The 56,060-nt window shown below is 71.2% G+C and carries 43 protein-coding genes and 1 pseudogene; 30 read left to right on the top strand and 14 right to left on the bottom strand.

Annotation, left to right across the window (positions count from 1 at the left end; genetic code table 11):
* The first annotated feature begins 116 nt into the window (after window positions 1–116).
* From ABZ930_RS32765 to ABZ930_RS32730, 8 genes are all read left to right on the top strand, one after another.
* Window positions 117–761, top strand: coding sequence for an HAD family hydrolase (locus tag ABZ930_RS32765; RefSeq protein ID WP_361556018.1), 645 nt, complete (start codon window positions 117–119; stop codon window positions 759–761).
* A gap of 97 nt (window positions 762–858) precedes the next feature.
* Window positions 859–2,076 carry an MFS transporter gene (locus ABZ930_RS32760; protein WP_361556024.1) on the top strand — a complete coding sequence of 406 codons (1,218 nt, stop codon included), beginning with the start codon at window positions 859–861 and terminating at the stop codon, window positions 2,074–2,076.
* Window positions 2,027–3,208, top strand: coding sequence for an acetoin utilization protein AcuC (locus ABZ930_RS32755; RefSeq protein ID WP_361556015.1), 1,182 nt, complete (start codon window positions 2,027–2,029; stop codon window positions 3,206–3,208). The genes ABZ930_RS32760 and ABZ930_RS32755 overlap by 50 nt, the downstream gene beginning before the upstream one ends.
* 203 nt (window positions 3,209–3,411) lie before the next feature.
* The gene (locus ABZ930_RS32750; RefSeq protein ID WP_361556012.1) at window positions 3,412–4,227 is read left to right on the top strand and encodes a phosphatase; all 816 of its coding nucleotides are present in this window, start codon (window positions 3,412–3,414) and stop codon (window positions 4,225–4,227) included.
* Window positions 4,228–4,356: 129 nt separating this feature from the next.
* On the top strand, window positions 4,357–4,569 hold the full coding sequence (locus ABZ930_RS32745) for a helix-turn-helix domain-containing protein (RefSeq protein ID WP_158689180.1): 213 nt from the start codon (window positions 4,357–4,359) through the stop codon (window positions 4,567–4,569).
* Window positions 4,570–4,718: 149 nt separating this feature from the next.
* Window positions 4,719–4,817 (top strand): AURKAIP1/COX24 domain-containing protein, encoded by a 99-nt coding sequence (locus ABZ930_RS32740; RefSeq protein WP_003948845.1) that lies wholly within the window; start codon window positions 4,719–4,721, stop codon window positions 4,815–4,817.
* Window positions 4,818–5,055: 238 nt separating this feature from the next.
* On the top strand, window positions 5,056–6,129 hold the full coding sequence (locus tag ABZ930_RS32735) for an NAD-dependent epimerase/dehydratase family protein (RefSeq protein WP_361556008.1): 1,074 nt from the start codon (window positions 5,056–5,058) through the stop codon (window positions 6,127–6,129).
* 14 nt (window positions 6,130–6,143) lie between these two features.
* Complete coding sequence (locus ABZ930_RS32730; RefSeq protein WP_361556005.1) at window positions 6,144–7,208, top strand: lysophospholipid acyltransferase family protein; 1,065 nt, start codon at window positions 6,144–6,146, stop codon at window positions 7,206–7,208.
* Window positions 7,209–7,423: 215 nt separating this feature from the next.
* On the opposite strand, the gene ABZ930_RS32725 is transcribed toward ABZ930_RS32730, so the two are convergent.
* From ABZ930_RS32725 to ABZ930_RS32715, 3 genes are all read right to left on the bottom strand, one after another.
* Window positions 7,424–8,635 (bottom strand): DUF5667 domain-containing protein, encoded by a 1,212-nt coding sequence (locus ABZ930_RS32725; protein WP_361556002.1) that lies wholly within the window; start codon window positions 8,633–8,635, stop codon window positions 7,424–7,426.
* A 236-nt stretch (window positions 8,636–8,871) separates the two neighbouring features.
* The gene (locus ABZ930_RS32720; RefSeq protein ID WP_361555999.1) at window positions 8,872–9,660 is read right to left on the bottom strand and encodes an ECF subfamily RNA polymerase sigma factor, BldN family; all 789 of its coding nucleotides are present in this window, start codon (window positions 9,658–9,660) and stop codon (window positions 8,872–8,874) included.
* A gap of 315 nt (window positions 9,661–9,975) precedes the next feature.
* Window positions 9,976–10,941, bottom strand: coding sequence for an HAD-IB family hydrolase (locus tag ABZ930_RS32715; protein WP_361555996.1), 966 nt, complete (start codon window positions 10,939–10,941; stop codon window positions 9,976–9,978).
* Between the two features lie 117 nt (window positions 10,942–11,058).
* On the opposite strand from ABZ930_RS32715, the gene ABZ930_RS32710 reads away from it, so the two are divergent.
* The 7 genes from ABZ930_RS32710 (at window position 11,059) to ABZ930_RS32680 (ending at window position 19,036) form a co-directional block, all read left to right on the top strand.
* Window positions 11,059–11,337 (top strand): glutaredoxin family protein, encoded by a 279-nt coding sequence (locus ABZ930_RS32710; protein WP_361555993.1) that lies wholly within the window; start codon window positions 11,059–11,061, stop codon window positions 11,335–11,337.
* Between the two features lie 320 nt (window positions 11,338–11,657).
* Window positions 11,658–12,464, top strand: a complete 807-nt coding sequence (locus ABZ930_RS32705; RefSeq protein WP_361555990.1) for a redox-sensing transcriptional repressor Rex — start codon at window positions 11,658–11,660, stop codon at window positions 12,462–12,464.
* Window positions 12,461–14,116 carry a glutamyl-tRNA reductase gene (locus ABZ930_RS32700; protein ID WP_361555987.1) on the top strand — a complete coding sequence of 552 codons (1,656 nt, stop codon included), beginning with the start codon at window positions 12,461–12,463 and terminating at the stop codon, window positions 14,114–14,116. Before ABZ930_RS32705 ends, ABZ930_RS32700 begins: the two co-directional genes overlap by 4 nt.
* On the top strand, window positions 14,113–15,075 hold the full coding sequence (gene hemC / locus ABZ930_RS32695; RefSeq protein ID WP_361555984.1) for a hydroxymethylbilane synthase: 963 nt from the start codon (window positions 14,113–14,115) through the stop codon (window positions 15,073–15,075). Before ABZ930_RS32700 ends, hemC begins: the two co-directional genes overlap by 4 nt.
* Window positions 15,072–16,751: a uroporphyrinogen-III synthase gene (locus tag ABZ930_RS32690; protein ID WP_361555981.1), complete on the top strand. Its 1,680-nt coding sequence runs from the start codon at window positions 15,072–15,074 to the stop codon at window positions 16,749–16,751. Before hemC ends, ABZ930_RS32690 begins: the two co-directional genes overlap by 4 nt.
* A gap of 100 nt (window positions 16,752–16,851) precedes the next feature.
* Complete coding sequence (hemB, locus tag ABZ930_RS32685; protein WP_361555978.1) at window positions 16,852–17,841, top strand: porphobilinogen synthase; 990 nt, start codon at window positions 16,852–16,854, stop codon at window positions 17,839–17,841.
* 31 nt (window positions 17,842–17,872) lie between these two features.
* On the top strand, window positions 17,873–19,036 hold the full coding sequence (locus tag ABZ930_RS32680; protein WP_361555975.1) for a winged helix DNA-binding domain-containing protein: 1,164 nt from the start codon (window positions 17,873–17,875) through the stop codon (window positions 19,034–19,036).
* A 362-nt stretch (window positions 19,037–19,398) separates the two neighbouring features.
* On the opposite strand, the gene ABZ930_RS32675 is transcribed toward ABZ930_RS32680, so the two are convergent.
* Together ABZ930_RS32675 and ABZ930_RS32670 are read right to left on the bottom strand one after the other, a co-directional pair.
* Window positions 19,399–19,602, bottom strand: coding sequence for a hypothetical protein (locus ABZ930_RS32675; protein ID WP_361555972.1), 204 nt, complete (start codon window positions 19,600–19,602; stop codon window positions 19,399–19,401).
* A gap of 225 nt (window positions 19,603–19,827) precedes the next feature.
* A complete protein-coding gene (locus ABZ930_RS32670) occupies window positions 19,828–23,133 on the bottom strand; it encodes a BTAD domain-containing putative transcriptional regulator (RefSeq protein ID WP_361555969.1) in 3,306 nt (1,101 codons plus the stop codon).
* Between the two features lie 272 nt (window positions 23,134–23,405).
* Here ABZ930_RS32670 and ABZ930_RS32665 point away from each other — a divergent pair, with 272 nt between their 5' ends.
* The 7 genes from ABZ930_RS32665 to ABZ930_RS32635 all read left to right on the top strand — a co-directional run bounded on the left by ABZ930_RS32665 (window position 23,406) and on the right by ABZ930_RS32635 (window position 33,572).
* Entirely contained in the window at window positions 23,406–24,665 is a 1,260-nt protein-coding gene (locus ABZ930_RS32665; RefSeq protein ID WP_361555966.1) for an amidohydrolase family protein, read from the top strand.
* Between the two features lie 565 nt (window positions 24,666–25,230).
* Complete coding sequence (locus tag ABZ930_RS32660; protein ID WP_361555963.1) at window positions 25,231–26,157, top strand: LLM class F420-dependent oxidoreductase; 927 nt, start codon at window positions 25,231–25,233, stop codon at window positions 26,155–26,157.
* 12 nt (window positions 26,158–26,169) lie between these two features.
* Window positions 26,170–26,949 carry an SDR family NAD(P)-dependent oxidoreductase gene (locus ABZ930_RS32655; RefSeq protein ID WP_361555960.1) on the top strand — a complete coding sequence of 260 codons (780 nt, stop codon included), beginning with the start codon at window positions 26,170–26,172 and terminating at the stop codon, window positions 26,947–26,949.
* Between the two features lie 115 nt (window positions 26,950–27,064).
* Window positions 27,065–28,183 carry an LLM class flavin-dependent oxidoreductase gene (locus tag ABZ930_RS32650; RefSeq protein ID WP_361555957.1) on the top strand — a complete coding sequence of 373 codons (1,119 nt, stop codon included), beginning with the start codon at window positions 27,065–27,067 and terminating at the stop codon, window positions 28,181–28,183.
* Between the two features lie 392 nt (window positions 28,184–28,575).
* Window positions 28,576–30,315: a D-aminoacylase gene (locus ABZ930_RS32645; RefSeq protein WP_361555954.1), complete on the top strand. Its 1,740-nt coding sequence runs from the start codon at window positions 28,576–28,578 to the stop codon at window positions 30,313–30,315.
* Window positions 30,312–31,796, top strand: coding sequence for an aldehyde dehydrogenase family protein (locus ABZ930_RS32640; protein ID WP_361555951.1), 1,485 nt, complete (start codon window positions 30,312–30,314; stop codon window positions 31,794–31,796). The genes ABZ930_RS32645 and ABZ930_RS32640 overlap by 4 nt, the downstream gene beginning before the upstream one ends.
* 237 nt (window positions 31,797–32,033) lie before the next feature.
* Entirely contained in the window at window positions 32,034–33,572 is a 1,539-nt protein-coding gene (locus tag ABZ930_RS32635; protein WP_361555948.1) for an APC family permease, read from the top strand.
* 4 nt (window positions 33,573–33,576) lie between these two features.
* Here the strand turns inward: ABZ930_RS32635 and ABZ930_RS32630 are convergent, their stop codons facing one another.
* The gene (locus tag ABZ930_RS32630) at window positions 33,577–35,118 is read right to left on the bottom strand and encodes a CehA/McbA family metallohydrolase (RefSeq protein ID WP_361555945.1); all 1,542 of its coding nucleotides are present in this window, start codon (window positions 35,116–35,118) and stop codon (window positions 33,577–33,579) included.
* A 98-nt stretch (window positions 35,119–35,216) separates the two neighbouring features.
* Entirely contained in the window at window positions 35,217–35,540 is a 324-nt protein-coding gene (locus tag ABZ930_RS32625; protein ID WP_361555942.1) for a hypothetical protein, read from the bottom strand.
* A gap of 154 nt (window positions 35,541–35,694) precedes the next feature.
* Between ABZ930_RS32625 and ABZ930_RS32620 the strand changes: the two genes are divergently transcribed.
* The 3 genes from ABZ930_RS32620 (at window position 35,695) to ABZ930_RS32610 (ending at window position 41,487) form a co-directional block, all read left to right on the top strand.
* Window positions 35,695–36,531 (top strand): TIGR03619 family F420-dependent LLM class oxidoreductase, encoded by an 837-nt coding sequence (locus ABZ930_RS32620; RefSeq protein ID WP_361555939.1) that lies wholly within the window; start codon window positions 35,695–35,697, stop codon window positions 36,529–36,531.
* A gap of 93 nt (window positions 36,532–36,624) precedes the next feature.
* Window positions 36,625–39,231, top strand: a complete 2,607-nt coding sequence (locus tag ABZ930_RS32615) for a bifunctional FO biosynthesis protein CofGH (protein WP_361555936.1) — start codon at window positions 36,625–36,627, stop codon at window positions 39,229–39,231.
* 126 nt (window positions 39,232–39,357) lie between these two features.
* The gene (locus ABZ930_RS32610; RefSeq protein WP_361555933.1) at window positions 39,358–41,487 is read left to right on the top strand and encodes a LamG-like jellyroll fold domain-containing protein; all 2,130 of its coding nucleotides are present in this window, start codon (window positions 39,358–39,360) and stop codon (window positions 41,485–41,487) included.
* Between the two features lie 63 nt (window positions 41,488–41,550).
* Here the strand turns inward: ABZ930_RS32610 and ABZ930_RS32605 are convergent.
* A pseudogene (locus tag ABZ930_RS32605) lies at window positions 41,551–41,637 on the bottom strand (hypothetical protein); the annotation flags it as partial.
* Window positions 41,638–41,659: 22 nt separating this feature from the next.
* Here ABZ930_RS32605 and ABZ930_RS32600 point away from each other — a divergent pair.
* Window positions 41,660–41,809: a hypothetical protein gene (locus tag ABZ930_RS32600; RefSeq protein WP_361555930.1), complete on the top strand. Its 150-nt coding sequence runs from the start codon at window positions 41,660–41,662 to the stop codon at window positions 41,807–41,809.
* An 8-nt stretch (window positions 41,810–41,817) separates the two neighbouring features.
* Here the strand turns inward: ABZ930_RS32600 and ABZ930_RS32595 are convergent, their stop codons facing one another.
* The gene (locus ABZ930_RS32595; RefSeq protein ID WP_361555927.1) at window positions 41,818–42,909 is read right to left on the bottom strand and encodes a tyrosine-protein phosphatase; all 1,092 of its coding nucleotides are present in this window, start codon (window positions 42,907–42,909) and stop codon (window positions 41,818–41,820) included.
* Window positions 42,910–43,141: 232 nt separating this feature from the next.
* Here ABZ930_RS32595 and ABZ930_RS32590 point away from each other — a divergent pair, with 232 nt between their 5' ends.
* Window positions 43,142–44,251, top strand: a complete 1,110-nt coding sequence (locus ABZ930_RS32590) for an ADP-ribosylglycohydrolase family protein (RefSeq protein WP_361555924.1) — start codon at window positions 43,142–43,144, stop codon at window positions 44,249–44,251.
* A 423-nt stretch (window positions 44,252–44,674) separates the two neighbouring features.
* Here ABZ930_RS32590 and ABZ930_RS32585 read toward each other — a convergent pair whose 3' ends face one another.
* Complete coding sequence (locus ABZ930_RS32585; RefSeq protein ID WP_361555921.1) at window positions 44,675–46,243, bottom strand: sodium:solute symporter family protein; 1,569 nt, start codon at window positions 46,241–46,243, stop codon at window positions 44,675–44,677.
* A 342-nt stretch (window positions 46,244–46,585) separates the two neighbouring features.
* Window positions 46,586–47,380 carry an SDR family oxidoreductase gene (locus tag ABZ930_RS32580; protein WP_361555918.1) on the bottom strand — a complete coding sequence of 265 codons (795 nt, stop codon included), beginning with the start codon at window positions 47,378–47,380 and terminating at the stop codon, window positions 46,586–46,588.
* Window positions 47,381–47,460: 80 nt separating this feature from the next.
* Between ABZ930_RS32580 and ABZ930_RS32575 the strand changes: the two genes are divergently transcribed.
* The gene (locus tag ABZ930_RS32575) at window positions 47,461–48,297 is read left to right on the top strand and encodes a hypothetical protein (RefSeq protein ID WP_361555915.1); all 837 of its coding nucleotides are present in this window, start codon (window positions 47,461–47,463) and stop codon (window positions 48,295–48,297) included.
* Between the two features lie 143 nt (window positions 48,298–48,440).
* Here the strand turns inward: ABZ930_RS32575 and ABZ930_RS32570 are convergent, their stop codons facing one another.
* From ABZ930_RS32570 to ABZ930_RS32560, 3 genes are all read right to left on the bottom strand, one after another.
* Window positions 48,441–48,641: a DUF397 domain-containing protein gene (locus ABZ930_RS32570; RefSeq protein ID WP_361555912.1), complete on the bottom strand. Its 201-nt coding sequence runs from the start codon at window positions 48,639–48,641 to the stop codon at window positions 48,441–48,443.
* Window positions 48,642–48,911: 270 nt separating this feature from the next.
* Complete coding sequence (locus ABZ930_RS32565) at window positions 48,912–49,769, bottom strand: helix-turn-helix transcriptional regulator (RefSeq protein WP_361555909.1); 858 nt, start codon at window positions 49,767–49,769, stop codon at window positions 48,912–48,914.
* 308 nt (window positions 49,770–50,077) lie between these two features.
* Window positions 50,078–50,818, bottom strand: a complete 741-nt coding sequence (locus tag ABZ930_RS32560) for a GPP34 family phosphoprotein (protein ID WP_361555906.1) — start codon at window positions 50,816–50,818, stop codon at window positions 50,078–50,080.
* Between the two features lie 204 nt (window positions 50,819–51,022).
* On the opposite strand from ABZ930_RS32560, the gene ABZ930_RS32555 reads away from it, so the two are divergent.
* Together ABZ930_RS32555 and ABZ930_RS32550 are read left to right on the top strand one after the other, a co-directional pair.
* Entirely contained in the window at window positions 51,023–53,968 is a 2,946-nt protein-coding gene (locus tag ABZ930_RS32555; protein WP_361555903.1) for a D-alanyl-D-alanine carboxypeptidase, read from the top strand.
* 261 nt (window positions 53,969–54,229) lie between these two features.
* The gene (locus tag ABZ930_RS32550; protein WP_361556021.1) at window positions 54,230–55,939 is read left to right on the top strand and encodes an MFS transporter; all 1,710 of its coding nucleotides are present in this window, start codon (window positions 54,230–54,232) and stop codon (window positions 55,937–55,939) included.
* Window positions 55,940–56,060: the final 121 nt, after the last annotated feature.

Below are 56,060 nucleotides of genomic sequence, written 5' to 3'. Positions count from 1 at the left end.
ATGGTACTGCAGGGGGGACCCTGTGGGAGAGTAGGACGCCGCCGAACAAATTTTGAGAAAACCCCCGTGCCATCGGCACGGGGGTTTTCTGCGTTATGCCGTCGTAGGGTCGTCGTATGCGCTACGAACTGGTCGTCTTCGACAACGACGGTGTCCTCGTCGACAGTGAGCCCCTTTCCAATACGCTGCTGGCCGGCTATCTCACCGAGCTCGGGCACCCGACCTCGTACGAGGACTCCCTGCGCGACTACATGGGCGCGGCCCTGCACCGCGTACACGATCTCGTCCATGAGCGGAGCGGGGAACGGCTGCCCGCGGATTTCGACGATGTCTTTCACGGGCGGGTGTTCGCCGCCTTCGAGCGGGAACTCCAGCCGGTGCCCGGGGTCGTGGACGTGCTGGAGAAGCTGAGCGCCGACGGAGTGCCGTACTGCGTGGCGTCGTCGGGGAGTCATGAGCGGATTCGGGTCGGGCACCGGACCACCGGGCTCGACCGATGGTTCGGGGAAGGGCGGGTTTTCAGTTCCGAGGATGTCGGGCGGGGGAAGCCGGCGCCGGATCTGTTTCTCTACGCGGCCGAGCACATGGGGGTCGCCCCGGAGAAGTGCCTGGTGATCGAGGACAGCCCGCTCGGAGTGCAGGCGGCCGTCGCCGCCGGGATGGACGTGTACGGGTTCACCGCCATGACGCCGGCCGAGAAGCTGAAGGACGCCGACGCGCTGTTCGGCGATATGCGTGAGTTGACCGGGCTCCTGGCCTGAACTCCCGGCGCTCCAAGGGAATTGGGTGCTTGATCTATCTACCCAGCGGTAGGCCGGGCGCATACGCTGAGCCGCCATGACCGATGGGAACGCAGGCATAACAGGCGCGATGCGATGGGGCCGAAGAGCGCTCGGATTCAGCTTCTTCGCCCAGGGGGCGGCGTTCGCGCTGCTGGTGACCCGGATTCCCGCCATTCAGGACCAGTACGGGATTTCCGACGGGCTGCTTCCCGTCTTTCTCGCCGCCGTGCCGATCCTCGCCGGTGTCAGCAGCGTCGGCACCGAGCAACTCGTGAAGCGGGTCCGGCCCAGCCGGGTGCTGCGGTGGGCGCAGCCCGTGGTGCTGCTTGCCCTGCTCGGCGTCGGGGCCGGGGACACCATGGTGGAGGTCGCCGTGGCCCTCGGCGCGTTCGGCCTGGCCGTGGGCGCGCTCGACGCCTCGATGAACATGCTCGGCGTCAGCCTGCAACGCGCGTACGGGCGCAGCATCATGCTCGGGTTCCACGCCGCGTACAGCCTGGGCGGCATCGTCGGGGCGTCGCTCGCGTGGGCCGGGGCGCACTGGGACCTGACGCTGTTCGTGTCCTACCTGCCGGTCGCCGCGGTGCTGCTGCCGCTCTGCCTCGTCGCCAGTCGGTGGTACGTGGACGCCCGCGTCGGCGCCGTGGAGGACCAGGCCGAGCAGGGGCAGGGCGGCGGGATCGTCTTCAAGATGCTGCTGCCGCTGTGCCTGGTCATGGCGTTCGCGTACATCGGGGACTCGACCGTCTCCAACTGGAGCGCGAAGTACCTGCAGGACGTGCTGGGGAGCTCGGAGCAGCTGTCCACGGTCCCGTACAACGTCTACATGGTGATGACCCTCGTGGGGCGTGCCGTGGGTGATGTGGGCGTGCGGCGCTTCGGGCCCGTGACGGTGGTCCGGGCGGGGACCGTGATCGCGGCCGCCGGGTTCGGTGTGGTGGCCGTGGCGCCCGGGGCGTGGGTCGGGATGCTCGGGTTCACGCTGCTCGGGCTCGGACTGTGTGTGATCGTGCCGCAGACCTTCGCGGCGGCCGGGCGGCTGTTCCCCGGGGCCTCCGACGCCGCTGTCGCGCGGCTCAATATCTTCAACTACGTTGGTTTTCTGGTGGGTTCGCCGCTCGTGGGTGCTTTGGGTGATGCGTGGAGCTATCGCGGGGCGATGCTCGTGCCGATGGCGTTGGTGCTGGTGACGCTGGTGTACGCCCCTTCGTTCGGGAAGGGCGGCGACCGATACGGTGGCGGGCATGAGCGGCCGCGTGCAGTTGATGTGGGACCCAGCGGTAGCGGGGTATGACTTCGGGCCCGGACATCCGATGGACCCCGTCCGGCTTGAGCTGACCCGGAGCCTGGTGGGGGCCTTCGGGCTCGACCGGGCGAAGGACGTCGAGGTCGTGGCCGCGGCCCGGGCCGGTGAGTCCACGCTTCAGCTCGTGCACCGCGAGGACTACGTGGAAGCGGTCAAGGCAGCCTCCCTGGATCCGGCCGGCGCCGATCCCGCGTACGGACTCGGGACGACCGACGACCCGGCGTTCGCCGGGATGCACGAGGTGTCCGCGCTGATCGCCGGGCAGTCGGTGGGTGCCGCGGAGGCCGTGTGGCGCGGGGAGGCCCTGCACGGGGTGAACTTCACCGGCGGGCTGCACCACGCCATGCCGGGTGCCGCGGCCGGGTTCTGTGTGTACAACGACGCGGCGCTGGCCATCGCGCGGCTCCTGGAGCTGGGCGTCGAGCGCGTCGCGTACGTCGATGTGGACGTGCACCACGGGGACGGGGTCCAGGCCGCTTTCTGGGAGGACCCGCGCGTCCTGACCGTCTCGCTGCACGAGCATCCCCGGACGCTGTTCCCGCAGACCGGGTGGCCCGAGGAGACCGGGGCCGACGGGGCCGCCGAAGGCTCCGCGGTGAATGTCGCGCTGCCCGCCGGGACCGGGGACGCCGGCTGGCTGCGGGCGTTCCACGCCGTGGTGCCGGAACTGCTCGCGGAGTTCCGGCCGCAGGTACTGGTCAGCCAGCACGGGGCCGACACGCACTTCGAGGATCCGCTCGCGCATCTCGCGGTGTCGCTCGACGCGCAGCGGGCGGTGCAGGTCGCCTGTCATGAGCTGGCGCACACGTACGCCGACGGGAAGTGGGTCGCCCTCGGGGGTGGCGGGTACGCCGTCGTCGATGTCGTGCCGCGGTCCTGGACGCATCTCGTGGCCGTCGCGGCCGGGCGGGACATCGACGCCGAGACCGTGATTCCCGAGTCGTGGCGGCAGGAAGTCTTCGCTCGTACGCGGCAGTTGGCGCCCGCGCGGATGACCGATGGGCGGTGGCCCGTGGTGTTCCGGGGGTGGGAAGAGGGGTACGACCCCGCCGATCGGCTGGATCAGGCGATCTTGGCTACGCGGAAGGCTGCGTTCCCGCTGCGGGGGCTGTTGGCCTAGCGGGGCTGTGGCGGGGGCCGGACGGGCGCCTGCCCGGCGCTGGGGTGCCGCCTTGCCCACCCTGCCGCCCCTGGCGGCAGATTGCCCAAGGCGGCGGGGCGGCGGGGGGCGCGGCGGATTGCCCAAGGCTGGGTTACTCCGACCGTGGGGTGTTTTGGGGGTTCGGGGGGTGCTTGGGCGGTCAATGGGCCAGCATCGCAAAGGTGTTGAGCACCGGCGCCCTGCGTGCGCATCTGTTGGCGGCTCGGCTTGCCGGGCCCGTGGCGACCTCCCGTGAGGAGAGTCTGCGCAGTTACCGGCTCTTCGAGGCGCGGGACCCGCGTGTCCTGCTCGGGCTCGATCCCGAATGGGCCTGGGGGCAGCGGGATCTGCTCGCCCTCATGGCCGACAAGTGCGGGGTCTCGCCGGATCCGGGGCACACCTCGGGGTACGACGTCATCGATCCGGAACGTACGCTGGCGGCTCTGGACGCCTTCGGCGACCGCCTCGGAAGGGCCGCCGACGCCCGGACTCCCGTGCTCATCGGGACGGGACATCCGCACCGGCTGCTCGGCTTCTACGCCTCGTTGGCGGGCGCCCTGTCGGCGGCGGGCTGTCCCGTCCTCACCCCCGCGCAGGGTCTCAGTGTCGACATAACGACCCGGTTCGGTCTACGCACGTACAACCTTGACTACGTACGAGGTGTCGCGCTGGTGCGGGAACCGGACGCGTGGCCGCCCGGAAGTGAGACCGGCGCGCACACGCACTCCCCCCTCCCGGTTCGTACCGCTCTGACCGTTCTCGCGGACGCCGGTGAACCGCTTCCCGGGCTTGTCGTGGGAGACCACGGATGGGTCTGCGGTGCAGGTCAGTTGGGGTTCGACGCCATCGGCCTGGCCGATACGGATGATCCGGCCCTGTTCGTCGGTGAGGCCGAGGGGCAGGTGTCCGTCGTCGTTCCGCTTGATGACGCTGTGCGGTCTGATTACTACCGACCGCTTACTCGCTATGTACTCAATCGAGCGTGTCTGTCACAGTAGGCGGCCGATCGCTGCTCCTCTTCCCCACTCGCACCACACGCCCCTACATTGGGGAGTGAGCACGCAACGACGTTGAGTCACCGGAAGGGGAAGCCGGTGGCCGTCGAGTGCGGAAGGTTCAGGTGTGACATGGCTGCTGGTGAGAGTAGGCCTCTGAACGAGGTGCAGTTCCTGACCGTGGCGGAAGTCGCCTCGGTCATGCGAGTGTCCAAGATGACCGTGTACCGGCTGGTGCACAGCGGTCATCTGCCCGCGATCCGGGTCGGGCGGAGTTTCCGCGTCCCGGAGCAAGCGGTTCACGAGTACCTCCGCGAGTCCTATGTGGGGGTGGATGCGGGCTGATCCGCAGCCGGCGAAGCCCTCGATTTCTGGCTCGGCACTCGGGCGGGGTAGGCTGGCCCCCCGTAGGTCGTGTGGGCCCCAATGCAGCCCCGCACCGAGTGATGGTCCCCGCGTTGCGGGGCTTGTCCGAGAAGTGAGCGAGGGTAGTCGTGGGCTCTGTTATCAAGAAGCGCCGTAAGCGGATGGCGAAGAAGAAGCACCGCAAGCTGCTGAAGCGCACCCGCGTGCAGCGTCGCAACAAGAAGTAAGCGACCGCTGCGTCAAGCGCGTCATCTGTGGCCCTTTCACCGTTCGGTGGGAGGGCCACAGTGCGTTGGCCGACGGTGATCGGGGTGCGTCGGCCGCCCCGGCGATGTACGTGCGGCTGTGGCTGTCGTCACTTCATGCATCGTCCGGTCATCACAGCGCAACATCGAACCGCTAACGTGAGGCGCGAGCAGTGATTGCGGAGCGCGGCGGGGCTGCGACGGAAGGTAGGCGCTGATCTTGGGCAAGGTCGTGCTCGTGACCGGGGCGGCCCGGCAGCTGGGGGGCCGGTTCGTGCGGCGCATCCAGCGGGACCCCGAAGTGGACCGGGTCATCGCGGTGGACGCCGTGGCGCCCGCGCACCATCTGGGCGGAGCGGAGTTCCTCCAGGCCGACATCCGGCAGCCGGCGATCGGGCGGGTGCTCGCCGAGCACTCCGTGGACACCGTCGTGCACATGGACGTCACCGGGACCCCGCTGGCCAGCGGCGGCCGCGGCTCGGTCAAGGAGACCAACGTCATCGGCACGATGCAGCTGCTCGGCGCCTGCCAGAAGGCGCCCAGTGTGAAGCGGCTCGTGGTGAAGTCCAGTACGAACGTGTACGGGTCCGCGCCGCGCGACCCGGCCGTCTTCACCGAGACGACGCCACCCAAGTCGCTGCCGAGCGGCGGGTTCGCCAAGGACACCGTCGAGGTCGAGGGATATGTGCGCGGGTTCGCCCGGCGCCGTCCCGATGTCGCCGTGTGCGTGCTCCGGTTCGCCAACATCCTCGGCCCGACCGCCGATTCACCGCTCGCCCAGTACTTCGCGCTGCCCGTCCTGCCGACCGTGTTCGGCTACGACCCGCGGCTGCAGTTCGTGCACGAGGACGATGTCATCGAGGTGCTGCGCATCGCCTCGCACGAGCCGCGGCGCGCCACCCTGAACAGCGGGACCTTCAACATCGCCGGGGACGGGGTGCTGCTGCTCTCGCAGTGTTCGCGCCGTCTCGGCCGGCCGACCGTGCCCGTCCTGCTGCCGGCGGTCACGTGGGTGGGCGGCGCGCTGCGTACGCTGGGTGCCACGGACTTCTCGCCCGAGCAGATCCGGTTGCTCACGCACGGGCGGGTGGTGTCGACGGCCCAGATGCGCGACACCCTGGGGTTCCGGCCCATGTACTCGACCGCGGAGACCTTCGCGGACTTCGTACGCGGCCGGGGACCGGGACTGCTGCCACCCCAGGCCCTGGCGTCAGCCGTGGACAGGGTGGCGGCGCTGCCCTTCCTGGGCGGTGCGCGTACTCCGAGCCGGCCCCCGACGCAGAGCGCCAACTGAGGAGCGCATCAACGATGGCGGATGCCAAGGTCATTCCGTTCGACGACGACAGGTCGCGGGGGGCGACCGGCAAGGCTGCCGCACGCCGCAGGGGGCCCGGCGGCCGGCGCAGGGGCGAGCCCGTGGCCGTACGCGAGATGGCGGCCGTGCCCGTGCAGGAGCAGCAGTCGTCGCCCGACACCGAGCCCGGACCAGGTGCAAGCCCGGCCCCGGAGCCGGAGGCGGCCCGGGAGCAGCGGGGCGGCTGGGACCGGAAGATCGCGGGCGGGCTCGCCTTTCTGCGGCGCCGCATCACCGGTGATTACGACGTCGACGAGTTCGGCTACGACAAGGAACTCACCGACCAGGTCCTGATGTCGCTGCTGCGGCCGATCGCGGAGAAGTACTTCCGGGTCGAGGTGAAGGGCATCGAGAACATCCCGTCCGAGGGCGGGGCGCTGATCGTCTCCAACCATTCGGGGACGCTGCCGCTGGACGGCCTGATGATGCAGGTCGCCGTGCACGACAACCATCCCGAGGGACGCCATCTGCGGCTGCTCGCGGCCGACCTGGTCTTCATGCTGCCGGTCGTCAACGAGCTGGCCCGCAAGGCCGGTCACACCCTGGCCTGCGCGGAGGACGCGCAGCGTCTGCTGGAGGGCGGGGAGCTGGTCGGCGTCATGCCGGAGGGCTTCAAGGGCATCGGCAAGCCGTTCAGCGAGCGGTACAAGCTCCAGCGGTTCGGCCGCGGCGGCTTCGTCTCGACCGCGTTGCGCGCCGGGACGCCGATCGTGCCGTGCTCGATCGTCGGCGCGGAGGAGATCTATCCGATGGTCGGCAACGCCAAGACCTTGGCCCGGGTGCTGGGGTTCCCGTACTTCCCGATCACGCCGACGTTTCCGTGGCTGGGGCCGTTGGGTGCGGTGCCGTTGCCGACGAAGTGGACGATCCAGTTCGGGGAGCCGATCCCGACGGACGGGTATCCGCCGGAGGCGGCCGAGGACCCGATGCTGATGTTCAACCTGACCGACCAGGTACGCGAGCAGATCCAGCACACGCTGTACAAGTTGCTTGTGCAGCGGCGGTCGGTGTTCTTCTGACGGTGCCGGGTGCCGGGTGCCGGGTGCGGGTGGCCGGCGGACGGAGTCCGACGCAGCTGTCCGAAGCCCGCGGAGCGGTGCGAGGGCGGCAGACGGAGGGGCAAGTTGCTGGTGCAGCGGCGGTCGGTGTTCTTCTGATGGGTTTGTGGGCGGGTTTTTGAGTGTGCATGCGTCAGGGCCCGGGGTGGTGTGCCCCGGGCCCTGATGGCTTGCTGTCAGCCGGCGTCCTCGCTGTCGATGCCGAGGCCCGGCAGCAGGCCCGGCAGGAGCGGGGGCAGGGTCACGTCCGGCTTGGCCGGGCCCGTGGTGCCGTCGCCGGACTTGCCGTCGGACGGGGTCGGTGTCGACTCGTCCTTCGGGGGGTCGAGCAGGCCGCCCGTGGTCTCGCCGAGCAGTCCGTCGTCCTTGCCGCTGCTGGAGCTGGACGGCTTGGGCTTGGCCGAGGACGAGTGCCGGTCGTGGCCGGTGGTGCCGGACGGGGCCGAGTGCTCGGTGCCGGGGGTGTCCGTGGCGGTGCCGCCGCCCTGGTCCGCGCCGCCCTTGCTGCCCTGACCGGGAGCCTGGGGCAACAGTGAGCGCAGCGGACCGACCTCTTCGTCTATGGCGGCGAAGATCGAGCTGACCTGGTCGCGGACGTCGCCGAGCTGGACCGGCAGCTTGTCGCTCAGGGCGGACCAGCTCTTGCGGTGCGACTCGGCGAAGGCGGAGAGGGCCTGGATCGGTCCGAGGGAGCCGTCCCGCTTGTAGGCCGCGCTGAGCAGCTTGTGGCCCTCCGACGCGTCGTACTGCATGCCCGACAGGGCACGGCGGACCTCGCCGACGGACTCGTGGTCGAGGTGTCCGGTGCGGCCGCGGTCCATCAGCCGGCGGGCCTCGTTCAGCCGCGTCGACGCCTGGTCCAGATAGATCTGGCCGCGGTCGGAATCACCGTCGGCCATGCCCAGCTTGAGATCCTCCATGCCCCGCTTGAGGCCGTAGAGATGATCACCGGGCAGTGCGCTCGAACTCGCGGCCGCCACGCCGCCGAACGCGCCCGCGGCCACGCCGACGGTGAGTCCGCCCGCGGCGATGCCCTTGGTCAGGCGGGAGCGGGGCCGCAGCTTCCGCAACGGACTGGCGCGGTGTGCGCCCTTGGCCTTCGCCGAACGCTGTTCCGGTACGGCCGGGCCTGGCGCGCCCTCCGCGAACATGGCCTCCATGGCGGCAACGAGCTGGGCTCGCTGCACCACCTTGACCTCGGGATCGAGCTCCGGTTTCGGCAGTTCGCCGAGGCCTTCGGTCAGGGTCAGAAGTCTGCCCTGCTCGGACTGCTCGGACGGGGCGGCCGGTTCTTCCGGCTGCTGCGCCATCGCGTCCTGGGCGGACTCGTCCTCCAGGGCCTGGGCGAAGGCGTTCGCCCGCCGGTGTGCCGAGACATGTGCGATCACTGGCGGCACCTCCTCTCGTCATGACGGTCGACTCCCCAGGTGATCCTGGGGTTGCACACCGGAAGAGTTTGCACACGATCGAGTGAGTGAAACCGGTCCGGATGTGACCACAGGGAGCCTGCATCCCGCACAACGATCGGCGCGGCACTTGGGTTACGGACCGACGGATGATCCGACCGCGATCGCATCTCTCCCTCACAGAAGGTGAGTTGGAGGATGCCCACCGTGACGGTCGGTCAGCGTGCGTCGTCCGGGAGCAGCCGGGCGAGGGTGCGGACGGCCCGGTACTGGAGGGTCTTGATCGCACCCTCGTTCTTCCCCATGACGCGGGCGGTCTCGGCGACGGACAGCCCCTGGAGGAAGCGCAGGGTCACGCACTCCTGCTGCTGCGGGTTCAGCCGGCGCACGGCATCGAGGAGTGCCGCGTTCGAGAGGGACTCCAGGACCGAGTCCTCGGGGGAGCGCTCCACCTCATTGGCGTCGAGCATCTCGCCGGTGGTGACCTCGAGGCGGAAGCGGCTGGACTTGAAGTGGTCGGCCACGAGATTGCGGGCGATCGTGACGAGCCAGGCGCCGAAGTCGCGGCCCTGCCAGGTGAAGGTGCCGATCCGGCGCAGGGCGCGCAGGAAGGTCTCACTGGTGAGGTCCTCGGCCGTGGCCTTCCCGCCCACGCGGTAATAGATGTACCGGTACACGGTGTCGCTGTACTGGTCGTAGAGGCGGCCGAACGCGTCGGCCTCCCCGCCCTGGGCGCGCTCGACCAGGTCCATCATGCGCGCGCTGTCGCTGTCCGCTGCGGGACGGCGGGCGGTGGAAGTGCCGGACGTGCCGGCGGCGCCGGAGCGCGCGCGTCTGCCCGCCGTGGCCGCGCCGCTGTCGGCCATGGCGAAGCAGGGGCGTGCGGGCGCAGGGACGGCGAGGGCGGGGACGGCGTACGCGGTGGGGACGAAGCCGCGCAGACGGTCGACGACCGTTGCGCGCAGCGTAGCCAGGCCCGAGGCGTCAACCCCGACGTGTTGAAACACGGGACTCCCAGAGGCAGAGCTTCCATCACGTGCAGTGCCGGACTGTTCACTCGTCGTACTGGCGAGTGGGTGCCGGAATGCGTCTGAGGAGAATAACGCTTCGTGCAGGGAGCGCTACACCCAGTTGCTCAAATCATCGATTACGTCACTTCTGTAGCTGATCGACGATGGTTCGAGCACCAGAGAGTGACCACTTGTTGATCGGATTAGGTCATGTTCCGGCAGTGCTCGTGACGCGTTGTGGCCGAGTGGTACTCGCGCGACTGGCCGCGCCCGGCGCCGGGTAAGACGTTCGGAATGCGCTCCGGGGGAGGGTCAGCGGCGGCGGCGCTGCAGGGCGATGACGGCCGCCGTGCCGCCCGCGACGGCGCCCACGCCGGCCGCCGCCGGGATGCCGACCTTGGCCGCCTTGCGGCCGGTGCGGTAGTCGCGCAGCCGCCAGTCCCGCTCCTTGGCGTAGGTGCGGAGCTTGGCGTCCGGGTTGATCGCGTACGGGTGCCCGACGAGGGAGAGCATCGGGATGTCGTTGTGGGAGTCGCTGTAGGCGGCGCAGCGGCCCAGCTCCAGGCCCTCGGCGGCGGCCAGCGCGCGGACTGCCTCGGCCTTGGCGGGGCCGTGCAGCGGCTCACCGACGAGCCGGCCCGTGTAGACCCCGCCGATCGACTCGGCGACCGTGCCGAGGGCGCCGGTCAGGCCCAGGCGGCGGGCGATCACCGTGGCGATCTCCACCGGGGCGGCCGTGACCAGCCACACCTTCTGTCCGGCGTCCAGGTGGGCCTGGGCGAGGGCGCGGGTGCCGGGCCAGATGCGCTCGGCCATGTACTCGTCGTAGATCTCCTCGCCGATGGACATCAGCTCGGAGACCCGGTGGCCCTTGACGATGGACAGGGCGCTGTTCTGCGCGTCCTGCATGTGCTCGGGATCCTCGATCCCGGCGATCCGGAACCACGCCTGCTGCCAGGCGAACCGGGTCAGCTCGCGGCGCTGGAAGAACTTCCGCTTGTACAGGCCGCGACCGAAGTGGAAGATCGCGGCGCCCTGCATCACGGTGTTGTCCAGGTCGAAGAAGGCCGCGGCCTTGTCGTCGCCGACGACGGGGAAGTCGGGTGCGGGGTCCTGGCCCTGTCCGTCTTCGCCCGGCGGTGCCTGATCCCTCAGGTCGTCGGCGTCCTCCAGTTCGAGGGAGGACTTGCGCGCGGCCTCCGCCGAAGCCTCGCCTGCCAGCACGCTCCGCGCGGTGGCGGAGCGCCTACGGGGTGTGAGCCATCCGAGAGCGGCCATGCCGTGAGCATAGCCAGTTTGTTCGGTGGTTCCGGAGTCGAGCGGATTTCGGGAAGCTGTCGCTCTGTGAAATCCAGGCGTCGTGAGGGGCTCGGAGGTGGGGCCAGAATGGCCGGTATGAGTCCCCTCTTTCGCCGGAGCGAGAAGAAGAATCCAGCCGACCGGGTGGTCACGCTGATCGGGAAGCCCGGGTGTCATCTGTGCGACGACGCACAGGAGGTGATCGAGAAGGTGTGTGCCGAGGTCGGTGCGTCCTGGGAGCGGAAGGACATCACCGAGGACGCGGAACTGCACCGCTTGTACTGGGAGCAGATTCCGGTCGTCCTGGTGGACGGGGCGCAGCACGACTTCTGGCGCGTGCAGGAGGAGCGGCTGCGGCGGGCGCTCACGGGATGAGGGGGTGCACAGCCGTCGCACACGTCACTGACCGACGAGTCCAAACAAGCCCGAATGTCGCTTAGGATCGAGGGCGGTTTTGGTCTCGGGGGCGTGGATCTTAAGGAGTGTGTGCGGTTTTGCCCCCCACAGGTGAGCAACGAAGCTGCCTGCGCGCCGGTTCCACCAGAGCGCGCGGGGGGCGCGTGACCCCGGTCACGTTGGCCGGGCAAATCGGACACCATCTTTGTGCACGCGTTCACAAAGACATAGCCTGCATTCGACGGGGCGGTCTGGAAACGAACGGCCGCCTTCAGCCCCGCTCTACCCGCAGGAGCACCGTGGCAACTGGCCGAACTCACCGACCGGCGACCCGCAGCCGAGGAATTCCCGAGGCCACCGTCGCCAGGCTTCCGCTGTACCTCCGCGCGCTGACCGCACTGTCGGAGCGCTCGGTACCCACGGTCTCCTCCGAGGAGCTCGCGGCCGCGGCGGGGGTCAACTCCGCGAAGCTGCGCAAGGATTTCTCGTACCTCGGTTCGTACGGGACCCGTGGCGTCGGCTACGACGTCGAGTATCTCGTCTACCAGATCTCGCGCGAGCTGGGCCTCACCCAGGACTGGCCGGTTGTGATCGTCGGTATCGGTAACCTCGGTGCGGCGCTGGCCAATTACGGCGGGTTCGCCTCCCGTGGCTTCCGGGTCGCCGCGCTGATAGACGCCGACCCCGCGATGGCCGGCAAGCCGGTCGCCGGGATGGCCGTGCGGCACACCGACGAGCTCGAGAAGATCATCGACGACAACGGCGTCTCCATCGGGGTCATCGCGACCCCGGCCGGTGCCGCGCAGCAGGTCTGCGACCGGCTCGTCGCCGCCGGCGTCACCTCCATCCTGAACTTCGCGCCCACCGTGCTGTCCGTCCCGGACGGGGTCGACGTGCGCAAGGTCGACCTCTCCATCGAGCTCCAGATCCTCGCCTTCCACGAGCAGCGCAAGGCCGGCGAGGGCGCGCTCGACGGGGAGAGCCCCGCCGAGGGCGGTGTCGGGGTCGAGGGCCCGGCCGCCAAGGTCACCAAGCCCGCCGCGCAGAGCGCGGAGAAGAACCGCAAGGGACCCGACGGGGACGTGCCCGCCGTGATGCCGGCATGAGCCTCCTCGTCGTCGGGCTGAGCCACCGCAGCGCCCCGGTCAGCGTCCTGGAGCGGGCCGCGCTGCACGTGGACACCCAGGCCAAGCTGGTCCAGGACACCCTCGCCGCCGAGCCGGCCGCCGAGGCCGCGGTGCTCGCCACCTGCAACCGCATCGAGCTGTACGCGGACGTGGACAAGTTCCACGCAGGTGTCGCCGAGCTGTCGACGCTGCTCGCGCAGCACAGCGGTGTGGGGCTCGAGGAGCTCACCCCCTACCTGTACGTGCACTACGAGGACCGGGCGGTGCACCACCTGTTCTCGGTGGCGTGCGGGCTCGACTCGATGGTCGTGGGCGAGGGCCAGATCCTCGGCCAGATCAAGGACACCCTGGCGCGCGCCCAGGAGCTGCACTCCGCGGGCAAGCTCCTCAACGATCTCTTCCAGCAGGCGCTGCGCGTCGGCAAGCGGGCCCACTCCGAGACCGGCATCGACCGCGCCGGTCAGTCGCTCGTCACCTTCGGCCTCGAACAGCTCGCCCTGGCACAGCCGGTGGAGGCCTGGGCGGCCGGGAAGCGCGCCCTGGTCATCGGCGCCGGATCGATGTCGTCGCTGGCCGCCGCCACGCTCGCGCGGGCCGGGGTCGCCGAGGTCGTCGTCGCCAACCGCACCGCCGAGCGGGCCGAGCGGCTGGTCGAGATCTTGCGCGAAGGCGGTGCGGCCGCCCGGGCCGTCGCGATGGACGCCGTGGCGGACGAACTGACACGTGCCGACGTCGCCATCTCCTGCACCGGCGCCACCGGCCTGGTGCTGACCGCCGACGCGGTGCGCGCGGCCGTCGCCGGGCGCACCCCCACCGCGGGCGCCGACGTGCCCGCCCCCACGACGTCCGGCAGCGGCAGGACCGCCACCGACGCCTGTCCGGTCGAGGTGGTGCGCGGCGGGTTCTCCGTCGAGGGCGAGGCCGCCGTCGCCGGGTTCGACGCCGCCGAGCTGGAGCAGCACGGCGCCTGGGTGGACAACGCTCCGGGCCGCCGGGCGCAGGCCCCCGAGGCCTCGGAGGCGGACGCCATCGCGGCGCTGGCCGCCGTCGGCCGCGTACCGGAGATGCGCCGCGAGCGGGCTCCCGAGCCCGTGCGCGATGTCGCGCTGGCCCTGCTCGACCTCGCGATGCCGCGGGACATCGACGCGGCCGCGCACCGGATCGACGGGGTCCGCCTCGTCGACATCGAGTCGCTCGCCGACGCCTCCGCCGACGCCCCGATGGCGGCCGACGTGGACCAGGTGCGGTCGCTGGTGGCCGAGGAGGTCACCGCGTTCGGCGCGGCGCAGCGGGCGGCGACCATCACGCCGACCGTCGTCGCGCTGCGCACGATGGCCGCGGACGTGGTCGCCGGTGAGATCGCGCGGCTCGACGGACGGCTGCCCGGGCTCGACGGCAAGGAGCGCGCGGAGATCATCCAGACCGTGCGGCGCGTGGTGGACAAACTCCTCCACGCACCGACCGTGCGGGTCAAGCAGCTCGCGGCCGAGCCCGGTGGCGCCGGGTACGCGGACGCGCTGCGCACCCTTTTCGACCTGGACCAGGAGACGGTCGACTCCGTCTCCCGGGCAATCCCCCAAGACCGTGAATCCGCTACCGGCACGGCAGGCAAGAATCGAGGCCCGGCATGACCGCCGAGAGAGCACTGCGGCTGGGCACCCGGCGCAGCAAGCTCGCCATGTCCCAGTCGGGGCATGTAGCCGAAGCCGTACGGCAGTTGACCGGCCGCGAGGTCGAGCTGGTCGAGATCACGACGTACGGCGACACGTCCCGTGAGCACCTCGCGCAGATCGGCGGCACCGGCGTCTTCGTGACGGCGCTGCGCGACGCGCTGGAGCGCGGCGAGGTCGACTTCGCCGTGCACTCGCTCAAGGATCTGCCGACCGCGCAGCCCGAGGGGCTCGTGCTGGCGGCGCTGCCGCTGCGCGAGGACCCGCGCGACGTGCTCATAGCCCGCGACGGCCTGACGTTCACCGAGCTGCCGGCCGGTGCGCGGGTGGGTACCGGTTCGCCGCGCCGGATGGCGCAGCTGAACGCGTACGCCCGCAGCCACGGCATGCGGATCGAGACCGTGCCGATCCGCGGGAACATCGACACCCGCATCGGTTACGTAGAGAAGGGTGAGCTGGACGCCGTCGTGCTGGCGGCCGCCGGGCTCAACCGCATCGGTCGGAGCGCGGAGGTCAGCGACTTCCTCTCCACCGACATCGTCCTGCCCGCCCCCGGCCAGGGGGCTCTGGCAGTCGAGTGCACCGCGACCAACGGTGAACTCGTCGCCGCGCTCGGAGAACTCGACGACCCGTTCACCCGGGCCGCCGTGACCGCCGAGCGGTCCCTGCTCGCCGCCCTGGAGGCCGGCTGCAGCGCACCTGTGGGTGCGCTGGCCGACCTGCTGGCCGACGGGCAGATTGCCAAGGAAATGCGCCTGCGCGGCGTCGTCGGCACCACCGACGGCTCCGAGCTGGTGCAGCTGACCACCACCGGTCCCGTGCCCTCGTCGGAGGACGAGGCGCTGGCTCTCGGGCGGGAACTCGCCGCCGAGATGCTGGCCAAGGGTGCGGCCGGTCTGATGGGGGAGCGAGCACTTTGAGCCCCACCACCGCATCAACGACCGCCTGTACACCTGGGCACGTCACCTTCCTGGGTGCCGGTCCCGGTGATCCAGGACTGCTGACCCTACGGGCCGTGGAAGCCCTGACCCGAGCGGATGTGCTGATCGCCGAGCCCGAAGTGCTCGACGTCGTGCGCACGCATGCCAGGGCAGGCGTGACCGTCCTCGACGCCACGGGCGCGCAGGGGCAGACGGGGCTCGCTGACGAGGCGTCAACTGCCGTCGCGGTCCCGGCTCTGAGGGACTGGGCCAATCTTGTCATGGAGGCCGCGCGGGGCGGCAAGCGGGTCGTGCGTGCGGTCACGGGGGACCCCGGGCTCGACACGTACGCGGCCGAGGAGATGCTCGCGTGCGCCGCGCAGGGCATCGGCTTCGAGGTCGTCCCGGGCATCGCCGCGGCCGTGGGCGTGCCCGCGTACGCCGGTGTGCCGCTGCGGGACGCCGAGGGCACCGACGTGCGGTTCGTCGACGCCAGGACCGCCTCCGACCGCTGCTGGACCGAGGTCGGCGCGTCCGACTGCACGGTCGTCGTGTCGACGACGCTCGACTCCGTGGCCGCGGCCGCGGGTGAGCTGGTCGCCGCGGGCCGCAAGCCGGACACCCCGCTGTCGGTGACGGTCGCGGGCACGACGACGCGGCAGAAGACGTGGTCCGCCACGCTCGGCACCATCGCGCAGACCTTCAAGCAGGCCAAGGTGCTGCCGTCGCCGGAGGGCAACCGGCCGGTGATAGCCGTGGTCGGTGAGCGCAGCGCCACCGCCCAGCGCGACCAGCTGTCCTGGTTCGAGTCGAAGCCGCTGTTCGGCTGGCGGGTGCTCGTGCCCCGGACGAAGGAGCAGGCGGCGTCGCTCTCCGACCAGCTCCGCTCCTACGGCGCGGTGCCGCACGAGGTCCCGACGATCGCCGTCGAGCCGCCGCGCACCCCGCAGCAGATGGAGCGCGCGGTCAAGGGCCTGGTCACGGGCCGCTACGAGTGGATCGCCTTCACCTCGGTGAACGCGGTGAAGGCCGTCCGCGAGAAGTTCGAGGAGTACGGGCTCGACGCGCGGGCCTTCGCCGGGATCAAGGTCGCCGCGGTGGGCGAGCAGACGGCGAACGCGCTGATCGCGTTCGGCGTGAAGCCGGACCTGGTGCCGAGCGGTGAGCAGTCGGCCGCCGGTCTCCTGGAGGACTGGCCGCCGTACGACCCGGTCTTCGACCCGATCGACCGCGTCTTCCTGCCGCGCGCCGACATCGCGACCGAGACGCTGGTCGCCGGTCTCATCGAGCTGGGCTGGGAGGTCGACGACGTCACCGCGTACCGGACGGTGCGTGCCTCGCCGCCGCCCGCCGAGACGCGGGAGGCCATCAAGGGCGGTGGCTTCGACGCGGTGCTGTTCACGTCGTCGTCCACCGTGCGGAACCTGGTGGGCATCGCGGGCAAGCCGCACAACGTGACGGTCATCGCCTGCATCGGTCCGGCCACCGCCAAGACGGCCGAGGAGCACGGTCTGCGGGTGGACGTGATGGCTCCCGAGCCGTCCGTCACCAAGCTGGCCGCCGCGCTGGCCGACTTCGGCGCCCGGCGCCGGCTCGCCGCCATCGAGGCGGGCGATCCGGTGACGCGGCCGAGCGAGCGGCGGCCGGGGGCGCGCAGGCGGCGGGCCGCGCCGTAGGGCAGAGGTGAGGGGCGGGTGCCCGGTTTCGGCCGGGGGCTCGCCCCGCTTCGTTTTCATGAGTACGTGTTGGTACGTGTAGGTACGAGGTGACAGTGCAGTGACTCGGTACGGCTCTTTTCCCGGTTCCCGGCCCCGGCGGCTGCGGACGACCCCCGTCATGCGGCGCATGGTCGCCGAGACGCGGCTGCATCCGGCCGATCTGATCCTGCCCGCTTTCGTGCGCGAGGGGATCGACGCGCCGCAGGAGATCGGCTCGATGCCGGGTGTCTACCAGCACACCCGTGACTCCCTGAAGAAGGCGGCCGCCGAGGCCGTCGAGGCGGGCGTCTCCGCGATCATGCTGTTCGGTGTGCCGCTGGACGAGAAGAAGGACGCGGCGGGCACCGTGGGCACCGACGCCGACGGGATCCTCCAGGTCGCGCTGCGCGATGTGCGGGCCGAGGTGGGCGACGACCTCATCGTCATGTCCGACCTGTGCCTGGACGAGTTCACCGACCACGGGCACTGCGGCGTCCTCGACGAGCAGGGGCGCGTCGACAACGACGCCACCCTCGAGCGGTACGCCGAGATGGCGCAGGTGCAGGCCGACGCGGGCGCGCACGTGGTCGGCCCGAGCGGCATGATGGACGGTCAGATCGGCGTCATCCGCGATGCGTTGGACCAGATCGGGCGCGAGGACGTGGGCGTGCTCGCGTACTCGGTGAAGTACTCCTCGGCCTTCTTCGGCCCGTTCCGCGAGGCCGTGGCGTCGTCGCTCCGGGGCGACCGCAAGACGTACCAGCAGGACCCGGCCAACGCCCGGGAGTCGCTGCGGGAGTTGGCGCTCGACCTGGAGGAGGGCGCCGACATGGTGATGGTCAAGCCGGCCGGGCCCTACCTCGACATCCTCGCGAAGGTCGCGGAGGCGTCGGACGTGCCGGTCGCCGCGTACCAGATCAGCGGTGAGTACGCGATGATCGAGGCGGCGGCGCAGCGCGGCTGGATCGACCGGGACCAGGCGATCATGGAGTCGCTGACCGGGATCAAGCGGGCGGGCGCGAGCATGATTCTCACGTACTGGGCGACCGAGGTGGCGCGGAAGCTGTAGGTCCGATGCGGGCCGGGTGACAATGCCCGGCATGAAGATCAGTGCTCTCGCTCTCAACCGGGCCACTCTCGCACGGCAGTTGCTGCTGGAGCGGGCGGACATCGGGGTCGAGGACGCGGTACGGCGGGTTGTGGCGCTCCAGGCGCAGCAGCCCGCTTCGCCGTATGTGGCGCTGTGGAACCGGGTGGCGGGGTTCCGGGCGGCGGATCTGGACGCCGCGTTCGCCGCTTTCCGGGTGGTGAAGTCGACGCTGATGCGGATCACGCTGCACGCGGTGCACGTCGACGACTATCCGGCGCTGCGGGCGGCCGTGGAGCCGACCGTACGGGGTGCGCGGCTGCGGGACCGGCGGTTCACGGCGTCGGGGCTCACGGAGGCGGACGCGGCGCGGCTGCTGCCGGAGCTGCTCGAGCTGGCCGGTGTGCCGCGCGGGGCGGGGGAGTTGGGGGAGTGGCTGGCCGGGCGGGGCGGGGGCATCGCGCCGGAGGTGGCGCGGCCCGCGTGGCGGATGTTGCGGCAGTGGGCGCCGCTGTGGCACGCGCCGGTGGCGGACGCGCCGTGGGGGTACGTCTCGGCGGGGCGGCAGCTCTTCGTCTCGGCGGAGCGGGAGCGGCGGCCGGAGCTGGCGGATCCGGCGGTCGTGGCGGAGGGGATGCGGGTGCTGGTCCGGCGCTATCTGGCGGGGTTCGGGCCCGCTTCCGTGGCGGACATGGCGCAGTTCGGACTGGTGCAGAAGGGGCGTGTGCGGGAGGCGCTCGGCGCCGATCTGGTGGAGCTCGTGGGGCCCGGTGGCGAGGTGCTGTACGACGTGGCCGACGGGGTGCGGCCCGATGAGGGGGTGGCTGCGCCGCCGCGGTTGCTGGGGATGTGGGACAGCGTGCTGCTTGCCTACGCGGATCGGGGGCGGGTGCTGCCTCCCGAGTACCGGAAGGTCGTGACGCGGGTGAACGGGGATGTGCTGCCCACGGTGCTGGTGGACGGGTATGTCGCCGGGGTGTGGCGGATGGCGCCTGAGGGGGGTGGGGTCGAGGTGTCTGTCTTCCGGCCGTTGACCGAGGGGGAGTGGGGGGTGCTTCGGGGGGAGGCTCGGGGGGTTTGCGCGTTGCTGGTGGGGCGGGATGTGGGGGCTTACCGGCGCTTTGATCACTGGTGGGAGAAGGGGTTGCCGGTGGTGGAGGTGCGGGTGTTGGGGTGACGGGGGTGGTGTCGGGTGCGGCGCCGTCGTGGCTGGTCGCGCAGTTCCCCGCGCCCCTGGGTCGTTCTTCGGGTGCGGGCCGGTGGCCGCTTCTCGCGCAGTTCCCCGCGCCCCTTGTGGGGTTGTCGGTCGGGTGTGGGCCGGTGGGGGCTTCTCGCGCAGTTCCCCGCGCCCCTGAGGCGAGCTGCGCTTGCTCAGGGGAGGCGCGCGTAGCGCATGCCTTCAGGGCAGCCACGACGGGGGCGCGCCTGGGCGACGGCCTCGGAGCGCGGGGTGTCTGTGCACCCGGCAGAAGACATGACTCGGCCGCGGCGGCTCCCCCTCCGCGCCGCCGCGGCCGATCCCCGTGCGAAATGAAGGTCTCAGGCGGGCTCGTCCGTGGCGTGGACGTTGTCCGTGGTGGCGTCGCCGGTGGACTTGGCGGTCGCCTTCAGCGGCTCGCTGGTGGCGTGCACGTTCAGAGGCGCGACGGTGGGCTCGCCGGTGGCGTGGACGTTGTCCGTGGTGGCGTCGCCGGTGGGCTCGTCGGTGGCGTGGACGTTGGTGGGCTTGATCTGGTCGGTCATCTTCCTGGCTCCCCTGCAGAAGGTACGAACGGCTTGCTCGGTGAAGAGCGAGATCCGCCCGGCAGCTCCCCCGTGGGCGGCCGGACGGATCTCGCGGGCCGGATCACCCTAAAGGGCCCGGCCGTTCGCCGTTCCGTCTGCCCCCCGACGCGACGGCCCGGCATATGTTGAAGAGTGCCGGGCCGCGATAAACGAACGATGAACGAGCGCTCCCGCCGGGCCCCGTCAGGCGGCCGTCGGCGCCAGCAGCGCGCTGACCTCGGCCGCCTCGGGCGCGTCGAGCGACCGGAAGATGTCCAGGGCCTCGCGCCAGCAGACCTGGGCGCGGTCGAGCTGGCCGATGCTGTCGAGGGCGCGGCCCAGCACGGTGAGGACGTTGCCCCGCCGCCAGTCCCCGCCGATGCCGCGCAGCAGGGTCAGCGCCGTCTCGGAGTGGGCGGCCGCCTGCCCCGGGCGGCCCGCCGCGATGTCGACCTCGGCCAGCCGGAACAGGGTCATGCCCTCCCACAGCCGCTGCCGGCTGTCCCGGAAGACGCCCAGGGCCTGGTACAGGCAGTCGGCGGCTTCGGTGAGCCGGCCGCTCTGGGTGAGGGCGAGCCCGAGCGCGTAGCGGCCGTTGGCGCCCTTCAGGTCGTGGCCCATCTCGTCGTACATCGCGGTGCCCTGCCGGGCGAGGGCGACGGCCTGTGCGGTGCGGGAGGCCGCCAGGTGGATGCGGGAGAGGTTGCACAGGGCGCTGGCCTCGCCCGGACGGTCGCCGAGGGCGCGGAAGTCGGCGATGGCGCGGGTGAAGTGGGCCTCGCCCTCCTGGTGGCGGTTCTGGTAGAGGGAGACGACGCCGCTGATGTTGGAGGCCCAGCAGCCGGTCAGCGGGTCGTTGGCCGCGGCCGCCAACTCGGCCGCCCGCTGGGCCTCTTGGAGCGCCACGTCGAACCGGCTTCCGGAGATGTGGTGCACGAAGGCCAGCGCGGTGAGTGCGCGGGCCTCCACGTGGAGCGCTCCGTGTTCCTGCGCGGCGTCGCGCAGGAGGGCGGCGACGGCCTCGTACTCCTTGGAGTTGGCCCCGGACTCGGCCAGGTCGATGGCTGCCCACAGGGTGTCGACGGCGCGGCGCAGGGTCCCGGGCCGCGCCGACTGGCGGACGCAGGCGAGCAGGCTGACGGCCTCGGCGTACAGCCAGTCCTGCGCGGCGCGCCGGCTCTCGAACTTCAGGCCCGGGTACGCGGACGGGGTGAGGTGGTCGACGAGCCGGTCGCCGGGGCGGTCGATGAGATAGACCCCGGCGACGGTGGAGAGGTAGAAGTCCAGGAGCCGGGAGAGCGCGGCGTCCCGGCCGGACGCCGGCTCCTCGTCGCGCTCGGCGCACGCACGCGCGTAGAGCCGTACGAGATCGTGGTAGCGGTAGCGGCCCGGAGCCGCCGACTCCAGCAGGGACATGTCGACCAGCTGCTCAAGGAGGTCCTCGGCCTCGTCGGGGTCCAGATCCAGCGTGGCCGCGGCCGCGGAGAGGGAGATGTCCGGCCCGTCCGCGAGGCCCAGGAGGCGGAACGCGCGGGCCTGGGCGGGCTCCAGCTGGCCGTAGCCCAGCTCGAAGGTCGCCTTCACCGCGAGGTCACCGGCCTGGAGTTCGTCGAGGCGGCGCCGTCCGTCGGCCAGCTTCGCGGCGAGGACCGAGACGGTCCAGGTGCGGCGGGCCGCGAGGCGGGACGCGGCGATCCGGATGGCCAGCGGCAGGAAGCCGCACGCGGCCACCACGTCCAGGGCCGCCTCGCGCTCGGCGGCGACCCGCTCCTCGCCGACGATGCGGGTGAACAGCAGCAGGGCCTCTTCCGGGGACATGACGTCCAGGTCCACCAGGTGGGCGCCGGCCAGGCCGACCATCCGGACCCGGCCGGTGATCAGCGCCGCGCAGCCCTCGGTGCCGGGGAGCAGCGGGCGGACCTGGGCCGCGTCCCGCGCGTTGTCCAGCAGGACCAGGACGCGGCGGCCGTCCAGCGTCGAGCGGTACAGCGCCGCCCGCTCGTCCGGGGAGTCGGGGATCGCGGAGTCGGCGGTGCCGAGCGCCCGCAGGAACGAGCCGAGGACCGCCTCCGGCTCGGCCGCGTGCGGGCCCGCGCCCTGGAGGTCCACGTACAACTGGCCGTCGGGGAAGGCGGCGCGGGCCGCGTGGGCCACGTGCACCGCCAGCGTCGTCTTGCCGACGCCGCCGATGCCGGCCACCGCCGAGACCGCCATCACGCCGCCCGCGCCGGTCTCCGACGAGGCGGCGGCCAGCGCCTCGCTGAGTTCGCGGACGAAGTCGGCGCGGCCGGTGAAGTCGGGCACGGTCGCGGGCAGCTGGGCCGGGCGGACCGGGGCCGCGGCGGGTTCGGCGGGCGGCGCCGAGGGTTCGGCGAGGCCGGGGTCGGCGCGCAGGATGCGCTGCTGGAGTTCGGACAGGCCGGGGCGCGGGTCGACGCCCAGCTCGTCGGCGAGGAGGCGGCGGGTGTCCGCGTACACGGCGAGGGCCTCCGCCTGGCGGCCCGAGCGGTACAGCGCCAGCATCAGCAGCTCGCGCAGCCGCTCGCGCAGCGGGTGGGACGCGGTGAGGGCGGTGAGTTCGGAGACCGCCTCCGCGTGGCAGCCCTGCTCCAGGTCCATGTCGAGGCGGGCCTCGAGGAGTTGCAGGCGCCATTCCTCCAGGCGGGCGCGCTGGGTCTCCGCGTAGGGGCCGGGGACGCCGGCGAGCGGTTCGCCGTCCCACAGGCCGAGGGCCTTGCGCAGCAGGGCCCGCGCCTGGCAGAGGTCGCCGGACTGGCGGGCCTTCTCGGCGTCCGACGACAGCTCCTCGGCCGCCGCCAGGTCCAGGGCGTCGCGCCGGGGGAGCCGGATCGCGTAGCCGCCGGAGTCGCTGGCGAGCACGCCCGGGTCCAGGATCTTGCGCAGCCGGGACGCGTAGGTGCGCAGCGCCGCGAGGGCCTGCGACGGGGATTCCTCGCCCCAGAGCGCGTCGATCAGCTCGGACGCGGTCGCGGTGCGGCCCTCGCGCAGCAGCAGGGCGGCCAGCAGGGCGCGCTGCTGCGGGGATCCGGCGGCCAGCGGTTCGGCGCCGCGCCAGGCGTGGACCGGGCCGAGGACACTGAAGCGCAGGCCGGATCCGGGTGCGGTGGTGTCGGCGGTGCCGGGTCCGGGTGTTGCGGGTGCGGTGGTGTCGGCGGTGCCGGGTCCGGGTGTTGCGGGTGCGGTGGTGTCGGCGGTGCCGGGTCCGGGTGCGGCGGGCGTGGTGGTGTCGGGCGTGCCGGATTCGGGTGCGGCGGGCGTGGTGGTGTCGGTGGTGCCGGATCCGGGTGCGGTGGTGCCGGGTCCGGGTGTTGCGGGTGCGGTGGTGTCGGTCGTGCCGGGTCCGGGCGTGGTGGTGCCGGACGCGGGCGTCGCGGGCGTGGTGGTGCCGGTCGTGCCGGACGCGGGTGTCGCGGGTGTGCCGGGTTCGGGCAGGGCGTCCTCAGGTGTGCCGGACCGTCGCTGCTCCGGAACCCGCGGTCCACCGTCCATCGTCGCCGCCCCCCTGCCGCCGCACCAGCACCTGTACGTCCCGTACTCCACGCCGGTGGTCCGACGCCTCTGCCCTCGCTGTCCAGGCGGCGCGCCGCTGTCGGCACGTGCCCCCTGAGGCAACTCCGTCAGTTTGCCTTGTTCATGGCAGATACGTCAGCCGCGGGAGACTGTCATCACAGACATCTCACGCGTACGACCCTCACCATCCGCGCAAATCCGTCGGGTGCCCACTAGCTGACGGGTCGTCAGATCGGCGCTACCGTGAATCCATGGAGACCACGGAGACCACAAACGCCCAAAGTGCCCCGGAATCAGTCGACTTGCCGCGCATCATCTCCGTCGACGACCACACCGTCGAGCCGCCCACGGTGTGGTCCGACCGGCTGCCGAAGAAGTACGCCGACGTGGGGCCGCGCATCGTCCGCGCACCCCTGAAGGAAATGACCTTTCTGGGCGGAAAGTTCGCGCCCGTCATGGGCCGGCCCGGGGACGACGGGCCGATCGGCGACTGGTGGGTGTACGAGGACCTCCACCGGCCCCTCACCCGGCTCGACACCGCCGTCGGCTACGACCGGGACGAGATCAAGCTGGAGGTCATCACCTACGAGCAGATGCGGCCGGGATCCTTCGACGTCCCCGCCCGGCTCGCCGACATGGACGTCAACCACGTCCAGTCCGCCCTCTGCTTCCCCACCTTCCCGCGCTTCTGCGGGCAGACCTTCACCGAGGCCAAGGACCGGGAGCTGGGGCTGCTCGGGGTGCGCGCGTACAACGACTGGATGGTGGACGAGTGGTGCGGGCCGGCTGCCGCCGGGCGCCTGATACCGCTCACCCTCGTCCCGCTCTGGGACGCCGGGCTGGCCGCCGCCGAGGTGCGGCGCAATGCCGCGCGCGGGGTGCGGGCGGTCGCCTTCTCCGAGATTCCGCCGCATCTCGGGCTGCCGTCCATCCACGGCGACGAGTGGGATCCGTTCCTCGCCGCGTGCGACGAGACCGGGACCGTCATCGCCATGCACATCGGCTCCAGCAGCAAGATGCCGTCGACGTCCCCCGACGCGCCGCCCGCCGTCGGGTCCACCATCACCTTCGCCAACTGCTGTTTCTCGATGGTCGACTGGCTGATGAGCGGCAAGTTCGAGCGGTTCCCGAACCTGAAGATCATGTACGCGGAGGGGCAGATCGGCTGGATCCCCTACATCCTGGAGCGCGCCGACGTGGTGTGGGAGGAGAACCGGGGGTGGGGCGGGGTCGCCGACAAGGTGCGCAAGCCGCCGAGCGAGTATTTCGCGGAGCACGTGTACGGGTGCTTCTTCGACGATGCCTTCGGGTTGCGGAACCTGGACTCGATCGGGGTCGCCAATGTCCTCTACGAGACCGACTATCCGCACTCCGACTCGACCTGGCCGAAGTCTCGGGAGGTCGGGGAGGCGCAGATGGGGCATCTTGCGGGGGATGTCGTGGAGCGCATTGTGCGGGGCAATGCCATTGATCTGCTCGGGTTGACTTCGGAGGGGCTCTGGGCGGCTTGACCTTGCCGGTCGGGGTGGGGGGCTTCGGCTGGGGGTGCGTGGGGGCTGGTCGCGCAGTTCCCCGCGCCCCTGCGGGGTTGCCGGTCGGTGGGGCTTCTCGTGCGGTTCCTCGCGGCCCTGGGTGGTTTGTTGCGTGCGGGCCGGTGGTCGTTTTTTGCGCAGTTCCCCGCGCCCCTGTGGGGTTGTCGGTCGGGTGGCGGTCCGTGGGGCTTCTCGCGCAGTTCCTCGCGCCCCTGGGGGGTTCGTTCAGTGTCGGCCGGTGGCCTCTTCTCGCGCAGTTCCCCGCGCCCCTGAGGCGTGCGCTGCGCGCAGCCTCTTCTTGGGGCCGCGCTTTGCGCGTTCCCCTCATGAGGCTGCGGCTTCGCCGCGCGAGGGGTGTCTCTGTGGGGCCTCGGTGGGATGGCGCACGCAGTGTGCCTCTCAGGGGCGCGGGGAACTGCGCGGGAAGCCCCACCGGGCCGCGCGTGGTCGACGACCCCCTTCCCACCTCTTGTCTGACGGTGTGTCAGGTACGAGGATGGGGGCGCCAGTATGTGACGGATCGTCAGATCGAGGGGAACCGGGTATGGCGCGGCTCGCTTACGGGATTCAGCTCCCCATTCAGTCCCAGAGCACCATGTACGCCGAGACCTGGGAGGCGGACGCGGGCGTCGCCGACCTGGTGGAGATCGCGCGCGCCGCCGACCGGGGCGGGTTCGACTACATCGCGGTCTGCGACCACGTGGGCATCCCGCGCCGGCTCGCCGACGCCATGTCCACGACCTGGTACGACCCGGTCGCCACGCTCTCCTTCCTGGCCGGGGTGACCGAACGGGCCCGGCTGCTCAGCCACGTCGCCGTCGTCGCCCTGCGCCATCCGCTGCTCTCCGCGAAGAGCTACGCGACCCTCGACCACCTCAGCGGCGGACGCCTGATCCTCGGGGTCGGGGCCGGCCACGTACAGGAGGAGTTCGAGGCGCTCGGCGTCGACTTCGCGCGGCGCGGGGCGGTGCTCGACGAGACCGTGGACGCGCTCAAGGCGGCGCTCACGCAGGAGGAGTTCCCCTCGTACAAGGGGGAGCTGTTCCAGTTCGAGGGGCTGGGGCAGAAGCCCAGGCCCGCCCAGGCGCACGTCCCCGTATGGGTCGGCGGCTCCTCGGCACCCGCCGTGCGCCGCGCCGCGCTCAAGGGCGACGGCTGGCTGCCGCAGGGCGACCCGCGGGACGAGCTGGCCGGGAAGATCCGGACCATCAAGCGGCTGCGGGCCGACGCCGGGATCGAGGCGCCCCTGACCGTCGGGGCCATCGCCGAGCCGCTGTACATCGGCGATCCCTCCTGGCACGTCGGGCGGCGCACGCTCACCGGCTCGCCCGACGAACTGGCCGAGTCGCTGCGCGCGTACGCGGCGATGGGCGTGGACCAGATCCAGGTGCGCTTCCGCAGCCGCGGCCGGACCGAACTCGTCGACCAGATCGCGGCCTTCGCGGCCGGTGTCGCACCCCAACTCACCTGAGGAGCACAGGGCATGGGCAAGCTGGACGGGCGCGTCGTTCTCATCACGGGCGCGGCGCGCGGGCAGGGCGAGCAGGAGGCGCGGCTGTTCGCCGCCGAGGGCGCGAAGGTCGTCGTCGCCGATGTGCTCGACGATCAGGGGGAGGCCGTCGCGAAGGAGATCGGCGGCCGCTTCGTGCACCTGGACGTGAGCCGGGAAGAGGACTGGGAGGCCGCCGCGCGCGCCGCCAAGGACGCCTTCGGGAAGATCGACGGGCTGGTCAACAACGCGGGCATCCTGCGCTTCAACGAACTGACCGGCACGCCGCTGGAGGAGTTCCAGCAGATCGTGAACGTCAACCAGGTCGGCGCCTTCCTCGGCATCAAGACCATCGCCCCGGAGATCGCCGAGGCGGGCGGCGGGTCGATCGTGAACACCTCGTCGTTCACGGGGATCACGGGCATGGCGCTGGTCGGCGCGTACGCCGCGAGCAAGCACGCGATTCTCGGTCTGACCCGCGTCGCCGCCCTGGAACTCGCGGGGAAGAAGATACGCGTCAACGCCGTCTGCCCGGGCGCCATCGACACCGCGATGAGCAACCCCGCCCAACTCGACCCGGGCGGCGACATCCAGGCCGGCACCGAGGCGCTGGACGAGCTCTACCGCAAGCTGGTGCCGCTCGGCCGGGTCGGCAGGCCCGAGGAGGTCGCGCGGCTCGCGCTGTTCCTCACCGCGGAGGAGGACTCCGCGTACATCACCGGGCAGCCGTTCGTGGTCGACGGCGGCTGGCTCGCCGGGGTCAGCATTCTCTAGCCCCCCAGGGCCTGTCTGACGGTGTATCAGGTATTGACGGTCGCAGGTCGCAGTGGAACAGTCATCCCATCCAATCTGACGGATCGTCAGAAACTGACGAGGACGGTGAACCTCCTTGGAATTCGGGCTCTTTGTACAGGGATACGTGGGCAAGCAGGCGCTGACCGACCCCACCGCCGAGCACCGCGCGCTCATGAACGAGACCGAGTACGTCATCCAGGCGGACAAGTCCGGCTTCAAGTACGCCTGGGCGTCCGAGCACCACTTCCTGGAGGAGTACTCGCATCTGTCGGCGAACGACGTGTTCCTCGGGTACCTGGCGCACGCCACCGAGCGCATCCACCTCGGCTCCGGCATCTTCAACCCGCTGGCCCAGGTGAACCATCCGGTGAAGGTCGCCGAGAAGGTCGCCATGATGGACCACCTCAGCGAGGGGCGGTTCGAGTTCGGCAGCGGGCGCGGGGCCGGCAGCCACGAGATCCTCGGCTTCATCCCTGGTGTGACGGACATGAACTACACCAAGGAGATCTGGGAAGAGACCATCGCCGAGTTCCCGAAGATGTGGCTCCAGGACGAGTACGTCGGGTTCCAGGGCAAGCACTGGTCGCTGCCGCCGCGCAAGATCTTCCCCAAGCCGCACGGGAAGTCCCACCCGGCCATGTGGTACGCCGCCGGGTCCCCGCCCTCGTACGCCATGGCCGCCAGGAAGGGGCTGGGCGTGCTCGGGTTCTCCGTGCAGAAGGTCTCCGACATGGAGTGGGTCCTGGAGCAGTACAAGACCGCGATCACCGAGGCCGAGCCGATCGGTGGCTTCGTCAACGACAACGTCATGGTGACCTCGACGGCCATCTGCGCCGAGACCCACGACAAAGCCGTCGACATCGCCGTGAGCGGCGGGCTCAACTACCTCCAGTCGCTGGTCTTCCGGTACCACGACACCTTCCCGCGGCCCGAGGGCATCCCCGAGTGGCCGGAGGTCCTTCCCGAGTACAACCGGGAGATCATCGAACTCCTCATCGCCGAGGAGCTGATGATCTGCGGTGACCCGGGCGAGGTGCTCCAGCAGTGCAAGCGCTGGGAGCAGGCCGGGGCCGACCAGCTCTCCTTCGGGCTGCCGATCGGGATCTCGCACGAGGACACCCTGAACTCGATCAAGCTCATCGGGGAGCACGTCATTCCCAAGATCGACACGGATCCGGTGCATCGGACGAGCCGGTTCCGGTCCGCCGCGTAGCACTCCGTGCCGCCCCGGTTCTCCTCCTTCCCGGACAAGGAGAGCCGGGGCCCTGTCGTAGCCGCTGTCACGGGGCTCCGCCCCGGACCCCGCTCCTCAAACGCCGGAGGGGCTTGATTTGGGGCTTCGCCTCGGACCCGCTCCTCGATCGTCGGAGGGGCTTGATTTGGGGCTCCGCCCCGGACCCCGCTCCTCAAACGCCGGAGGGGCTTGATCTGGGGCTCTGCCTCGGACCCTGCTCCTCGATCGTCGGAGGGGCTTGATTTGGGGCTTCGTCCCGGATCCCGCTTCTCGATCGTCGGAGGGGCTTGATTTGGGGCTTCGTCCCGGATCCCGCTCCTCGATCGTCGGAGGGGCTTGATGTTGCTGAGCTCGATTCCTTAGGAGCAGGCATGCTCGACCACCTGATCAAGGGCGCCACCGTCGTCGACGGGACCGGTGCCCCCGCCTACGTCGCCGATGTCGGCATCCGTGACGGGCGCATCGCCGTCATCGCCGAGAGCGGAGCCGTCGCCGAGGAGGCGCGGACGAGCGAGGACGCCTCGGGGCTCGTACTCGCTCCCGGGTTCGTCGATCCGCACACGCACTACGACGCGCAGCTGTTCTGGGACCCGTACGCCACGCCCTCCCTCAACCACGGCGTGACCACGGTCGCGGGTGGCAACTGCGGCTTCACGCTCGCCCCGCTGAACCCCGGGCGGCCGGACGACGCCGACTACACGCGGCGGATGATGTCCAAGGTCGAGGGGATGTCGCTGGTCGCCCTGGAGGAAGGGGCGCCCTGGAGTTGGAACTCCTTCGGGGAGTACCTCGAAGCGCTCGACGGACGGATCGCGGTCAACGCCGGTTTCATGGTGGGGCACTGCGCGCTGCGCCGGTACGTGATGGGAGCGGACGCCGTCGGCGGGCAGCCCAGCGAGCAGCAGCTGGCCGACATGCTGGCGCTGTTCCACCAGGCCATGGACGCCGGGGCCTGGGGGCTGTCCACCACCCAGTCCTCCACCCACTCGGACGGCGACGGCGAGCCGGTCGCCTCCCGGCACGCGCTGCCCGCCGAACTCATCGCGCTGAGCCGGGCGGTCGGCGAGCACGAGGGGACGCAGATCGAGGCCATCGTCGCCGGGTGCCTCGACCAGTTCAGCGACGACGAGATCGACCTGTTCGTCGAGATGAGCGCCGCCGCCGGGCGGCCCCTCAACTGGAACGTGCTGACCATCGACGCCGCCGTCCCCGAACGCGTGCCGCGGCAGCTCTCGGCAAGTGAACGGGCTCGGAAGTCCGGCGGCCGGATCGTCGCCCTGACCATGCCGATCCTGACCCCGATGAACATGTCGCTGGGCACCTTCTGCGCGCTCAACCTGATCCCCGGGTGGGGCGAGGTGCTGGGGCTGCCCGTCGACGAACGGATCGCGAGGCTGCGCGACCCGGAGGTGCGCACCGAGATGCTGCGCCGCGCCGACAGCAAGGAGGCCGGCGTCTTCCGCAGGCTCGCCGACTTCGGGCGGTACGTCATCGGCGACACCTACTCGGAGGCGAACGAGGGGCTGACCGGGCGTGTGGTGAAGGACATCGCGGCCGAGCGCGGGCAGGAGCCCTTCGAGTGCCTCGTCGAGATCTGCGCCAACGACCGGCTGCGTACGGTCCTGTGGCCGATGCCGACCGACAACGACCCCGACTCGTGGGCGCTGCGCGCCGAGGCCTGGGGCCACGACGACGTCATGCTGGGCGGCTCCGACGCTGGAGCGCACCTGGACCGGATGTGCGGGGCGCCCTACACGACCCGGTTCATCGGGGACTGTCTGCGCGGGCGCAAGCTGGTCGGTCTGGAGCAGGCCGTGAAGATGCTGACCTCGGACCCGGCCGAGCTGTTCGGGCTGCGCGAGCGCGGGACGGTGCAGGAGGGCTTCCACGCCGACCTGGTGCTCTTCGACCCGGAGGCCATCGACGCGGGCAAGGCCACGCTGGTCCACGACCTGCCCGGCGACAGCCCCCGACTGGACTCCAAGGCCATCGGCATCACCGCGGTGTGGGTCAACGGCGTCGAGGCCATCCGCGGCGACGTCGTCAGCGGCGCCGTGCCCGGCAAGGTGCTCCGCTCGGGGCAGGACACCCGGACGGTGAGCACCAAGTGAGCGCTGTGGACGGCAGGTTGTTCATCGGGGGCGAGTGGGTCGAGCCCGGGGGCGGGACCTACGACGTGATCGACCCGGCGACCGAGCGGGTCGTCGGCGCCGCCCCCGAGGCCACGCGGCAGCAGGTGCACGACGCCGCGCGCGCCGCCCGCGACGCCTTCGGGCCCTGGTCGCGGACGACGCCCCGGGAGCGGGCCGCGATCCTCGACCGGGCCGCCGACCTCATGCAGCGCGACTTCGCGTCCCACGCCGAGCTGGCGCAGGCCGAGAGCGGCGCCACGACCGGGACGGCCCGCGGGATGCAGGTCGGCGTCGGCGTCACCCGCTTCCGGCGGTACGCGGCCGGCGCCCTGGAACCCGTGGAGGAGGGACTCCCCCCGCAGATCAACGAGGCCGGGCCGATGGGCAAGGCCGGGGTGATGGGCGCGCTCGCCGTGCGGCAGCCGGTCGGCGTCGTCACCTGCATCACCTCGTACAACAACCCCTGGGCCAACCCGGCGGGCAAGGTCGCGCCCGCACTCGCCATGGGCAACACCGTCGTCGTCAAGCCTGCCCCGCAGGACCCGCTCTCCGTGTTCCGGATGGCGGCCGCCCTCGCGGAGGCCGGAGCGCCGCAGGGGGTGGTGAACGTCGTCAGCGGCGCCTCGGTCGACGTGGGGGAGGCGGCCGTCGACTCCCCGGATGTGGACATGGTGAGCTTCACCGGGTCCACCGCCGTCGGGCAGCGCATCGGCGAGGTGTGCGGGCGTTCCATGAAGCGGCAGCTGATGGAGCTGGGCGGCAAGGGCGCCGCGATCGTCTTCGGCGACGCCGACCTGGACTCGGCCGTCGCCGGGATCGGCACGACGTACGCCTTCTACAGCGGGCAGATCTGCACGGCGCCGACCCGGGCGCTGGTGCACCGCTCGGTGTACGACGCGTTCGTCGACAAGCTCACCGCGTACATCGGGTTCATGAAGGTCGGCGACCCGAGGGAGCGGGGCACGGTCGTCGGGCCGGTCATCTCGGCGGCGCACCGCGACCGGATCGAGTCCTACGTGGAGCTCGGGCGCAAGGAGGGCGCGACGGTCGTCGCGGGCGGGGAGCGGCCCGCCGTGCCCGGCACGGACACGGGCTTCTACGTCGCGCCCACCCTGCTCGCCGACTGCACCAACGACATGCGGGTGGTGCGCGAGGAGATCTTCGGTCCCGTCGTCACGGTCGTCCCCTTCGACGGGGAGGGGCCGGGCGACGAGGACGAGGCGGTGGCGCTGGCCAACGACTCCGACTACGGGCTCATCGACTACGTCTGGTCTGGCGACGTCGCCCGCGCCTTCCGGGTCGCGCGGCGGCTGCGGGCCGGCGGGGTCGGGGTGAACACGGTCGGACGGAACATGGAGGCGCCGTTCGGCGGGTTCAAGAAGAGCGGCGTGGGGCGGGACGTCGGCTCGTACGCGCTGCACGCGTACAGCGAGCTGCAGTCGATCGTGTGGCCCGGGTGACGTGATCCGGGCGACGTGACCCACCCCTCACGGGAAATTTTGGAATGGGGTAAATCGGACCCGGCTGCGATTACCGAATAGCGGACGCCGGGCCGATCGCCTTGCAAAGTGCGGCTAGAGTGCGGGGATGGGTTGCTGACTCTTAGGTGGTTGCCCGAATTGCCCATGGATCATTAAGAGGTCATGGGGTGACGAATCCCGCCAGATGTGGAAACCGCAGGATTTAACGTCCTGTTCATGACTCAGCTGGACGTGCGGCCCCAGGAGGGCACAGGGAAGGGCGAGGGCAAGGGCCTCGGCGGGAACTCCGTCGGGCTGCTCGGCAGTGCCGTCATCGGCATCTCCACGGTCGCGCCCGTCTACTGCCTCACCTCGACCCTCGGCTCCACGGCCGGCGAGGTCGGTCTGCAGATGCCCGCGGTGTTCCTGGCCGGGTTCCTGCCCATGCTGCTGGTCGCGTTCGCGTACCGGGAGCTGAACAAGGTCATGCCGGACTGCGGTACGTCCTTCACCTGGACCGTGAAGGCGTTCGGGCCGCGCGTGGGCTGGATGTGCGGCTGGGGCCTGGTGATCGCGACGATCATCGTGCTGTCGAATCTGGCCGGGGTCGCGACCTCGTACTTCTGGCTGCTCGCCGGAGAGATCACCAACAGCGACTCGGTGGCGGCCCTGGACGGCGACAAGGCCGTCCACATCCTCACGTGCCTGGCGCTGATCGCGGCGGCGACCGCCATCAGCTACCGCGGGATGACCGCCACGAAGGGCGTGCAGTACACCCTGGTCGGCCTCCAGCTGGTGGTGCTCGGCGTCTTCGTCGTGATGGCCGTGTCCAAGGCGGGCTCGGCGGACTTCCCGACCTCGGTGCCCTTCTCCTGGTCGTGGCTGAACCCGTTCTCGGTGCAGTCCTTCGGCGCGTTCACCGCCGGTCTGTCCCTGTCGATCTTCATGTACTGGGGCTGGGACACCTGCCTGACCGCCAACGAGGAGACGATCGGCTCCGACCGGACACCGGGGCGCGCCGCGCTCATCGCCATGGTCGTCCTCGTCGGCTCCTACCTGGCCACGGGCGTCGCCGCCCAGATGATCGTCGGTTCCGGGGGCAAGGGCCTCGGCCTCGCCAACCCGGACACCTCCGACAACGTCTTCGCCGCCCTGGCCGGCCCGGTGATGGGCCCCACCCTCGGCATCCTGCTCTTCGTCGCGGTCCTCGCCTCGGCGGCGGCCAGCCTCCAGACGACGTTCATCCCCGTCGCCCGCACCGTCCTCGCCATGTCGACCTACGAGGCGCTCCCGGCCTCGTACGCCCGCGTCCACCCGCGCTTCAGGACGCCGGGCCGCGCCACGGTCACCGCGGGCGTCGCCACGGCCGTCTTCTACACGGTCATGACGCTGGTCTCCGAGCACGTCCTCGTCGACACGATCTACGCCCTCGGCCTCATGATCTGCTTCTACTACGCGCTGACGGCGTTCGCCTGCGCCTGGTACTTCAAGGCGGAGCTGCGCTCCTCGCTCCGCGACTTCACCTTCAAGGGACTCTTCCCGGCCTTGGGCGGCCTGCTCCTGTCGGCGGTCTTCGTGAAGACCCTGGTCGACATGTGGAACCCGGAGTACGGCAGCGGCTCCTCGGTCTTCGGAGTGGGCTCGGTCTTCGTCATCGGGGTCGGCCTGCTGCTCGTCGGCTTCGTGATCATGCTGGTGATGGGCCGCCGGAGCCCGGCGTTCTTCCGGGGCGAGGTGCTGAACCGGGAGACCGCGGTGCTGGTGGTGGAGGAGTAGTCGCTCACGCCCCCAGGAAGATCGGGTTCGTGAACGCGGTCAGGGCGCCCGGCAGGCCCGGGGCCGTCGCCGGGTGGCGGACCTCGGCGCGGACGTAGGCCGCGTAGGACGGGGTCGTGTGCCAGGTCGCCGTTCCCGTGCCGGAGTCGGACAGCGGGGCCGAGGTGAACAGGGTGCCCTCGTCCGTGACGATGTGCAGGGTGCAGCCGGGCGCGCCCTTCACCTCCAGGGTCACCGTCACCGGGGTGTCGGCGGCGACCGCGAGGCGTTCGCCGAGGCCCGCCGTCCGGCCCCGGCCGCCGCTCGCCGTGAAAGCGACCTCGACGTCCTTGGTCTCGGCGACGTAGGCGTGGCCCGCCCTGATGCCCGCCTGGATCGCGTCCCGCGTCAGATCGTCGGCGAGGACCACCGTCTGGGGGCCGCCCACCCGGTCCGGATCGCGGTGGGCGTCGCTGTTGCCCATCGCGGGCAGCCAGGAGCCGCGGCCGCCGCTGCCGCGCGAACGGGCGTAGGAGACCAGGGTGTTGTCCCAGTCGGCCAGCGACACCTCGTCGTCCGGCGTGTACGGCCCGTTCCACACCTCCACCGCGTCCGCCTCGCCGAAGCCGAACTTCCAGCCGCAGCCGATGCACGTCGCGTGCGGATGCGCGGGGACGACCAGACCGCCCGCCCGCCGGATCCGGTCGGCGTACTTCGCCCAGCGGTTGTCCCGGGCCCGGTAGCGCCAGTCGACGAAGGTGCCCGGGTCGGTGCCGAGGGCGACCACGTGGCCGTTGCGCGTCGTGATCTCCTCGCCGAGCATCACCAGCAGGTCGTCGCCCGCCACGTCCGCCCAATGGGCATGGGCGGACTGGGTGTTGTGGTCCGAGGTGTTGATGAAGTCCAGGCCCGCCGCCCGCGCGAGGGCGCCGATCTCGGCGGGCGTGCGCCTGCCGTCCGAGTACCAGGAGTGCAGATGGCAGTCGCCGCGGTACCAGGCCCGGCCGCGCCCGCGTGCCCGCTCCGGCGGATAGGACGGCGCGGGCGTCTCGCCGGGCGCGCCGTGGGTCAGCGTCACCGTCACCGAGTACGGCAGGCCGTCCGGCGCCACCGTGTACGGGCCGAGCGCGATGTGCCAGGTGCCGGTCCGTACCGGGCCCGGCAGATAGCCGGGCGTCGCGTCGTCGGCCCGCAGGAAGAACTCGGTGCGGGCCCCGCCCGACCAGCCGCGGAAGCCCTCGCCGCCGAGCGCCGTGCCGCGCTCGTCGAAGACGCCGATGTCCAGCGCGTTGTTCTGGGTGCCGGCCGGCACCGTGGCCTTCGTGTACGTGTACGCGACCCTGATCTCCCGTACCCCGCGCGGCACCTCGACCGGCAGGTACACGAAGTCGGGCGCGCCCGGCGGCAGCGTGCCCGTGAGCGTACGGGTCGACTGCGTCCCCTCGGCGGCGCCGGCGAAGCTCATGGTCCCGAGCGTAAGCGCGCCGGCCGCTCCGGTCACCAGCAGCGCCCGCCTGCCCGGGCCTCTGGGGTCTCTGTCGTCTCCGTGGTCGGCGTCGGTGCACATGTCGCGGCTCCCCAGAGTGTCGGATGCGGCCAGGGTGTGGCCCGGGCAACTCTGGTATTGAGCCGTTAACCGCCCGCCAATGGAAGGGGAGCGGCGGATTACGACCGGGAGCGTTTGCGGAACAGGCCGACGACCACCAGCACCACGAGCACGAGCAGAATGATCACGATCAGGCCGACTTTGCCGAGCGAACTGCCGTGCCGCGATTTGTGCCGCCGCTTCGATTTGCCGATCCGCGTCACCGACTTGGCCTCGGTGACCTTGCGCGGCGCCGACGCCGACGACGGCCCGTGCCCCGCCGCGACCGCGGCCGCCGACACCGTCGTGGCCCCGGTGCGCGGGGCCGCCGTCGCCGGTACGGCCCCGAACAGCAGCGCTCCCAGCAGCACGAGTACCGCCGCGGGACGTGAACGGACCGCCATCTGAACCCCCGTGAAGAATGTCCTGTGAAGAATGCCTGTACGGAACTCCATGACGCCTTTCGCAAAAGCCCGGTAAAGAGCTTTCGGCGAATGCGATCAGGGGAGCGTAGCCGCGCCCATGGACTCCTGGAACCCCCGCCGGTAGGAAAGCCGCATGCGGATCTCGACCACGATCTTCCTGACCGACGAGACCATCACTCCCGTGCGCCTCGCCCGCGAGCTCGAACAGCGCGGCTTCGGCGGCCTCTACCTCCCCGAGCACACCCACATCCCCGTGGAGCGCACCAGCCCGTACCCCAACGGCGGTGACCTGCCCCGCGAGTACACCCGCACCCTCGACCCGCTCGTCGCCCTCGCCCAGGCCGCCGCCGTCACCGAGGACCTCGCGCTCGGCACCGGCGTCACCCTCCCCATGGAGCACGACCCGATCGCCCTGGCCAAGCAGATCGCCACCCTCGACCACCTCTCCGGCGGCCGCTTCACGCTCGGCGTCGGCTTCGGCTGGAACCGTGAGGAGGCCGCCGACCACGGCGTCGCCGACTGGCGCACCCGCCGGGACCTCGTCCGCGAGCGGATGGGGGTGATGCGGGCGCTGTGGGCGGACGGACCCACGGCGTACGCGGGCGAGTTCGGCCCGGGCGTCCGCGCCAGCCACGCCTTCCCCAAGCCGGTGCGGGGCGGTGCGCCGCGCGTCCTCGTCGGCGGCGCCGCGGGACCCAAGCTCTTCTCCCACATCTGCGACTACGCCGACGGCTGGATGCCCATCGGAGGCGCCGGGCTGAGCCGGACCGTGCCCGAGCTGAAGGAGCGGTGGGCGGAGGCGGGCCGCGATCCCGGCGCGCTGACGATCGTGCCGTACGCGGTGCTGCCGACCCCGGGCAAACTCGCGCACTACGCCGAGCAGGGCTTCGGGGAGGTCGTGCTGCAACTGCCGCCGGGGGACACCGGGACCGTGCTGAAGACGCTGGACGAGTACGCCCCGTACCTGTGAGGAGGCCGTGCGGGCGGACCCGGACTCCCCGCGAGGCATGTGTCACCACAGGCGCTCTCGTGGGCCGCGGGGCACCGCTCGTATGCTCAATTCATGAGTGATCAGGACGCCGCACCCCAGACGCAGCAGCCCGACCGGCCCACGGCCAACGCGATGCGCCGCGCCCTGAAACGGGCCAGGGACGGTGTCGCGCTCGACGTCACGGAGGCCGCCGTGCTGCTCCAGGCACGCGGCGCCGACCTGGACGACCTCACGGCATCGGCGGCCCGGGTGCGCGACGCGGGCCTGGACGCCGCGGGCCGGCCGGGCGTCATCACGTACTCGAAGAGCGTGTTCATCCCGCTCACCCGGCTGTGCCGGGACAAGTGCCACTACTGCACGTTCGTGACCGTCCCCGGCAAGCTGCGCCGCGCGGGCCACGGGATGTTCATGTCGCCGGACGAGGTCCTGGACGTCGCACGCAAGGGCGCCGAACTCGGCTGCAAGGAAGCCCTGATCACCCTCGGCGACAAGCCGGAGGACCGCTGGCCCGAGGCGCGCGAGTGGCTGGACGCGCACGGCTACGACGACACGATCGCCTACGTACGGGCCATATCCATCCGCATCCTGGAGGAGACGGGCCTGCTCCCGCACCTCAACCCCGGGGTGCTGTCCTGGACCGACTTCCAGCGCCTGAAGCCCGTGGCACCGTCCATGGGCATGATGCTGGAGACGACCGCCGAGCGCCTGTGGTCCGAGCCGGGCATGCCGCACTACGGCTCCCCGGACAAGGAGCCGGCCGTGCGGCTGCGGGTCCTTGAGGACGCGGGGCGTTCGTCCGTCCCCTTCACCAGCGGGCTGCTCATCGGCATCGGCGAGACCTACGAGGAGCGCGCCGAGTCGCTGTTCGCGCTGCGCCGCACCGCACGCTCGTACCACGGCATCCAGGAATTGATCATCCAGAACTTCCGCGCGAAGCCGGACACGGCGATGCGCGGGATGCCCGACGCCGAGCTCGACGACCTGGTCGCCACGGTGGCCGTCGCCCGGCACATCATGGGCCCGTCGGGCAATCTCCAGGCGCCGCCGAACCTGGTCGACGGCGAGTACACGCGGCTCATCGGCGCGGGCATCGACGACTGGGGCGGCGTCTCCCCGGTGACCATCGACCACGTGAACCCCGAGAAGCCGTGGCCGAAGCTGGAGGAGCTGGCCGAGCAGTCCGCGGCCGCCGGCTTCGAGCTGCGCGAACGGCTGTGCGTGTACCCGGAGTTCGTGACGCGCGGCGAGCCGTGGCTCGACCCGCGCCTGCTCCCGCACGTGCGCGCGCTCGCCGACCCGGAGACGGGCCTGGCGATCGCGGACGCCCCGGTCGTGGGCCGCCCCTGGCAGGAGCCCGACGAGGGCTACGTCGCCTCCTCCGGCCGCACCGACCTGCACCGCACCATCGACACCGACGGCCGTACGTCGGACCGCCGTGACGACTTCGACGAGGTGTACGGCGACTGGGAGGCGCTGCGCGAGCAGGCGGCGCCCGGCATGGTCCCGTCCCGGATCGACGGCGACGTGCGGGAGGCGCTGGCGGTCGCCGCCGACGACCCCACCCGGCTCACCGACGACCAGGCCCTCGCCCTGCTGCACGCGGACGGCCCGGCCCTCGACGCGCTCTGCAAGATCGCCGACGACATCCGTAAAACGGTCAACGGCGACGACGTCACGTACATCGTCACGCGGAACATCAACTTCACGAACGTCTGCTACACCGGCTGCCGCTTCTGCGCCTTCGCGCAGCGCCGCACCGACGCCGACGCGTACACCCTCTCCCTGGACCAGGTCGCCGACCGCGCCCAGCAGGCCTGGGACGTCGGCGCGGTCGAGGTCTGCATGCAGGGAGGCATCCACCCGGACCTGCCCGGCACGGCCTACTTCGACATCGCGAAGGCCGTGAAGGAACGCGTGCCCGGCATGCACGTCCACGCCTTCTCCCCGATGGAGGTCGTGAACGGTGCGACGCGCACCGGGATGTCCATCCGCGAGTGGCTGACCGCCGCCAGGGAAGCGGGCCTCGACTCGATCCCCGGCACGGCCGCCGAGATCCTCGACGACGAGGTCCGCTGGATCCTCACCAAGGGCAAACTGCCCACGGCGACGTGGATCGAGGTCATCAAGACCGCCCACGAACTGGGCATCCGGTCCTCGTCCACGATGATGTACGGGCATGTGGACCAGCCCCGCCACTGGCTCGGCCACCTGCGGACCCTGGCCGGCATCCAGCAGGAGACCGGCGGCTTCACGGAGTTCGTGACGCTGCCCTTCATCCACACCAACGCGCCGGTCTACCTGGCGGGCATCGCCCGCCCCGGCCCGACCACCCGCGACAACCGCGCGGTCACGGCCATGGCCCGGATCCTCCTGCACCCGCACATCCCCAACATCCAGACCAGCTGGGTGAAGCTGGGCACGGAGGGCGCCGCCGAGATGCTGCGCTCCGGCGCCAACGACCTCGGCGGCACGCTGATGGAGGAGACGATCTCGCGGATGGCGGGCTCGTCGTACGGCTCCTACAAGTCGGTCAAGGACCTGGTGGCGGTGGCGGACGCGGCGGGCCGCCCGGCGAAGCCGCGGACGACGCTGTACGGGTCCGTCCCGGAGGAGCGGGTGCGGGCGGCGGCCGCGTCGGACGGGCATCTGCCGGAGCTGCTGCCGGTGTTGGAGGACTGACGGCGGGCGGGACCCGGGGCGGCCGAGCCCGGGCCCCGCCCTCTTTTAATGGCTCACTCGTGTCAGTGCCTGCTGTTAGCCTCCTGCGACCCGTGATCGGAGCGGGACGACAGGGGAGGGGCCAACGTGCCACGCAGTAAAAGGACTTGGAGCAGGCTCAGACGGGCGGCCGTCGTCGGCTCGGCGACACTGACGGTCGTCGCGGCGCCGTCGGCGGCCCTGGCGGCCGACAACCTGCCGCCGTTGAAGCCGCTCGTGCAGGATCTGGAGACCGACCGCAAGGCGTGCGCCACGGGGGCGGAGCGGCCGTACGTCTCGGAGTCGCCGCGGGTGACCGCCGTGCTCTACGACCCCGAGAGCGACGACCAGCCCGCCGAGGGCAACTTCGTACAGGGCGAGTTCGAGGCCTGGTGGACGGATGCCGACGGCGCGGAGCAGCGCCGGACCCATACCTCGTACCCGTTGGACTCGGGCCGGGCGGCGTACTGGCAGCTGCCTGACGACGTGCCGCCGAACACCGTCGTGTCCTGGCGGGTCCGGGCGAACGACGGCGAGGCCGTCTCGGCGTGGAGCTCCGAGGACGGCGGCTCCGTCTGTGAGTTCGTCGTCGACGACAAGAACCCGGAGAAGCCGGTCGTGTCCTCGACGGACTTCCCCGAGGGCAGCCGGACCGCGCGCGTCGGGGAGTACGGCACCTTCACGGTGGACTCCCCGTCGGACGACGTCGTCAAGTACCGCTACTCGTACATCGGCAGCACCTATGAGACCGCGTCGCCGGAGAAGCCCGGCGGGCCGGTCGGCATCCGCTTCCTGCCGGTGGAGATCGGTCCGGAGACGTTGAGCGTCCAGGCCATCGACCACTCAGGCCGCATCAGCGGCACTGTGGACCACAGGTTCTACGTCACGGACGGCCGTGGACCCGTCGCGCACTGGAACCTCGCCGACCCGGCGGGTACGACGTCGGCCGCAGCCGAGACGGGCCCGGCCGCGCGGGCCGGGACCGGAGTGACTTTCGGAGCGGAGGTGCCGCGCGGCACCGACCTGAAGTCCACCGCCGGCCTGGACGGCACCGGTCACGGATTCCTGTCCCCCGGCGCTGCGGTGACCGACACCCGGCGGACGTTCGCGGTGGGCGGCTGGGTACGCCCGGCCGCCACGGACGCGGTGCGCACCGTGGCGAGCCAGGACGCCGACGGCGCTCCCGGCTTCACCCTCGGCCTGCGGCCGGGCGGCGACTCGGCGCCGGTGTGGTCCTTCCGGATCGGCGGCGCCCAGGTCTCCGGCGGCACTCCCGAGACCGGCGAGTGGGCCCACGTCCTCGGCCGCTACGACGCCGAGACGGGCCTCGCCACGCTGTACGTGAACGGCCACGAGGTCGGTACGCCCCAGAAGGCGACGCCGGCCGAGGCCGCGGGCGCCTTCCAGATCGGGCGGGCGCGCGGCGCGGCCGGATACCGCGACCGCTGGCACGGCGAGGTGGGCGACGTACGGGTCTACGACCGTGTGGTCGTCCCCGAAGAGGCCGCTGAACTGGGCGCCCGCACACCGGAATTGAAGGGGCACTGGTCGCTGGAGAACGCGGACGGCGGGGTGAGCCCCGAGCTGAACGGGGGCGCGCCGCTGAAGCTGTCCGACGGCGCGACGATCCGCCGCAACGTCGACGACGGCTGCGGGCTGGACCCGGACTGCACTCCGGCGACCGACTACGCGCTCGTGGGCGACGGAGACCTGACGCTGGACGGCACGACCGGACACGCGGCCACGGACCAGCCCGTCGTGGACACGGGCGACAGCTTCACCATCGGCGTGGTGGTCCGTCTCGCGGACACCGAGCCCGAGCACCCGATGACGGTGCTCTCCCAGGGCGGTGAGCACGCGGACGCGTTCAAGGTGCGGTACGACCCGGCGAGCCACCAGTGGCAGCTGGTGGTGACCGGCTCCGACGAGTCCGGGGCGAAGGAGACCGTCGTCGGGACGGCGGAGGCCGCCGACGGTGGCCAGGGCCGGGGCCGGCGGCTGGCGGTCGTCTACGACGACGCGACCGACCAGATCAAGCTCTACGTCAACGGCTACACGAACGCCGAGGCGACCGCGGACTTCCACGGCGCCTGGCACAGCGACGGTGGTCTCCAGGTGGGCCGTGGGCAGGTCGACGACGGGTGGGGCGAGTACCTGCGCGGCTCGGTCGACGAGGTGCACGCCTTCTCCGGCGCGCTGGACGAGTCCGGCATCCTCGGTCTCGGCTTCGGCACCTAACCCTCCCTCTGCTGAGGACGGGCTGAAGGGCGGACGTACCGGTCGCGGTGCGTCCGCCCGGCCTCAGCTGTGATCGACGAAGGAGACGAAGGTCTTCCAGGAGGCGGCGGGGACGGTGGACCGGCCGTCCTCCGGGCGCTTGGAGCCGCGTACGTGGACGGTGCCGGGGGAGGTGGCGACCTCGACGCAGTCCGAGTCGGGTTCGTTGCTGCTGCAGCACGTCCCCCGCCCGCTGCCGCTCCAGAACCGCGACGGCTGCGACCGGGCGTTCCGCTCGTCCGGGGCGGGGAAGTGCGGGGGCTGTTCGGCTCCGGCCGCGTGAGGCGCGCGTCAGACCAGCAGCTCGGCCTTCAGCGTGCGCAGTTCGGCCGGGTCCAGGCCGAGGCCCCGCTGCTCGTACGCGCGGAACGAGCCGAAGGTCTTCTCGACCTCGTCGAAACCGGAGTTCAGGTACTCCGCGCGGACGTCCAGGAGCGGCTTGTACACCTTCGCCTGCTCCGGGGGCATCGAGGCGAGGGCCGCCGCGTTGGCCTCGGCGCGGTAGTCGTTGGAGGCGAGGTAGTCGGCCATCACCGTCTCGCGGGGGACGCCTAGGGCGGTGAGCAGCGCGGCGTTCGCCCAGCCCGTGCGGTCCTTGCCCGCCGTGCAGTGGAACAGCACGCTGTCGCCGTCGGTGATGCCCGAGAAGACCTTCTGGTAGGCGGCCTTCGCGGAGGCGCCGCTGACCATGAACTTCTCGCCGTCGGTCATCATCGCGACGGCCGCGGCCTCGGTCGTGGGCAGCGTGGTGCCGGTGTCCTGGCCCCCGAGGACGTCCGCGACCACGTACGAGGTGCCGCTCGGGACGCGGTCGGGCGCGGCCGAGCGCTCCGACGCCATCCGCAGGTCGAAGTCGGTGTCGATGCCGAGCCGCTTCAGCTTCGCGAGGTCGGCGGCGGTCAGCTTGTCGAGCGCGTCCGAGCGGTAGATCTCGCCCATCTTCACCCAGTGGCCGTCGGCGGTCCGGTAGCCGCCGGCGTCGCGGAAGTTCACCGTCCCGTCCAGCTTGACGAGGCGGTCGGCCAGGTGCAGGCCCTTGCCGTGGTCGGGGACGAGGTCGAACCACTGGCGGTCGGCGTGCGCGGGCAGGCCGGTGACCTTCACCGTGCCGGTGGAGCCGCCGCTCGCCACGGTGCGGCCGCCGGCCCTGACGGTGACGTGCCGGGTGCCGGGCGCCTTCCAGGTGATCTCGTACGTGCCCGGGGTCGCCGCCGCCGTGACGACGGCCTGCGTGAAGGGGATCCGGGCGGACGATGCGTGGTGCCCGGCGTGTGCGGGGTGCGCGGAGGCGGCCGGGGCTGCGAGAGTGGCCAGGAAGGCGGCGGCCGACAGAGCGGTGACCGTGCCCCTGACACGCGTCATCTGCTGCTTCGAGTGCGTCATGGGGCGGATGTTTCGGCCCGTCGGAGAGCGGCGCGCGACGGTGCGGTGAACGGCGCGGGAACCTCGGACAGCGGAATCCTCTGTACCTTCGCGAACTGGGCAAATACGTGCCGATGTGACCACAAGGGCGTCTCTTCCCATACCAGTTGAGGTCGCTGGGATCACTGAAGCGAACGTTCCCGGTCGATTACAGTGCTGCGAGTCGAGGGCCGCAGGGCAGCGAAGGAGAGCCATGGGCGCACCACCCGCCGCCGGGGCCGTCTGGGGCCGCGCCGAACAGCAGGACTTCCGCAGCCGGGTGCGCGGCGCGCTGCTCGGTTCCGCGCTCGGCGACGCGCTGGGTGGCCCGCTCGACGAGAAGGCGCCGGAGGGCGCCCCGCCCGCGCGCGGCGCCGAGCTGCTGCCCGCCTTCGGCCGCACCGGCGCCGTCACCGCCGCCACCCAGCTCGCGCTGTTCACCGTCGACGGGCTGATCCGCGCCCAGGTGCGCCGCGACACCGGGGCCTGGCACCCGCCCACCGATGTGCACCGCGCCTATCTGCGGTGGGCCGCCACCCAGCGCGACTGGGGGCCCGACGAGCGGCGCAAGGAGGACGGCTGGCTCGCCCGTGAGGAGTGGCTGTACTCGCGTCGCGGGGCCGCCTCCGCGTGTCTGCTCGGGCTCGGCAACGACGTCATGGGCACCCTGGACAAGCCCAAGAACCCCGACGCGGACGGTCCCGAGGCCGCGACGCGCTCCGCCGGGTTCGGGCTGCTGGTCGGCTGGGAGCCGCAGCTCGTCCTCCAGCTGGCCGTCGAGTGCGCCGTCCACACGCACGGCGCGCCCGAGGCCTATCTGTCGGCGGGCGCGTACGCCGTGATCGTGCACGCCCTTGCCCGCGGGGACTCGCTGGACGCCGCCGTGCAGCGCGCGCTCGCCCTGCTCGCGGCCCGGCCCGGGCATCCGCCGGTCGCCGACGCGCTGAAGCACGCGCTGGGCGCCGTACGGCAGGGGATGCCGAACGCGGCGCGGGTCGGTGAACTCGTCGGCGAGGGCGGGGCCGTCGGGGCGCTTGCCGGGGCCGTGTACTGCGCGCTGGTCGGTGAGGACATTCGGCACGGGCTCGGGCTCGCCGTCCACCACGATGGGCCTTCGGCGGCTGTGGGGGCTTTGTGCGGGGGGTTGTTGGGGGCGTTGCACGGGGAGACCGCGTTGCCTCCGGCGTGGGTGGTGGAGCTTGAGGGGAGGTCCACCATTCTCGAACTGGCCGATGATTTCGCGATGGAGATGACGCAGGGAGCCGCCCTCCACGGGCCGGCCGGCGCGTCGGAGGGCTGGCTGGCCAGGTATCCCCGGGCCTAGACAGGGGTCTCGTCCTCGGCTGCGGCCCGGTTCTTTCACGCGCGCCACCGTCGTGGCTGGTCGCGCAGTTCCCCGCGCCCCTGGGTGGTTTTTTCACGCGCGCCACCGTCGTGGCTGGTCGCGCAGTTCCCCGCGCCCATGAGGCATGCGCTGCGCGCAGCCTCCCCTTGAGGCTGCGGCTCCGCCGCGCCTCCCCGCTGAGGTGCCGCAGGGGGGCGCCTCTCAGCCGAGGTGCCGGACGGGGTGCGCCTCTCAGCCGAGGTCCGGACGGGGTGCGCCTCTCTGTCGAGGTCCGGGCGGGGCGCGCCTCTCTTGATGAGATGGCGCACGCAGTGCGCATCTCAGGGGCGCGGGGAACTGCGCGACCAGCCACGACGAGAGCCGCGCGTGACAACTGGTTTCAGGGGCGCGGGGAACTGCGGGCTACAAGCGTTGGATGTCGTCCTGGGCGCCGGCGGGGGCCGGGATCGGAGCGGATGCGCCCGCGCTGTCGTCGTCGTCCGTGTTGATGCGTTCGATGATGGCATCGCGCTCGGGAGTGTCCTCGGGCTTGATGAAGCCGAGGGCGATGTACAGGACGAGGGACACCGCCAGCGGGATGGAGACCTGGTACTGGAGCGGGACGCCCCCGTCGACGTTCCAGCTGATCGGATAGTTGACCAGCCAGAAGGCCAGCAGACCCATGGCCCAACTGGTGAGCGCGGCGGTGGGCCCGGATTTGCGGAACGGCCGCAGCAGCCCCAGCATCATCGGAATCGCGATCGGCCCCATCAGACCGGCGACCCACTTGATGACGACGGTGATGATGTCCTTGAAGGTGGGCGAGTTGACCTGCGTGGCGACGGCCATCGACAGGGCGAGGAAGACGACGGTGGTGAGCCGGGCCGCGATCAGGCCCCGCCGCTCGTTCCAGGAGCGCGCCTTGGCGGAGAGCACCGGCGCGACGTCCCGGGTGAAGACGGCCGCGATGGCGTTGGCGTCCGAGGAGCACATGGCCATGGTGTGCGAGAAGAAGCCGACGATGACGAGGCCCAGCAGACCGTGCGGCAGCAGCTGTTCGGTCATCAGGCCGTAGGAGTCGGAGCCGTCCGGCTTCTGCGCCTGGACGAGCAGCGGCGACATCCACATGGGGAAGAAGAGGACCACGGGCCACACCAGCCACAGCACGGCGGACAGCCGGGCCGAACGCGTGGCCTCACGGGGAGAGGCGGTGGCCATGTAGCGCTGGGCCTGGTTGAGCATGCCGCCGTTGTACTCGAAGAGCTTGATGAACAGGAACGCGAGCAGGAACACCGCGCCGTACTGGCCGACCAGCGGCTTGCCGTGGCCCTGGAGCTCGGGCTGGTTCCAGGCGTCGAGGAAGCCGATGTTCTTGTCGTTGAGCTCCACCACGACGGCGACGAACATCGAGACGCCGGCCAGGAGCTGGATGATGAACTGGCCCAGCTCGGTGAGCGCGTCGGCCCACAGACCGCCGATGGTGCAGTAGACGGCGGTGATGGCGCCGGTGATCAGGATGCCCTGGTTGAGGGAGATACCGGTGAACACGGAGAGCAGGGTGGCGATGGCCGCCCACTTCGCCGCCACGTCCACGATCTTCAGCAGCATCCCGGACCACGCGAGCGCCTGCTGGGTCGGCAGGTTGTAGCGGTTCTTCAGGTATTCGAGGGGCGACGCCACGTGGAGCCGGGAGCGCAGCCGGTTGATGCGCGGCGCGAACAGGTTGGCGCCGATGGCGATCCCGATCGCGATCGGGAAGGACCAGGTGACGAAGGACGTCACGCCGTACGTGTACGCGATGCCGGCGTACCCGGTGAACATCACCGCGCTGTATCCGGACATGTGGTGCGAGATGCCCGACAGCCACCACGGCATCTTGCCGCCGGCCGTGAAGAAGTCGGAGACGTTGTCCACGCGTTTGTGGGACCAGATGCCGATCGCGACCATGATGCCGAAATAGCCGATGAGCACGACCCAGTCGAGACTGTTCATGTGCCCCCTCCAGGGGTCCGCCTTGTGAACGTTGCGGCTCTTCGTCAGTACGTCCGTCTCAGCGGGCGCCCCCGTGCGGGAGTGGGGACTTGGGGGATTGAACCCCTTGTCCGGGGAGCCGGTCAAGGGTCTGCGCGGTCATGGATGTGAACCGAGATCAGCAAGTCGAACGATTTTGCTCTTTCGTGACCGGGCGGGGAGTTGTCGTGAACGTGACCGGGGCCACACCATGAGCGGGCGCTTCGTCAGTAGCCGGAAGCCCGGAATCCGGGCACAGACGCGAACGACCGCACGGGATGCGGGTCCCGTGCGGTCGCGTGAAGGGAGTGTCGAGCGACGTGCTCAATGCATGAGTTCGCCCGCGTTCACCAGGAGTTGCTGGCCGGTGATCGCGCGGGCCCGGTCGGAGGCGAAGAAGACCGCCGCGTCCGCCACATCGCCGTCCGTGGCGAGTTCGGGCAGGGCCATCCGCTCGGTGAGCCGCCCCAGGACCTCCTCCTCCGGCACCTTCTCGGTCTGCGCCGTGAACTGGACGAACGCCTGCACCGGCGGGCCCCACATCCAGCCCGGCAGCACCGTGTTCACCCGGATCCGGTGCGGCCCCAGCTCCCGCGCCAGGGAGTACATCGCGCTCGTCAGCGCACCCTTGGACGCCGCGTACGCCGCCTGCCACACCTGGGTCGGCGCGGCCACCGCCGACTGCGTCCCGATGATGACGACCGAGCCGCCGCGCTCCTTGAGGGCGGGCAGGCAGGCCCGGGTCATCCGCAGCGTGCCGAGCAGGTTCACGTCGATCACCTGGCGCCAGGTCTCGAAGTCGGCGTCCTCCAGGCCCCCGAAGTAGCTGTCCCAGGCGGCGACATGGACCACCGCGTCCACCCCGCCGAACCGCTCGCGCGCCAGCTCGGCCAGGGCCGCGCACTGGCCCTCGTCGGTGATGTCCGTGGCCCGGTACGCGGTCCGGGCGCCGTCCGGGTCCAGCTCGGCCGCGGCCTTGGCCAGATTGGCCTCGGTGCGCGCCCCGAGCACCGCGTTGCCGCCGTCGCGCACCACGGCCGCGGCCACCTGGTGCCCGAGCCCGGCGCCGACCCCGGAGACGATCACGGTCTTCCCGGCGAGCAGCTCACCATTCCCCATCGGTCGCCTCCTGGCTCTGGCCATCTTTCTGACGGAGCGTCAGAGTAGGGGCGTCGCACGGCGGACGGAAGGGGACCGGCATGGACACCCACAGCGAGACGTACGCGGAACTGGCCGCGGTCGGGCCGTACGGGGTGCGCCCCGGGCACGCCCTGATCACCATGGTCGAACCGCATCCGGGGCACGAGTACGCGTACAACCGCTGGTACGAGGACGACCACTACTACGCCGGGGCGATGGCCATGCCCTGGATGTTCGCCGGGCGCCGCTGGGTCGCCACCCGCGACCTCCAGCTCCTGCGCTACCCGGAGAAGTCGGCGGTCGCCGAGCCGGTCGCGGCGGGCTGCTACCTCTCCACGTACTGGGTCACCGAGGGCCGCTACGACGAGCACATGAAGTGGACCGTCGGCATCAACAAGCGGCTCAACCGGGACGGCCGGGTCTATCAGGACCGCACCCATGTCTTCACGGCCTTCCAGGACCACGAGGCGACCGTCTACCGGGACGGGGCGGCCGGCCCTCGGGACTTCCACGCGCTCGACCACCCGTACGCGGGGCTGGTCCTGGAGGTCATCGACGTCGAGCGGGCGGAGCGGCGGGCCGAGCTGGTGGAGTGGCTGCGGGCGCGGCATCTGCCGAAGGCGCTCGCGGGGTCACCGGCGGCCATGGTCACGCTCTTCCGGCCGACGCCGCTGCCGGGCGACAGGATGACGTACGTGAAGCAGGTCGAGGGCGTCGACACCCGGCTGACGCTGCTGTGGTTCCTGGAGGCGGATCCGCGCGACTGCTGGCAGGAGCACTTCGCGGGGCTCGGCGAGCGGGTGGCGGGGGCGGGGCTCGGGGCGCGGGTGGAGCTGATGGCGCCGTTCGTCCCGACCGTGCCCGGGACGGACACGTACGTGGACCGGCTGCGCTGACGCGGTGCGCGGACACGGCCGAGCCCCCTCGGCCAGGACGGCGAACCAGTCGAGAGGGCTCCCACAGTGATACTCGCTGTGCATATGCGGTTGTTGAGCCGTGGTGCTGTGGCACGCTCGGTGCCGTGGGCCTCTCGGCCCGGTCAGAACGTGCCCGTGCTCACCTCGTGCACGAACGCGGTCCACGAGCCGGGCGTGAAGCCGATCGAAGGCCCTTCCACGACCTTCGAGTCCCGTACCGCGATCGCGTGCACCACGGGGGACTTGACCTCGACGCACGCGCCGTTGCCCGTGGAATACGAGGACTTGATCCAGGAGTCGGTGCCGCCTTGCTGGATTGCCATGTTCGCTCCGGTTTAGCCAGTGGTCGAATTACATCCCCGCTCAGTGATCCAGAGCGGTTCTCGCCAACGATCGTGTCTTGGTGGCGTGATCGACGCTACTCGCCAACTCGGGTGCGTGAAGCGGGCATTCACTCGACCGGATGGCATATTCCACCGGGGTCTTCCATTGGTCAGAGGCGAAGGTGTACCGTGCGGCGCCTTTGTCCCGAAGTCGCGGAGAATGCCGAATCCGTCCGATATTCGATCTTCCGGAGAGACTCCCGAAGATCGTCAGCGGGCGTACTCCTTCGCGATCTCGGAGATGAACTGTCGCGATTGGTCCACGTTCAGCGCCTGTGCCCGCAAATGCTCGTACATGACGCTGTACTTCTGTACGTCGTTGGCCTTCTCCAGGTACAGGTCGCTGGTGACGCCCTCGATGTAGACCACGCTGGAATCCGCCGCGTCGGGGAATTCCAGGATCGCGTACTGCCCGTTCAGCCCCGGGTGTGCGCCCATCTCGAACGGGATCACCTGCACCGTGACGTGCGGCAGCTGGGACTGCTCGACCAGGTGCTCCAACTGCTCGCGCATGATGCCCCGGCCGCCGACCGTGCGGCGCAGCGCGGCTTCGTCGAGCACCGTCCACAGCCGCAGCGGGTTGTCGGGCGCCTGGATGCGCTCCTGGCGCCGCATCCGGACCTGGACGCGCTTGTCGATGTCCGACGGCGTCGTCTCCGGCAGCGCGCCGTTGATGAGCGACTCGGCGTAGCCGCGCGTCTGGAGCAGTCCGGGGACGACCTGGGGGTCGTAGACGCGCAGGCTCGCCGCGTCCGTCTCCAGGCCGATGTAGACGCTGTACGGGATGTCGCCGAAGGAGTGCCACCAGCCCTGCTGGCGCGAGTCCTTGGCCATCTGCATCAGCGAGTCCACGATGCGGTGGTCCTCGACCTCGTAGACCCCGCAGAGGTCGCGCACATCGCGCTGGCTGATGCTGCGCCGCCCGTTCTCCAGGCGGCTGATCTTCGACTGCGACACCAGCAGGCGCTCGGCGACCTCTTCGGCGGTCATGCCCTTGAGCTCCCGGAGCCTCCGCAGCTCCTGGCCCAACCGGCGTCGCCTGACGGTGGGATTGACGTTGGACGCCACGGGACGTGCACCTCCGGCTGCGTGCATTTTTTTGTACGTTGCGTATCTGCTGTTCAGCAGATTGCCACCAACGGGCCGTCACCGCTGCCAAACAGCGGATATGTGAGGGGTGCGCACCCGACACGCGACCGCGCGGGGCGATGCCCCGGGGCCCGCTCCGCGGTGCGGAAGCGGACGTCCGGTGCATCACCCCGCGCGGTACAGCGGCTCCCGAACCGGGTCTTGGGGACTGCGGTGCGGCGCTGTGCGGTTGGTGCGTCAGGTGCCCATGGTGCGTGTGGTGCTGTGCCGGCGGCTCCTGAGTCTCCTCAGTGGGCCGCGACGCGCGCCATGGGGCCACGGTGCGCCTGTTGCATCGGAACGCCCCGTGCGGGCTCCGGTGCTCCCCGGCCCGCCGGTGTGGCGGGCGAACGGCGTGGCTGCGCGGCCACTCCGTTCTGGACGTCCATCACGGCGTGCGCCACGAGGCCGCCCATCGGGTCGTGCCTGATCAGATCCCGCAACCGGGAGCGGGACGATCGTCCCTCGTTGCCCGGGTACAGGTGCTTGCCGAGTCCGACCGCGTGGGCCAGTGCGGCGAGCGCCGCGGTCCGTGGGTCCGGCGGGACGCCGGTACGGATCGCACTGTCCAGCCGGGACCTGATCTCCCGGCTGATCGCCGTGTCCGTCGCCTGGTAGCGAGTCGTCGGCAGTACCCCGCACATCTGGCCGGCCACGGCATGCACCATGCCGCACCGCTCCAGGTGCGAGAGGTAGGTCTGGCGGAGCCCCAGTCGTGGCCCGCCAATCCAGTGGACTGCCCGCACGGGAGCGCCACGCCTTCGCAGCAACTCCAACGCGCAGTCCAGAGTCGGATCTCCGGTCGGCCGTGGTGCCACCACGGCGATACGATCCCCGTCTGGGGCTATCCGTCCGGCCAGCGCCAGCTCTACTAGCTGTGCTCCGGCCAGACCTAGGTCGAGCGACTGCGGCTGTGCGGTGGTACCCGTGGTCGGGTCCAGCGCCAGCAGCAGAAGCTCCTCCGGAAGTGTTCTGCGGCTCCTGCCCATCCATGCCTCCCCGCGTGGATGTCTGACAGGGTGACCCCTCTCACATTGGTCTGTCGAGAGTGCGTGGGGGCTTTGGGCGGGAACCAGTAGGTATGTCGTTCTCGTCTACCACGTGGGTTAAGCCCCCACACAGGACACTGGTACATGGTTCGGACAGCGCTGGTTTGCGTCGGCGTCTAGTGGTTAGCGGTCGAGGAGGCATCGGTGGCGGGGACCCCCGACAGGTCGGGAGAGCAGCAGGCGTCGGGAGGCCCGGGCTCGCAGGAGCGCGATCCGCGCCTCGCTGTGGCGCGGGAGACGAGCCCGGAGGTGGATCGCGCTACGGCGGTCTTCTCGGTCCGTGACGCGACGGGGAAGGGGTCCGGTTCCGGATCCGGTTCCGCGGACGTGGAGGCCGGGTCGTCCTCCGGGACGGGATCCGGCGCGGACGAACCCGGCGACGCGCGGTTGCGCGCCGCCGTGGCCGCGTGGGTCTCGGGCGGCGGTACGAGTGGCTCCGCCGGTGCGGAGGGCGCCGAGGGCGCTGATGGCGGTGCGGGTTCCGGTGCCGAGGGGTCGGCTGCCGGGTCCGCTGATGCCGGGCCGGGGGCCGCGGGCGCGAAGAGTGCCGGCTCCGAGGGCGGGGCCGCTGAGCCCGCCGATGCGGAGCCTGCGGCCGCTGACGGCGAGGCCGAGCCCGCCGTGGCGGAGGCCGTGGCCAGGGCGGCCGCCCTGGAAGCCGAGGCCGACGCGGCCGAGGCCAAGCTGGTCGCCCCGGGCGCCGAGCCCGCCGGGACGGACGCCTCGGCGGAGGATGCCGACGACCCCGAGCCCGGGGACGACGGCAAGCCGGCCGCTGACGCCAAGCCTGAAGGCGGCTCCGAGTCCGGGGACACCGGTAAGCCCGCAGCGGCCGCCGCACCTGTCGCTGACGCCAAGCCCGGCGCCGACGGCAAGTCCGCCGAGGGCTCCAAGCCCGGGGACGCCTCCACGTCCGCCGCCGAGGACAACTCCGCTGCCGACGCCAAGCCCGTCGCTGACGCCAAGTCCGGGGACGAGGGCAAGCCCGCCGCGGGCGGCAAGCCCGGGGACGACGCCAAGCTCGCCGCGGGCGCCAAGCCCGGCGCCGACGGCAAGTCCGCCAGCGGCAAGCCCGCCACGGATCCCAAGCCCGGGGACGAGGGCAAGCCCGCCGAGGGCTCCAAGCCCGAGAGCGACGCCAAGCCCGTCGCCGACGCCAAGCCCGTCGCCGACGCCAAGCCCGTCGCCGACGGCAAGGCCGCCAGTGGCAAGCCCGCCACCGACTCCAAGCCGGGGGCTGACGGTAAGCCCGCCGAGGACGGCAAGCCCGAGGGTGACGCCAAGCCCGTCGCCGACGGCAAGGCCGCCGACGGCAAGGCCGCCACCGGCCCCAAGCCGGGTGCCGACGGCAAGCCCGCCGCGGACGGCAAGCCCGAGGGCGACGCCAAGCCGGGGGCCGACGGCAAGGCAGTCACCGGCTCCAAGCCGGGGGCCGACGGCAAGGCAGCCACCGGCTCCAAGCCGGGGGCCGACGGTAAGCCCGTCACCGGCTCCAAGCCGGGGGCCGACGGCAAGCCCGCCACCGACCCCAAGCCCGCCAGCCCCAAGACCCCCGCCGTAGACCAGCCCACCGCTGTCTTCAAGGCCGTGCAGGCGCCCGTGGATCAGCCGACCACGATGCTGAAGTCGCCTGCCGCCGGGGGCGGGAAGGGTGGGGCCGGGGAGGAGTCCGAGGCTGAGCGGAGCAGTCGGTTCGTGCCGCTCAAGCCGCTGGACGACGGGGCCGCGAAGGCGAAGGGGGACGCGGAGGCGCCCGCCGTCGCCGAGCCCGAGCGGACCCGGCAGCAGCCGTTGCCGCCGAAGCCGCCGCTGGACCTGCTCGCCGAGCTGACCAACACCCCGCCCCCGCCGGAGACCCGCACCCGCACCGCGGTCCGCCGGGTCAAGGTGTGGACGCCGATCGTCCTGCTCCTCATCGTCGCGTTTGCGATCGTGCAGGCCGTGCGCCCGCTGCCGACGCCGACGCTCGCGCTGACCGCCGACGACTCGTACTCCTTCGACGGCGACAGCGCGAAGCTGCCGTGGCCGGGCGAGGGCCAGGGCTGGATGGACGTCCAGGGCATCGGGACCATGGACAACTTCGGCAAGCAGACGCCGGTGCCGATCGGCTCGGTCGCCAAGTCCATGACCTCGTACATCATCCTGCGCGACCACCCGCTGAAGGCGGGCGCGGCCGGGCCCGAGATCAGCGTCGACAAGACCGCCGAGAAGGAGGGCGGCTACGACGCCGACGGGCAGAACGAGTCGACGCTGAACACCGTCAAGGAGGGCGACAAGCTCTCCGAGAAGGACGCGCTGTCGGCCGTCATGATCCCGTCGGCCAACAACATCGCACGGCTGCTCGCCCGCTGGGACGCCGGTTCCGAGGAGGCGTTCGTCAAGAAGATGAACGCCACCGCCAAGCAGCTCGGCATGAAGAACACCACGTACACCGACCCCTCGGGCCTGAAGGAGAGCACCGTCTCCACCGCCGAGGACCAGGTGAAGCTCGGCAACGAGCTGGTGCAGATCAAGGCCCTCACCGACATCACCAAGCTGCCGTCGTGGAAGGACCCGTCGGGCAAGACGTGGACCAACTACAACCGCCTCGTCCCGTACGACGGTGCCATCGGCATCAAGACGGGCACGACGACGAAGGCGGGCGGCAACCTGCTGTTCGCCGCCACCAAGGAGGTCGGCGGCGAGAGCGTCACCGTCGTCGGCGCGATCCTCGGCCAGCACAAGGCGCCGATCATCGACACCGTCAACGCGGTCAGCAAGACGGCGATGATCGCCGCCCAGGGCGAACTGAAGTCGTCGACCATCCTGAAGAAGGGCGACGTCGTCGGGTACGTGGACGACGGCCTCGGCGGGCACACGCCGGTCGTGCTGACCAAGAACGTCACGGCCGTCGGCTGGGCCGGCAAGACCGTCAGGCTGGAGATCGCCGACCAGAGCGGAAAAACCGTTCCGCACACCGCCGACGCCGGGACGAAGGTGGGCGTGCTCAAGGTGGGCGACGGGGAGGGCGGGGCCGTCGAGGTGCCCGTCGCGCTCCAGAGCGACCTCGCCGAGCCCGGCTTCGGAGCGAAAATCAAGCGCGTCGGGTGAGTCCGCCGCGGGAGGCTGGTGCCACCGGCCTCCCGCGGCGCCCGTTCACAGGTGCCGTGCTAGCGTCGCGAGACCGGGGCAGGACCGGGGCGTTCGGGACGTTCCCCTCGGTCGTCACAACGGTACGTACGGGGAGTGTCAGCAGTGGCCACAGCGGAGCCGACGCGTGCCGACGACGCGGGCGGGGAGCCGGGCGGCTCGAAGCGCGTCCGAATACGGTCCGGGGACGGCGCGCGCGGCGCGGCGCGGGAGGCGTCGGCGGTGTTCGCCGCACGCCATCCGGTCCTGGTCGTCACCGCGGTCGCCGGGATCCTGCACCTCATCTGGTTCTTCACGTTCGCGAACAGCGGCGGTGACCTCGCCGCGCAGGACGCCTGGGCCGAGTTCGTCGGCCGGCACCCCGACTCCGCGTACAACCTCGCCTGGTACGGCGGGATGCACCCGGTCTCGTACAGCGTGGTGTCGCCCTATCTGATGTCCGTGCTCGGCGTGCGGACCACGATGATGATCGCGGGGACGCTCTCCGCCACCCTGCTGACGATGATCCTGATCCGTTCGCGGGCCGTCGCCAAACCGCTGTGGCCCGCGTTCGCCGGGGTCTTCGCGCTGCTGTGCAACGCCGCGTCCGGCCGGGTCACGTTCGGGCTCGGCATGATGTTCGGGCTCGGTGCCGTCGCCGCCGTCTTCTGCTGGCCGTACCGCTGGCGCTACAAGCGGTGGGCGAAGGCCGCCGTCGCCGCGCCGCTCGCCGGTGTCGCGACCGCCTGCTCGCCGGTGGCGGGGCTGTTCGTGGGGCTCGTCGCCGTGGCGCTCTTCCTCCAGAAGAGACGGCCGGGAGCGTACGCGCTCGGGCTCGCGCCCGCCGCCGTCGTCGGTCTCTCGGCCTGGCTGTTCCCGTTCTCGGGGACGCAGCCGATGTCGTTCTGGTCGGCGCTGCTGCCGATGGTCTACGGCGTCTTCTGTTTCGTCCTCGTCCCCAAGGAATGGGTGACGGTCCGGATCACCTCCGCCGTCTACACGCTCGCCGTTCTCCTCGTGTGGCTGATCAGTTCGCAGATCGGCTCCAACGTCACCCGGCTCCCGATGCTGTTCGCGGGCGTCGCGCTGCTGGCCGCGCTGCCGTTCACCGTGCCGCGCTCGCGCAAGTGGTACGTCACGGTCATCGCGTTCGTCGGGTTCAACGGGTGGATCGGCTTCAAGTCCGTCGACGACGTCGTGCACACCACGCCCGCCGCGTCCTGGGCCCGCGAGCTGGCGCCGCTGGTCAACGAGCTCCAGCAGGTCAGCGCCGAGCGCGGCCGTGTCGAGGTCGTGCCCGCCCGTTCGCACCGGGAGGCGTCCGCGCTCGCGCCGTACGTGAACCTGGCGCGCGGCTGGAACCGGCAGGCCGACATGGAACGCAACCCCCTCTTCTACGACGACACCCTGAACTCCGCGAACTATCACGAATGGCTCAAGCGCTGGGCCGTGCACTATGTGGTGCTGCCGAAGGGGGAGCCGGACGGTTCCGGCGGGGAGCGCGAGCGGGAGCTGGTGCAGCGCGGGCTGCCCTATCTGAAGCAGGTGTGGGGCGACGCGAACTGGCAGCTGTTCGCCGTCACCGATCCGACGCCGCTGGCCGAGCCGCATGCCGTGGTCGACGCCGCCGAGCAGGGGGAGCTGACCATCGAGGTCACGCAGCCGGGGCGGGTGCTGATCCGGATTCCCTACTCGCCGTGGCTGTCCGTCGTGGACGCCGACGGCAAGAGTCTCGGGACGCCGCAGGAGACCGAGGCGTCGAAGCGGGACCGGGAGGCGGACGACAGTCTTCCGCGGTCGTTCGACAATGTGCACGGGTGCCTGATGGAGACCGAGAAGGACGACTCGGGTGACCAGTGGACGGTGCTGCTGGCGCCCAGGTCCGGCACCTACCACCTCGCGGCGCCGTACCAGTGGTCGCGGGGCACCCCGTGCCCCGAAGAACTCCGCTGACGTCTCCCGGCCGCGGCTCTCGTCGTGGCTGGTCGCGCAGTTCCCCGCGCCCCTGAAGGCATGCGCTGCGCGCAGCCTTCCCCTGCCCCTGGGCGAGCGAAGCTCGCTTCCAGGGGCGCGG

The organism is Streptomyces sp. NPDC046716 (genome assembly GCF_040645755.1).
Classification (GTDB): Bacteria; Actinomycetota; Actinomycetes; order Streptomycetales; family Streptomycetaceae; genus Streptomyces.
This window is presented reverse-complemented; position numbering and strand designations above follow the sequence as displayed.

Excerpts from the sequence above, each read along its gene's own strand:
- ABZ930_RS32765 (WP_361556018.1), top strand. The coding sequence starts at position 117 with ATGCGCTACGAACTGGTCGTCTTCGACAACGACGGTGTCCTCGTCGAC.
- ABZ930_RS32755 (WP_361556015.1), top strand. The coding sequence starts at position 2,027 with ATGAGCGGCCGCGTGCAGTTGATGTGGGACCCAGCGGTAGCGGGGTAT.
- ABZ930_RS32745 (WP_158689180.1), top strand. The coding sequence starts at position 4,357 with ATGGCTGCTGGTGAGAGTAGGCCTCTGAACGAGGTGCAGTTCCTGACC.
- ABZ930_RS32730 (WP_361556005.1), top strand. The coding sequence starts at position 6,144 with ATGGCGGATGCCAAGGTCATTCCGTTCGACGACGACAGGTCGCGGGGG.
- ABZ930_RS32715 (WP_361555996.1), bottom strand. The coding sequence starts at position 10,941 with ATGGCCGCTCTCGGATGGCTCACACCCCGTAGGCGCTCCGCCACCGCG.
- ABZ930_RS32710 (WP_361555993.1), top strand. The coding sequence starts at position 11,059 with ATGAGTCCCCTCTTTCGCCGGAGCGAGAAGAAGAATCCAGCCGACCGG.
- ABZ930_RS32700 (WP_361555987.1), top strand. The coding sequence starts at position 12,461 with ATGAGCCTCCTCGTCGTCGGGCTGAGCCACCGCAGCGCCCCGGTCAGC.
- hemC (WP_361555984.1), top strand. The coding sequence starts at position 14,113 with ATGACCGCCGAGAGAGCACTGCGGCTGGGCACCCGGCGCAGCAAGCTC.
- ABZ930_RS32680 (WP_361555975.1), top strand. The coding sequence starts at position 17,873 with ATGAAGATCAGTGCTCTCGCTCTCAACCGGGCCACTCTCGCACGGCAG.
- ABZ930_RS32675 (WP_361555972.1), bottom strand. The coding sequence starts at position 19,602 with ATGACCGACCAGATCAAGCCCACCAACGTCCACGCCACCGACGAGCCC.
- ABZ930_RS32670 (WP_361555969.1), bottom strand. The coding sequence starts at position 23,133 with ATGGACGGTGGACCGCGGGTTCCGGAGCAGCGACGGTCCGGCACACCT.
- ABZ930_RS32665 (WP_361555966.1), top strand. The coding sequence starts at position 23,406 with ATGGAGACCACGGAGACCACAAACGCCCAAAGTGCCCCGGAATCAGTC.
- ABZ930_RS32660 (WP_361555963.1), top strand. The coding sequence starts at position 25,231 with ATGGCGCGGCTCGCTTACGGGATTCAGCTCCCCATTCAGTCCCAGAGC.
- ABZ930_RS32655 (WP_361555960.1), top strand. The coding sequence starts at position 26,170 with ATGGGCAAGCTGGACGGGCGCGTCGTTCTCATCACGGGCGCGGCGCGC.
- ABZ930_RS32645 (WP_361555954.1), top strand. The coding sequence starts at position 28,576 with ATGCTCGACCACCTGATCAAGGGCGCCACCGTCGTCGACGGGACCGGT.
- ABZ930_RS32635 (WP_361555948.1), top strand. The coding sequence starts at position 32,034 with ATGACTCAGCTGGACGTGCGGCCCCAGGAGGGCACAGGGAAGGGCGAG.
- ABZ930_RS32630 (WP_361555945.1), bottom strand. The coding sequence starts at position 35,118 with ATGTGCACCGACGCCGACCACGGAGACGACAGAGACCCCAGAGGCCCG.
- ABZ930_RS32625 (WP_361555942.1), bottom strand. The coding sequence starts at position 35,540 with ATGGCGGTCCGTTCACGTCCCGCGGCGGTACTCGTGCTGCTGGGAGCG.
- ABZ930_RS32620 (WP_361555939.1), top strand. The coding sequence starts at position 35,695 with ATGCGGATCTCGACCACGATCTTCCTGACCGACGAGACCATCACTCCC.
- ABZ930_RS32615 (WP_361555936.1), top strand. The coding sequence starts at position 36,625 with ATGAGTGATCAGGACGCCGCACCCCAGACGCAGCAGCCCGACCGGCCC.
- ABZ930_RS32595 (WP_361555927.1), bottom strand. The coding sequence starts at position 42,909 with ATGACGCACTCGAAGCAGCAGATGACGCGTGTCAGGGGCACGGTCACC.
- ABZ930_RS32590 (WP_361555924.1), top strand. The coding sequence starts at position 43,142 with ATGGGCGCACCACCCGCCGCCGGGGCCGTCTGGGGCCGCGCCGAACAG.
- ABZ930_RS32585 (WP_361555921.1), bottom strand. The coding sequence starts at position 46,243 with ATGAACAGTCTCGACTGGGTCGTGCTCATCGGCTATTTCGGCATCATG.
- ABZ930_RS32580 (WP_361555918.1), bottom strand. The coding sequence starts at position 47,380 with ATGGGGAATGGTGAGCTGCTCGCCGGGAAGACCGTGATCGTCTCCGGG.
- ABZ930_RS32575 (WP_361555915.1), top strand. The coding sequence starts at position 47,461 with ATGGACACCCACAGCGAGACGTACGCGGAACTGGCCGCGGTCGGGCCG.
- ABZ930_RS32570 (WP_361555912.1), bottom strand. The coding sequence starts at position 48,641 with ATGGCAATCCAGCAAGGCGGCACCGACTCCTGGATCAAGTCCTCGTAT.
- ABZ930_RS32560 (WP_361555906.1), bottom strand. The coding sequence starts at position 50,818 with ATGGGCAGGAGCCGCAGAACACTTCCGGAGGAGCTTCTGCTGCTGGCG.